The sequence below is a fragment of the Flavobacterium sp. NRK F10 genome, assembly GCF_024054235.1.
Taxonomy (GTDB): domain Bacteria; phylum Bacteroidota; class Bacteroidia; order Flavobacteriales; family Flavobacteriaceae; genus Flavobacterium; species Flavobacterium sediminis.
This window is the reverse complement of sequence record NZ_JAMXLC010000001.1, coordinates 3,352,198-3,399,093: the sequence shown is the minus strand read 5'-3', so window position 1 is coordinate 3,399,093 and position 46,896 is coordinate 3,352,198. Positions and strand designations below refer to the sequence as shown.

The following is a 46,896-nucleotide window of genomic DNA, read 5'->3' as shown; positions in this document are numbered from 1 at the left end:
ACAATATCAAATTTGTGAAGTATTAAACCCAACAAATTGTGACACTGCCAATGTAAGTGTAGTAGTTGATGCAGCCGTTATCGATGCAGTAGATGATGATTTTAGCTCAGCTTCAATTAATGAAACATTAGGAGGAATTGCAGGTGATGTAACGACAAACGACATCTTAAACGGAGTATCGGTTAACGATACAGAGATAGTTATGACAGTAATATCAGACGGAGGATTAACCGGCGTATCGATAGGAACAGACGGCAGTTTAAGTATCCCATCAGGTACCCCTGCAGGAACATACAATGTACAATATCAAATTTGTGAAGTATTAAACCCAACAAATTGTGATACGGCTATTGTTATAGTGGTAGTCCTTCCGGATAATGATGGAGATGGAATTGATGATATAACAGATATTGATGATGATAATGATGGAATTACAGATATTGAAGAACAAAATGGAGATCCAACATTAGATACTGATAGCGACGGTATAATTGATAGTTTTGATTTAGATTCTGATGGTGATGGTATAAATGATGTATTTGAAGCCGGTCATGGTGAATTAGATGCAAATGGAGATGGTATGGTAGATGGATCAGTAGGAACTAATGGTATGCCAGATGCTACAGAAGGTGGTGTTGATGGAGCAGGACCAGACTATACACCTCAAGATTCAGATGGAGATGGAATTCATGACTTCCAAGACATTGACGATGATGGCGATGGTATTGATACGGCAAATGAGAATCCGGATCCTAACGGAGACGGAGACCCAAGCGATGCACAAGATAGCGACGGAGACGGAATACCGGACTATTTAGACATTGACGATGATGGCGATGGTATTGATACGGCAAATGAGAATCCGGATCCTAACGGAGACGGAGATCCAAGTGATGCACAAGATAGCGACGGAGACGGAATACCGGACTATTTAGACATTGATGATGATAATGATGGTATAATCGCTTCAGATGAAGGAGGTATGACAGATACTGATGGTGATGGTTTTCCTAACTATTTAGATCAAGATTCTGATGACGATGGTATCCCTGACAATGTTGAAGCTCAACCAACAGAAGGTTATATTATGCCTTCTGGAATTGATGCAAATGGAAACGGTATTGATGATGCTTATGAAGGTGGTTTAAGTTTAGAGGACACTGATGATGATGGAGTGCCTGATATGTTTGATTTAGATTCTGATAACGATGGTGTTAATGACCAGTATGAATCAGGAGTTGATTTATCTGGAGCAGATTCCGACGGTGATGGTTTAGATGATAATGTTGATACAACATCGGGTTATAATGATCCTAATGGAATATTTGTTATACCTAATGAAGATTTACAAGACACTGATGGAACTGAAGATGTTGATTATCGTGATGTTGATGATGATGGAGATGGTATTGATACAGCAGATGAGAATCCGGATCCTAATGGGGATGGTAATCCAGATGATGCTTTCGATAGTGATGGAGACGGGACACCGGACTACTTAGAGTATAATAATCATGTACCTTCTGAAGATGAACTTGAAATATTCAACTTAGTTACTCCAAATGGTGATAATGATAATGATGTATTTGTGATTAGAAATATTGAGAGTTATCCGAATAACACTGTTGAGATTTATAACAGATGGGGTGTTTTAGTTTATGAAACTAGAGGATACGGACAAAATGGAAATTACTTTAGAGGAGTCTCTGAAGGTAGAGTAACTGTAAAACAGTCGTCTGAATTACCTGTTGGAACATATTTTTATATAGTTAAATATACTAATAGTCAAGGTCAGGCAAAAGAAAGATCAGGTTATTTATACATTAATCGATAAAAGCATAAGGATGAAGAACTCATCCTTATGTTTCTAAAAAGAATCAATATGAAAAAAATCATTTTAATAATTTTTGTTTTAACATCAACTTTTAAGTTGTTTGCTCAACAGGATTCTCAATTTACAAACTACATGTATAATACTGTAAATATTAATCCTGCTTATGCCGGTTCAAGAGGTTTCTTGAGTACTTTTATCCTTCATAGAAATCAATGGGTAGGATTAGATGGAGCTCCGGTTACTAATACTTTTGCTTTAAATACACCAATTAAAAATTCTAAATTTGGTTTAGGAATTTCTTTTATAAATGACAGAATTGGACCTTCCGACGAAAATAGTTTAGCTGCAGATATATCCTATACGATTCCAACTTCTGAAAAGTTTAAATTGTCATTTGGTATAAAAGCATCTGCTAATTTGTTGAATATTGATTGGAGTAAGTTGAATATTTACAACCCAACTGATAATCTTGCTCAATACAATGTTGATAATAAATTCTCACCGAATATTGGTGCCGGAATTTATTTTCACTCTGATAAAACATATTTTGGATTTTCAGTGCCTAATTTTCTTGAGACTAAGCATTTTGACGAGGGAACTAACTTATCAAGTTCATCAGTAGCTTCAGAAAGAATGCATTATTATTTTATTGCAGGGCATGTTTTTGATTTAAGTCAAAATATTAAATTCAAACCGGCTGCTTTAACAAAATTTGTAAAAGGAGCGCCATTGCAAGTTGATCTATCAGCTAACTTTTTGTTTAATGAAAAATTTACTGCTGGTTTAGCATATAGATGGGATGCTGCTTTTAGTGCTCTTTTCGGTTTTCAAGTTTCAGATTCTTGGCTTATTGGCTATGCTTATGATATGGAGATTACAAAGTTAGCGAATTACAATTCTGGTTCCCATGAAATTTTTCTACGATTTGAACTGTTTAAAAATTATGACAAAGTTATTTCACCCAGATTCTTCTAAAAAATAGTATGAGCATGAAAAAAATAATAGTTGCTATATCTTTAGTTTTAGTAAACTTTGCATATAGCCAAGAAAGAAAAGTTGCAAAAGCAAATGAAGAGTATAATAATTATGCCTACATTGATGCAATAAAAATTTATGAAAAAGTAGCAGAAAAAGGGTATTCAGATCCTGAAATGTTCAAAAAAATAGGAAATTCTTATTATTTCAATGCTGAACTTGAAAAGGCAGGCAGATGGTATGCAAAATTATTTGAAATAACTTCAGATGTTGAACCGGAATATTTTTATAGGTATTCCCAATGTTTGAAAAATTTAGAAGATTATGCACTTGCAAATGAATATTTAGATAAATTTTCTAAGGCTTCATCAGATTCTCGAGGTTTAAGATATACTCAAAATAAGGAATATTTGGGAGGTATTCAAAAAACGTCTCAAAGGTACAAAATTGAAGATGCCGGAATAAATACTGAATATTCGGATTATGGAGGTAGTTTTTATGAAGATAAATTTGTTTTCACAACTGCAAGAGATACCGGAGGAGTAGCTAAAGTGGTACACAAATGGACCAATCAGGCGTTTTCAAAGTTATATACAGCTACACTTACTTCGGAAGGGTTTTTAGTTGATCCGGAATTATTTTCAAAAAATTTGACTTCAAAGTTTAATGAGTCAACAGCCGTTTTTACAAAAGATGGAAACACAGTTTATTTTACAAGAAATAATTATTTAAAAGGAAAGAAAGGAACAAATTCAGAAGACATTGTTTTATTAAAATTGTATAAGGCAACTAAAGTTGATGGTGACTGGAAAAATATTGAAGAGTTGCCATTTAATAGTAATGAATATAACACTGCCCATCCTGCTTTAAGTCCTGATGATAAAACTTTATATTTTGCTTCTGATATGCCAGGAACTATCGGATTGTCCGATATTTTTAAAGTAACAATTAATCCGGACGGATCATTTGGAACACCTGTAAATTTAGGAGATCAAGTAAATACTGAAGGTAGAGAAACATTTCCTTTTGTTTCTGATAGCAATGAGTTTTACTTTGCTTCTGACGGTCATTTAGGTTTGGGAGGATTAGATATTTTTGCTTTTAAAATTAATGATGACAATTCTTTTACAAATATTTTAAATGTTGGAAGTCCTGTTAATAGTCCTTTTGATGATTTTTGTTATAGTATTAACAATGAGACCAGAGCAGGCTTTTTCTCTTCTAATAGAGATGGCGGTAAAGGATATGATGATATTTATAAATTTAAAGAAGAGATTCCTTTAGTATTTAACGCTAAACAGTCAATAGAAGGGTTAGTAATAGAAGATGAAACTCAAAAAGTAATCCCAAATGCTTCAGTTATCTTATTTGATGAAAACATGAATCAAATAGGAACAACTTTTACGGATGAAAATGGTAATTATCATTTTGATAATCTAAATAGTGAGACTAAATATTATATAAGAGTACAGTCTTCAGATTATGAAGTAAAAGAACTAGGAATTATTACAGATAAAGGAAATGGGAAAACGTATGTAAAAATACCTTTTACAAAAAAAGTTCAAAAAGTAAAAGTTGGTTCCGATCTAGCTAAAGCTTTTAAAATCGAAATTATTTATTTTGATTTAGATAAATCTAATATACGTCCTGATGCAGCAGTTGATTTAGCAAAAATTGTGGAGGTTTTAAAAGAAAATCCTACTATGAAAATAGAAGTTCGCTCTCATACTGATAGCAGACAAACGGAAGAATATAATTTAAAGCTATCTGAAAGGAGATCAAAATCGACTATGAAATGGATGGTTAAAAATGGTATTTCACCAGATAGAATCACTGCTAAAGGATTTGGAGAATCTCAATTAGTAAATGGTTGTAAAGATGGTGTAGATTGTACGGAAGAACAACATCAAGCGAATAGGAGAAGTGAATTTGTAATTACAGCGCTATAATGTGTTATTAAAAGCTATTATTAAAATAAAAAACCCTGTAAAATCAATACTTTACAGGGTTTTTTGTGGAGTCGGAGAGAATCGAACTCTCGTCCAAACAAGCAATCGAAGAGCTTTCTACACGCTTAGTTTTCACTTGGATTTTCGACTAAAAGCTAGACTGAAAACGGTCACTTTTAGCTTAGCTTTACAAGTGTCAAAGTGGGGTTAAAGCTTTACCACTTCTAGGTCTACTTTTACGGTTCTCCTGAGCCAAACGCCATAAACCAAGGCTTTTGAGGAGAATCTAGCTTTCCGCCCTCGGCGGAACTAGGCAAATCTTACTATAATTCAGATTAAGCAGCTAAAGCGTAATTATTTTCGCCGTTTAATGTTCGTATAGCAGATATTTACGAGCCTACCATACTTGGCTCGGCGTGCTTACTAATCAATTCCACTCGCTGTCAAAACCAGTCGACCCCATTAAGAATTTCAAAATAAGTATTCGGAAATAGATATAACAAAATCTGAGCCAAAATTAATACTTTTTAGCGAAATAAAAAATATTGCAAAAAACAATGTAGGACGTTATATTTGTAACATAACCAAACAATAACAAGCAAACTGTAACATTATTATGAAATTCGGAATTATTAAAGAGCGGAAATCGCCACCTGATAGAAGAGTTGTATTTTCTCCTGATGCTTTGTCAAAATTTAAACAGGAGTACCCTCAAGCGGAAATTAAAGTTGAAAGTTCTGATATCAGAGTTTTCTCAGACGAAGCTTATTCGGAAAAAGGAATTGAAATCAGCCGTGAAATGAACGATTGCGATGTTTTGATAGGCGTAAAGGAAGTTCCGATCGAAGCACTCATTCCCGATAAAAAGTATTTTTTCTTTTCACATACTATTAAAAAGCAACCGTATAACCGTAAATTGCTACAAGCTATTCTGGATAAGAATATCACATTATTTGACCATGAAACCATCGTAGATGCCAACAATGCCCGTTTGATAGGTTTCGGCCGTTATGCCGGAATTGTAGGAGCGTACAATGGTTTAAGAGCGTTCGGTTTAAAATATGAATTGTTCGATATTCCTAAAGCAGAGACCTTAGCCGATCAGGCGGCTTTGTTGCAACGTTTGCGCAAGAACCGATTGCCGAATATTAAAATTGTTCTGACTGGAAGAGGAAAAGTAGCTTACGGAGCTAAAGAAATGTTGGACGGTATGAAGATCAAAGAGGTTTCGGTTGAAGATTATCTGACTAAAAAATACGATCAGCCGGTTTATACTTTTATTGATGTTCTGGATTACAACAAGCGCAAAGATGGACAAAAGTTAGACAGAAATGATTTTATAACAAACCCGGAAGAATATGAATCTGATTTTGAACGATTTACTGAGGTTTCGGATCTGTTCATTGCCGGACATTTTTATGGAAACAATTCGCCTGTCATTTTGTCAAAAGCAATGTTGCGTTCTTCTAAATGCAAGCTGAAAGTAGTGGCAGATGTGTCATGCGATATTGATGGTCCGGTAGCCTGTACCATCAGAGCGAGTACTATTGCGGAACCTTTATATGGGTATTTGCCTTCTGAAGATAAGGAAGTAGCTTTTAATCACCCGGCGGCTATTACGGTGATGGCTGTGGACAATTTGCCTTGCGAATTGCCGAAAGATGCCAGTGAAGGTTTCGGAGAAGTTTTTTTAGAACGTGTGATTCCGGCATTTTTTAATAATGATAAAGACGGAATTTTAGAGCGTGCAAAAGTTACTGAGAACGGAAAATTAACACCACGATTTGCGTATTTGCAAGCTTATGTAGACGGTAAAGAATAGAGATTTTTTAACGATAAGAAGCAGTCCCAAAAGTTATTTCTAGCTTTTGGGACTGTTCTTTTTTAATTCCAGAGCGTCCCGTTAAAACCGATTACTGTTCCGATCCATAAAAAGAAGATATAAGCCAGTAAGCATAACAAAATCTTAAAAAGGTTAAACAGTTGGTTTCTAAAAGATATTGTACTAATTAAATAGGAAACACCGGCTCCGGTAGCAGCTATGACTGGAGTAAGCAGAATGGGTCTGACAAACCAGTTCTTGCCCCAGACCGGATTAGGGTTGTTCACACTTAGGATCAAAGCTGTAACCAAGACAAAAGCGATTGCAAAACCCAAAGTCAGAGCTATAAAAAAGTTTTTTGATTGTATCCGTTCAAATAGTTTCATAAGCATTACAATTTAGTTGTTCCAATCAATTTTTCGAGAAAAGTACATAACAGCGCCCAAGATCAGGAATAATCCGATACTGCCAACCAATAAAGCATAGTCTTCTAACTGAATGATTACATAGATAAAGCTATATAAAGCAGTTAACGACAGGCTTATAAAGATAGCATATTTTGTACTTTTAAGTACGGAAACGGAGTAGAGTAGGAGCATAATAATAACTGAAGCGGCTGCGATTGCATAAGCCAGAGTAAAACTGGAGTGCTCGGTAATAGAGATCAGTAGCGTGTAGAACATGATAAGTGCTAAACCTATCATTGTGTATTGAAAAATGTGAATATTTACCTTGCTGATGGTCTGGATCAAGAAGAAGACTAAAAACGTAAGTCCGATAACCAGAAATCCGTATTTTGACGAACGCTCGTTTTGTTGGTATTCGTCAACCGGTTCAATTAATTTCACACCATACGAATAGTTGTTCAGATTTGGAATTGCCCCCAGGTATTGTTGTGAAAAAGGTCGGTTAACATGTATGATCTTCCAGTCGGCATGAAAGTTTTCAGCTGTAATCTTTTTAGTAGAATCGTTAGAAGCAAAAGTTCCTGTAAAAGAAGGAGAACTCCAGTTGGCATCAATCGAAGTGGCGGTTGTTTTTCCAATAGGAATAAATTCGATGGAATTGCTTCCGTTGTATTGGATATTCAATTGGAACGGATTAGTAACATCGGGTTGGTAGCTAAAAGTTTCTGTTTCTAATACATCAAAATAGGCATCACTGTCAGCATTCGCTTCCAGTGTCAATTGAGAATTATTCAACGTAATTTTCAGATCACTTTTAATGCTTTTCAGATCTGTAGTTTTTACAATAACAGACGTTTTATCCCAAAGGATATCTTCTGGTTTACAATCTAGCTTTTGCAGATCTAAAGAACTGAAATTTCCTTTTGCCAGTAGATTTGCTTTAAAAACAATCGGTTTGTAAATGCCTCTTTTCAATTGATCTACTTTTTCAATTTCAGTAGTATGCTGTAGCGTTTCAGGAAAGAAATAAGCATAGGTTAATTCTTCTTGTTTTTGAATGGATTTTGTTTTTGTTTGTTCATCGTAAACTTCGGTTTCAGTGTAGGTTTTAACAGGAACTTTTAAAATAGGTCCCATGAAATGGATATTTTCGCCCCAGGTTTGTGTTTCTTTTTTTATAACATCATCTTTGCGTATTGAACGTTCCTGAATTAAGTTTTGTACTAAATTAAGGGGAATGAGTAACACTAAAGTAAGGACACCTACCATGATCATTTTGGCTGTTGTACTTTGCAAGAAAGTCTTCTTAGGAACTTTAAACTGATTTTCTGATTGATTTTCCATGATGAATTATTTTATATTAAAAATTGATTTTATTTCTACTGTCGGTCGATGTAATAATTTATAGAATTCCAGGTCATAGAATAAATAAGCATTTTTGCCTCTTTTATAGCAATTGCGAAAACTATTGTAGTGTATCGGATAAAATACAATGCCGGTTAGGATGACCAGTAAAGTAAAAGGCGACCTTTTTCCATTGCCCAGAAGATAAAATTGCAGATCAACTTCTTCTTTAACCGTAGTACCGATCGCTGTAAGGACATGAAATACATCATGTTCTTCTAAGCTGTCCTGTACCTCAAAAGCATTGTTCTTAAAGAATAATCCCAGATCATTTCCCAGTGTTCCGGCATCAAAGAGCAGAAGAGATTCTACACTTATGCCCCAAGGCTTTACTCTTTTAAATAACAATTGGTACGGAATTTTAATCATTTTGTAGAAGAATTCAATTATTTTATCTTTCATAAAGTACTTTGTATTTCAAAGTTAAATGGTAAAAAATTTTTAGTTTTGGTTGGAGATCAATTTTTCAAGTGCTTCAATATGTTCCTGAAATGCTTTTTTCCCTTCTTTAGTTGCAATATATTTTGTATTTGGCTTCCTGCCGATAAATTGTTTTTCAACGGTGATGTATTTTTCATTCTCTAAGGCTTTAGCATGACTTGCCAGATTACCATCGGTTACACCTAAGATCTCTTTTAGCGTAGTAAAATCGGCACTTTCATTCACCATTAGAACCGACATAATGCCCAGTCGTATACGGTGATCAAAAGCTTTATTGATATTTTGGATGATATTTTTCAAGACGAATCCCGCTTTTAATTAATTTCTATCGTATTTAAAATACATTATACTACCATATAAAATGTGACATACACCAAAACCTAATGCCCAGAATAATAAACCATAATTCAGGAACCAGGTCGACAGCAAGCCCAAAAAGATCATGGTTAATCCTAAGTAGCGAACATCCCTTAAGGTATATTTACTGGCATTTACACAAGCCAGTCCGTAAAATAATAAAGTTAGGGGAGCCACAAGGTTCAGTATCTCTTTTTCAATTAAAAAAAGGATAAAGATACCACCGGCAACTAAAGGAATTGAAAAATTGATAAGCAACCGTTTTGAAGCAGTATTCCAGATGGATTCATTTTCTCTTTTAGCCTTTTGCATACTGAAAATGATTCCGGTTGCAACAGAAGCTATCAACACAGAAAAAGCAATAGCGATCAACCGATACAAAATGGTCTCTGTAATAACTAATCCGGCATATGGATCGCCCGGCATACTGTCAGTGTAAATTGTTCTGTAAGCCAGCCAAGCTCCGATTAAAGCATAAATACCAGCCAAGACACCTGATAAACCACTTAACGATAAACATAATGTCGATTTATTCATGATTTCTTTAATGTCTTGTATGTCTTTTAAATATTTACTTGCTTCCATATAAAAGTACTTTGAATTGCAAAGTAAATGAGTTTTTATCAATTGAACAAATTTTTTCCAGTATTTTTACAAAATGAAAGTAGTAGATGAATATATTTTGAGACAGCCTGAATTATATAGGGAAATGCTGTTGCATGTAATTGCTGTCATAGCACATGATTTGCCGGAGGCAGAATTGCTTTTTAAATGGGGAATTCCTTATTTTTATTATAAAAAGAAACCGTTTTGTTATCTGGCTCCGAACCATAAGAAAAAATTTTTGGATGTTGGATTTGCAAAAGGCTTTGAGCTGAAAGAAAATCAGGAATTTTTAATAGGAGAGAAGCGAAATACTGTAAAATCCCTTCGTTATTATGCACTGGAAGAAATTGATAATCAGGTTTTGATTGCTGTAATAAAAGAAGCTCTGACACTGTATAGAACCTAAAAAGCCGATTGAATTTCAATCGGCTTTTAAATGTATGTTTTGAATCGGAATTTTAGAGTTTAAAAATACCTCCGATAGCAATAATTCTTTGTAAAAACCAGAAATGTTGTTCTGCATGATCAGAACTGCTACTGGTTGTTCTGATGTCTTGCATATTGATGTATCCTCCCTTTAGTTCAGTTTGGATAAAGAAATGTTTGAAGAAAGTAAAATTAAGTCCGGCCTTTGCAGAAAGTCCGAATCCGGCAACATGAAATTCGTCATAACGATCTTTGCCCAATAATTTAGTATTTGTTCTCGGATATAAAAAACCTCCGCCAATACCTTCTGTAAGGTTGATCTGGAATTTATCAGTATTTAATGTTTTACTGAATAACTTAGTAATATCGTCAACTCTTGAGATCTCTGTATTTACATAATTAAGACCATCAGTATGTTCAAATGTTAAAAAGGCTTCGTCTAAAGTCAATTGGTCAGCAGTCGGATTTTCGTTATAACTTCCGGCATTAGGGTAATACCCTGAATAGTTTACTCTTTTATCCTGATACATTACGTATTTCATGTGGTCTACACCCAATGAAATGTTGTAGTGATCTGTAATAAAATAACCGATTCGTAAGTTGGTTTGCGGGATAGTCATTCTTCCCGGATTGAAATAATCAATGTGCCAACCTTTCGGTTTGTCATGTGCTTCAACATCATAAATAGTAAAATCATAACCATCTCCTTTAAAGCGGATGTCTGATTTAGAGTAACTTTCGCGGTTTCCACCCCAAAAGATATAGAATTTACCTTTGTTATGGGCTGTGTATTTTTCAGGATTTTCAACGGTTTCTTGTGAAAAGCTGTACTGTGAAAAAACACAAAAAGATAGTACAACCATTAGAAATGATTGTTTCATTTTAAAATACAATAGATTAAGTTAAAATTGGTTTACGGTTTTTCTTAGGGCAACTAATTTTGTCATTAAACCTTCTAACAGGTCAAGGTGTAACATATTGGCACCATCACTTTTAGCATTAGCCGGATCAAAGTGAGTTTCTATAAAAATTCCGTCTACTCCGGTTGCAATTCCGGCTTTGGCAATAGTTTCGATCATCTCAGGACGTCCGCCGGTAACTCCGCTGGTTTGATTAGGCTGTTGCAATGAATGTGTAACATCCAGTACCGTTGTCGAAAATTGTTTCATTGTAGGGATTCCTCTGAAATCTACGATCATATCCTGATAACCGAACATCGTTCCTCTATCGGTAACCATTACCTTTTCATTGTTACTGTCCAATACTTTTTGTACAGCATGTTTCATACTTTCGGGACTCATGAATTGTCCTTTTTTCAGATTAACCGTTTTTCCTGTCTCTGCAGCAGCAACTACTAAGTCGGTTTGACGTACTAAAAAAGCAGGGATTTGTAAAACATCTACATATTCGGCAGCCATTGCAGCATCTTCATTGGTATGAATATCCGTAATAGTAGGGATTCCGAACTCTTTAGACACTTTTTGAAGAATCTTTAAAGCTTTTTCATCACCGATCCCAGTAAAACTGTCAACTCTTGAACGATTAGCCTTTTTAAACGAACCTTTAAAAACGTAAGGGATTTCCAACTTGTCCGTAATGGAGACAATCTTTTCAGCTATACGCATAGCCATTTCTTCCCCTTCTATGGCACACGGACCTGCAAGCAGGAAGAAGTTGTCTTTATCTGCGTTTTTTATTTGTGGTATGTTATTTATATTCATTTTGTTTCAATTAAGTTGCAAAGATAAAAAATAAAAACCATTTAAACGATCGTTTAAATGGTGACAAATGTTACGAAATAGAAAAATATTTTAATTATTGATCGTCTGGAATTTTTTGATAGTAAATCCTTTAGGACATACGATCTTACCTCTTTCATAACTGTTAAAGTATAACTTTTTAGTGATATTAGTTCCTTCAAATTGTACTTCATAAATAGATAGTGTTCCGGCTCCCATGTTGTTATGTTGGGTTGGGAAGGGACAACAGGTATCTACTTTCTTGAATAATATTTTTTCGCCGTTAGGTCCTGTTAATCCGTTAAAAAAATAGGTAACAAAGGTTTCCTCTTGTCTTTCCAGAATAAGACCTATATTGATAGGAAAATCTTTGTCATAACCATATTTAGTGTCTTCAGCATATTCCGTTATGATAAAAGCATTATTCTGTACCTGGGGCTTTTTAGCCGTATCATTAATATTCTTCAGGGTAGACTTTGTACTGGTACAGCTTACCGAAAGAAAGAGTAAAAACAAAATTAAATGTTTCATCTATAGTGGTTTAGTTTTACTAAAATAACTAATAATTGCTGCAAAAACAACTCCGAAAGAAAGCTTGTCAAAAATATTATTTTTTACAAAAGCCTGAATGTTGTAGTTTATTTTTGCCAGTTCCTGATCTTTACTCATTGCAATTGCTTTTTCAAAAAACTCAGGAGATAGTATTGTAAAAGTAATATAAACAATTATTGAACTGGTTAGAGCAATAAAAAAACTTAAGACAATTCCACTACCAAAACCTTGTTTCCAGTCCATTTGTCCATTGTAATATTTTTTCTTTTTTTCTTTAATAGCCAGTATATATAAGATAACAGCTATAGGAATAAACAATAAGTTGAACAAAGGTTCGGCATTAGCTTTATCAAAATGGAAACCTAAAAAGCGTTCAAAGAACATCCATACTAAATAGCTAATGGCATAAATGACAGACCATTTGAGTTCAATTTCAATTTTTTTCATTTTAAAGGACTAAAATTTAGCCCAAAGGTAGTAAAAGTAGTTTAGATAATAAAAGTCTATTGCTTTGGTAGACTATTAGTGTATAACTATATTTGCAGTCAAATTTTTTGAACAAAATGGAATTAATCTCAGGAACCTGGCATTGGGCAATTTCCGGCTTTTTAATAGGGATAATTATGTTGGTATTGATATACTTCGGAAAAACTTTCGGAATGTCGTCTAATTTGAGGACGATGTGTACCATGATGGGGGCCGATAAAGCCAGTGATTTCTTTAAAATGGATTGGCGGGAACAAAAATGGAATCTGGCAGTTGTTCTGGGAGCTATTTTGGGAGGTTTTATCGCTTCCTATTTTTTAAGTGATCCTGATACAATTCTGCATCTGAATCCGAAAACAGTTGCAAGTTTGAATCAATTGAATATTGATACTCCTGAAGGAAAATGGGTTCCCGATGCTATTTTCGGCTGGGAAAATGTTTTGAGCATAAAAGGATTTACCATTTTATTTATCGGTGGAATTTTAATCGGTTTCGGAACCCGGTATGCCGGTGGTTGTACTTCCGGACATGCGATCAGCGGTTTGAGTAATTTGCAAAAACCGTCGTTGCTGGCTGTGATCGGTTTTTTTATAGGAGGTTTGATCATGTCTCATTTTATTTTACCCTTAATTTTTTAATGCTATGAAATTATTTCGTTTTTTTAGTATAGGTATTGTTTTCGGAATTGTACTGACTAAAGCAGAGGCTATTTCATGGTATCGTATCTATGAAATGTTTATGTTCCAATCATTCCACATGTACGGAATTATAGCTGTAGCTATTGCAACAGGCGTGATCGGAATACAACTAATTAAAAAGAAAAAAATAAAAGATTACAAAGGTTTTCCCATTCAGTTTATAGATAAGGACAGAGGTTTTGTACGTTACTTGGCAGGCGGATTACTTTTCGGATTGGGTTGGGGATTGGTTGGTTGTTGTCCGGGACCTGTTTTTATTTTGCTGGGAACAGGAGCTTTTAGTATTATCATTGTATTAGCAGGAGCTTTACTGGGTACTTTTTTATACGGTATTTTGAAAGATAAATTACCACATTAAAAATAATTGTAACAAGAGTTGCCTAAAAGATGTTTAAAGTATTTTATTTTTGAACAAAAATAAAGATGACTACAACAATTTATATTCAAAATCTGAAATGTGGCGGTTGTGCCAATACAGTGACTAAAAATCTTTCTCAGTTAGATGGAATTGAAAATGTTTCTGTTTCGGTTGATGAAAGTGCAGTAACATTTGATTACAACCATGAGAACTTAGTTGCAGAAGTAAAAGAACTTTTAAAAAAGATAGGATATCCGGAAGCCGGTGATGAGAATTCATTGGGAACCAAAGCCAAGTCTTTCGTAAGTTGTGCCGTAGGAAAGATGTCATAAAAAAATCCCGAAACTTAGTTTCGGGATTTTTTTATTGTATTTCAGCACTCAAACCGGCATCCAGCAGGGCTGTACATTGCGGCTTCAGATCGTCATAACTTCCGGTTTTAACGGTACATTTTCCCGTGTAGTGAACCAGAATAGCGCATTGTTCAGCTTGTAAAGCATCATGTTCGCAAACCTGTATAAGTGTTTCAATTACATGGTCAAAAGTATTGACATCATCATTGAATAAAATGATCTCGTGGTTTATTCCCACTTGCTCTTCTACTAAAACTTCTTCCTGTACTTTTTCAATTGTGCTCATTGTATTTTAGTTAAAAGTTTGAAAATCAGTGTAAAAATATAAAAAATATTGAGTTTTAAAAAATTATAATAACTGAATCTATTATTTACTATATTTTAATGCAGTCCAATTGTTGCGCTCTTTTTGTCCTACTAATTTTAGTCCTTTAGCACTGCAACAGTTATCAATAGCAGCTATATCTTCCCGATAAAAACCACTTAAAAATAAGATACCGTCTGTATTCAAGCAATCGGCATAAGTTTGCATATCGTTTAAAAGAATGTTACGGTTAATGTTAGCAATGATCACATCGTATTTCTTTCCTTCCAGTAAAGTTGCATCACCTTCATAAACTGAAATATGTTGGCAGTTGTTTCGTTCCACATTTTCGATGGAATTCAAATAACACCAGTTATCGATATCAATGGCATCAATAGGTTGAGCTCCTTTCATTTCGGCTAAAATGGCTAAAATAGCAGTTCCGCAACCCATATCTAAAGTTTTCTTTCCTTTAAGGTCGGTTTCCAGTAAATGCTGGATCATCATGTGGGTCGTTTCATGGTGTCCGGTTCCGAAACTCATTTTAGGTTCAATGATAATTTCGTATTCCGCATCTGTTTTTTCATGAAAAGGAGCTCTTACATGACATTTTCCGTCGACATCGATCGGTTCAAAGTTTTTTTCCCATTCTTCATTCCAGTTAACCTGTTCTATTTGTTCTACTTTATAAGAGACTTCAAAATTAGGATTATCCAGAATATGAACTCCGTTCAGAATATTTTCGTCCCATAAATCTTTTTGAATATAAGCTGAAAGACCTTCTTCGGTTTCAATAAAACTTTCAAAAGGTAATTCTCCCAATTCTGCAATTAAAATTTCGCTTCCTAAATCTTTTGGTTCTACTTTAAAGTGGTAACCAACATAAGCATTTGACATAAAAAATATTTTTTTGCAAAGTTAACTAAAGAAAGAGTTATTATTTTAAAAATTTTATTTTTGCAGCCAAATTAACAACAACACAACCACAATGAGACCTTTTTTTAGTATTTTACTGTTTTTAGTCTCAATTTTTGCTTTTTCGCAAAAATTAGACTCTTTAAAGAATAATGATATTCGTTTAGCAGCCTTACCTTATTATAGTTATGGAAAAGGTTTGGGGGTAACTTCTCCTGATAGTTTATTCCAACTGAACATTCGTTTCAGAATGCAAAATCGGGTAACATATATCAGTGAAGAGGATAAAGACAACCGATACGAAGCACAAATTCGTCGTTTGCGTTTGCGTTTAGACGGTTATGTTTGGCATCCTCAATTTTTATATGTGATCCAATTGTCTTTTGCACCGGGCGATGTCGGTACAGTTCATGACGGAGACAATGTAAATATCATTCGGGATGCCGTATTCATTTACCGTCCGGATAAACATTGGAACTTTATGTTCGGACAAACCAAATTACCGGGAAACCGTCAAAGGGTAAACTCTTCCGGGGCTTTACAGTTAACCGACCGAACGATCAATAATACTAAATTTACGATTGACAGGGATTTTGGTTTTCAGGCTTATTATCTGAATGAAGATTTGAATACTTTTTCTTATAATATAAAAACGGCTGTTTCAACCGGAGAAGGAAGAAACTGGACCAAAACATCAGATGACGGGGTAGCTTTGACGGGAAAAGTAGAATTAATGCCGTTAGGTGCATTTAAAAGGAACGGAATTTATTTTGAAGGCGATGTAGCTCGTGAAAAAAAGCCGAAATTGATGCTTTCCGGAGCCTATCAGCAAAATAACAGAGCAGTCAGAACCAACGGACAATTAGGGGACGTTTTATATTCCCCTCGAACGCTTCGTTCGTACTTTGTAGATGCAATGCTTAAATATAACGGCTGGAGTTTAATGTCGGCTTATATGCAACGTGAGGCTAAAGATCTGGTAACCTACAATCCGGATGATGTAACTGATTTTAATTATGTATATGCAGGAAAAGGAATGGATTATCAGTTGAGTTATATTTTCAAGAACGATTTTGAACTGATCGGGCGTTTTTCTAACCAATATGTAGATAAGGAGATCAAACCCTATACTCCGGATTTGAAACAATACAGTATCGGCGTGACAAAGTACCTGAGAGAACATGCCTTTAAAATGCAGGCAGAATTGACCTTTGATGAAAAAGAATATTATACGGGCGATACTAAAAATAATTGGTACTTAAGGTTACAATTAGAAATAGGAATTTAATTCCGATACAATTGTTTACCTTTGCACCATATTTAATATCATTATGCTGCAAATAGGGGAATACAATAGGTTAAAAGTATTACGTGAAACAAAAGTCGGACTTTTTTTAGGAGATGAAGAACAAGATGTTCTGCTGCCTAAAAAATATATACCTAAAGAGTTTTTCATTGGTGATGAAATGAATGTTTTCATTTATCTGGATCATGAGGAACGTCCGGTGGCTACAACTTTAAAACCTTATGTAAAGCTTAATGAATTTGCACATTTAAAAGTAAATTATATCAATAAATTCGGTGCGTTCTTAGATTGGGGATTAGAAAAAGACTTGTTTGTTCCTTTCAAAGAACAGGCGAAGCCTATGGAAGTCGGGAAGCGGTATCTGATCTATGCTTATTTAGATGAAAAAACCAATCGCTTAGCGGCAACAAGCAAAGTCCAAAAGTATTTTGCAACCGATGTTCCGGATTATGAACCAAATGAAGAGGTTGAAGTAATGATTTCTCATATCACGGATATGGGGATAAATGTCATTATAGAAAACCGTTACAAAGGGTTAGCTTATGCCGATGAAGTGTTTAAAGATATTAAGCTAGGTAAAAAGACTAAGGCTTATATCAAACAAGTGCGCCCGGACGGAAAAATAGATGTAACGTTTACAAAAATAGGATTAGAAGCTATTGATGATGATGCACAAGTTATTCTGAAAGAACTGAAAGCGAATAACGGTTTTTTAGGACTACACGATAAAAGCCATCCGGAAGAGATCAAGACCATTTTGCAAATGAGTAAAAAAGCATTTAAAAAAGCTGTCGGATCACTGTATAAAGCCCGTTTGATCGATATTAAAGATAACGGAATCTTTTTAGTTTAAACAGATACAATAAAAATTTAAAGACCCTGTGAATAGTTTGATTTACAGGGTTATTTTTTAGAAATAATTTTTTAATTTAGTTTATGCCGTTTATAGAACATTCAAAATACAACGATTGGGTTCCGTTCATTCATAAAAATCCGCATATTGCTACCATTTATGCCGGCAAGTTTAAAAAATTTCCTATTCCGGATTACCAACGGGAAAAATTAGAATTAGCTGACGGAGATTTTTTGGCTGTTGATTTTAGAATGATCAATCCTGATAAAGCTGTAATACTTTGTCACGGACTCGAAGGAAATTCGCAAAGAACCTATATCAATAGTTGTGCAGATTATTTTTTAAAACATGATTTTTCGGTTTTTGCCTGGAACAACAGAAGTTGTAGTGGCGAAATGAATCGTTTGCCGCGTATGTATCATCACGCAACTATTGAAGATTTAGATGCGGTTATCCAATTTACCTTGTCTAAAGGGATACAGGAGTTGTATCTGATCGGTTATTCTATGGGTGGTGCCCAAGTGATGAATTATTTTGGAAGAATAAAAAATATTGATAGGAAAATAAAAGCAGGTGTTTCCGTATCGGTTCCGGTAGAAGTAAAGGCAAGTGCAGATGCTTTAAAAAAAGGATTCAATCAGGTTTACATGAAAAATTTCATGTTAGACTTAACCCGAAAGTTGAAAGTTAAGGCAAAACAATTCCCTGAATTGATTGATGCGGAAAGACTGAGTAAGGTTAGGAATTTTGACGATTTAGATGATAATTTTACAGCGCCTTTGCATGGTTTCATAGACGGAAAAGACTATTATTACAAAGTTTCACCCGCCAGAAGCATTGAAAATATTAAAACTCCGGTTTTGGTTTTAAATGCTTTAGATGATCCTTTTTTAGGGGAAGGATGTTTCCCTGTACAATTGGCACAAAACAATCCTTTTATTTATTTAGAAACACCAAAATATGGCGGACATTGTGCTTACCCGATGAAAAATTCTCATTATTCTTATGCAGAAATCAGAGCACTGGAGTTTATTAACTCTTTATTTTAGTTAAAATGTAATCTTAAGAGCAATATCCCGCTTTTTCCTAAAAATTATTGTTTTTCGGCAATTAAGATGTTTTCAATTCCTCTTATAAGAGCATCGGAATTAAAGGAAATACTATCAATTCTTTGTTCAACTAAAAACTGTGCAAATTCAGGAAAATCGCTTGGCGCCTGACCGCATAATCCCACTTTTGTATTCATTTTTTTTGCAACTTGAATAACAGTAGAAATTAAGGTTTTTACGGCTTCATTTTGCTCATTAAATAGATCACTTACCAATTCAGAATCACGATCAATGCCTAAAGTGAGTTGAGTCAAATCATTAGAACCTATGGAAAATCCGTCAAAAATTTCTGCAAATTGTTCTGCTAAGATTACATTGCTGGGAATTTCAATCATAGTATAAATTTCGAGATCATTTTGACCTTGTTTTAAACCATATTCGGTCATGAGATTTAGTACTTTTTTCCCTTCTTCTACGGTTCTGCAAAAAGGAATCATGAGCTTAACATTGGTAAATCCCATTTCATTTCGTACTACTTTTACGGCTTCACATTCCAGTTTGAAACCCTCTTTGTAGAGCGGACTATAATATCTTGAGGCTCCCCTGAATCCTAACATCGGATTTTCTTCTTTAGGTTCAAATTGTTGGCCTCCGATTAAGTTAGCATATTCATTTGATTTAAAATCACTCATTCGTAAAATCACATCTTTAGGATAAAAAGCAGCTGCGACCATAGCGATCGCTTGAGAAAGCTTATCTATAAAATAGTTGTTTTTATTGTCGTATCCGTGGGTTAAGGATTCTATCTGATTCTTTACATCCGGATTCTTTATGTCTTCAAATTTTATGAGAGCCATCGGATGTATCTTAATACTATTATTTATAACAAATTCCATGCGCATGAGCCCAACTCCTTTATTCGGTAAAAAGGAATTTTTAAAGGCTTTATCAGGATCGGCCATGATTAACATTGGTGCTGTTTCAGGAATTTTTATTTTTTCGGTATCAATAATGTCTTTGCTCCAATTGAGTTTGTCTTTATACACAATGCCTACTTTGCCTTCGGCACAAGATACTGTAATTTCATCTCCGTCTTTGATTACAGTGGTAGCATTTCCGGTTCCTACAATAGCTACTGCACCCATTTCTCGGGCTACAATTGCGGCATGACTTGTACGTCCGCCTTTATTCGTAATAATGGCTGCCGCTTTTTTCATAATAGGATCCCAATCCGGGTCAGTAAGATTGGTTATGAGTACTTCGCCTTCTTTAAGTTTATCTGCTTCATCAGGACTTTGGAGAATTCTGGCTTTTCCAGAAGTGATTTTATTTCCTAGCGCAATACCCTTTGTTAGAACTTCTCCTTTCTCTTTAAGAGTATAATTGTAAATGAGGTTCATTTTTTGATCGGCATAAACCGTTTCAGGTCTGGCTTGTACAATATAGAGTTCATTAGTAAGACCATCTTTTGCCCATTCAACGTCCATTGGCCTTTTATAATGTTCTTCAATGGTATTTAGCCAGTGTGCTAATTTGATGATCTCATAATCATTTAATACCAATTGTTTTTGTTTTTCGGGAGGTGTATCCCGATTAATTGTTGTAGATAGTGTTTTTGAAGTATTTTCATTTTCCGGAGCATAGACCATTGTTTGTTGCTTTTTGCCCAAACGTTTTGAAATAATACTCTTTTTATGATTTTTTAGTGCAGGCTTAAATATTATAAATTCATCCGGATCAACAGCCCCTTGTACAATATTTTCACCTAATCCCCAAATGCCACTTATAAGGATCACATCCCGAAAACCGGTATCAGGATCTAAAGTGAAAGCAACACCGGAGCTACTTAAATCAGAACGGATCATTTGCTGTATACCAACAGATAGTGCCACTTTCATATGATCGAAACCATTATCAATTCTATATTTTATGGCTCTTTCTGTAAAAAGAGAAGCCAAACATTTTTTGAAAGCACTCAAGATTTCGTCAATACCTACAATGTTAAGGTAAGTTTCTTGCTGACCGGCAAAACTGGCACCGGGTAAATCTTCAGCAGTAGCACTACTGCGCACAGCACATGCTACATTTGGTACTGTTTTTTCACAAAGTTCCTGATAAGAATTTCGAATATCCTTTTCTATATCAAAAGGGATTTTACCTTCTAAAATTAGTTCTTTTGATCTTGTACTGACTTCTTTTAAATTCGAGAAATTTTGTAAGTCTAACGTTGCTAAGATCTCAGTAAGTTCTTTTCGAATAGAATTAGCCTCTAAAAAGGTCCAATAGGCTAGAGCAGTTGTTGCAAAACCATCCGGAACTTGAATACCTTTTGTACTTAAATTTTGGATCATTTCTCCAAGAGAAGCATTTTTTCCACCTACAATAATAACATCTTTTAAATTTACTTGAGTAAATGGAATAGTAAATTCTTTGTTCATATTGTGTTGTTTTTGAGTAGTTTAAGATTAGCTTAAAGATACAAGATTAATCTTATTAAAGAACATTATATTTTAGTTAAGTTGTTTTTGGTAAAAAATAAATAACTTTGAGTATCTCTTTAATTATCATTAAAATGTTTGGGAAAGAAAAAGTATATTTATTATTGAGTTTAATCAGCTCTTTTTTGTTACTTACTGGAATTATTCAGGTTTTTCCTAAAGTAACATTTATTGGTTTGCGTTTTTCCCTGATTTGGATTCCTGTTTGGATATTGATCTTGCTACTTCCTTTATATGGAATTGTTGAAATCATTAAAAGAACCGATGAGGCTAATTATATGTTTTGGATTGCTTTGCTTTTAAATCTGTTTAATTTTTTTATTGCCATCAGACATTTTAATTTTCAATTCTTATCAACATGATATAATAGAATAAACAATAAATAAAAAACCACCTTATTTAAGGTGGTTTTTTGTGATTTTATTTTTGGAAGATTATCTTAAACTGGCTCCTAACTCTTTTTCAAAATTAGTTTGTAATTTAGTCATGATCTTTTCAATATCTTTATCTTTTAACGTCTTGTTATCGTCCTGAATGATAAAGCTGATCGCATACGATTTTTTACCATTAGGAAGATTTTTGCCTTCATAAACATCAAACAGGTTAATTTCTTTTAATAACGCTTTTTCTGTTTGTTTAGCTAATTTAAAGACTTGTTCAAAAGTAACATTGTCATTTAATAACAAGGCTAAATCCCTGCGTACAGCCGGAAACTTAGGAATGTCGGTAAACTTAATTTTATTTGAAATATATTTTTGCAATTTTGACCAGGCAAAATCAGCGTATAAAACTTCTTGTTTGATATCGAAATACTTTAAGATCGATTTTTTAACTGTACCGAACTCTACTATGGTTTCTTTTCCTATGGCCAGGGCAATACCTTCCTGAAAAACATCATTTTCAAAAGGAAGAGTACTTACTTTGGTATCTAATCCGATTCGGGATAAAATACTCATTATATATCCCTTAAATAAGAAAAAGTCGGATTTATCAGTAGGCTGTTTCCAACTTTCATTGTTTCGGTTTCCGGTTACTAATAATGTTAAATGTTTAATCTCATCATAACCTGAAGGTAGTTTATGATACGTTTTTCCGAACTCATAGAATTTCAGGTCATTTCTCTTGCGATTGATATTAAAAGAAACAGCCTCTAATCCGGAAAATAACATAGACTGGCGCATAGCTGACAGGTCATTGCTTAAAGGATTCAACATTAGAACGTTGAAATCTTCTTTAATCTTTTCTGAAAGCTTAACGTAATCAGGAGTAGTTAAAGAATTAGCCATCATTTCATTGAAACCTAAGGCACATAGCTGGTCAGAAATGATATTTTGTATTTTGAACTCTTCTGTTCTTGATGAGTTAGAAACCGTAGCATTCAATTTCTGTGAGAATTGAATATTGTTGTATCCGTAAACTCTCAGAATTTCTTCAATAACATCAATTTCACGTTGTACATCCACACGATAAGAAGGAATGATTAGTCCTAAACCTGATTCTGTAACGTTATTGATCTTGATATCTAAGGCAACTAATATTTTTTTGATGATCTCTTTCGGGATTTCTTCACCGATCACTTTTCTGACTTTTTCGAAGCTTACAAAAACCTGAAAATCGTCTACTTTCTTAGGATAAATATCTGTTATTTCCGAAGTGATTTCACCACCGGCAACTTCCTGAATTAAAAGAGCAGCACGTTTTAAAGCATATTCCGTGATATTAGGATCAATACCTCTTTCAAAACGGAAAGAAGCATCAGTATTTAATCCGTGTCTTTTAGCCGTTTTACGAATAGAAACCGGATTGAAATAAGCACTTTCTAAGAAAATAGCTTGTGTGCTTTCACTTACTCCTGATTCTTTTCCTCCGAAAACACCGGCAATACACATTGGTTCTTCAGCATTACAGATCATAAGATCTTCAGCGTCTAAAGTACGTTCCACATCATCTAAGGTTCTGAACTTAGTTCCGGCTTCAACAGTTTTTACGATAACCTTATTACCTTTAATCTTATTGGCATCAAAAGCATGCAATGGTTGCCCTAATTCGTGTAAAACGTAATTTGTAACATCTACTACGTTATTTTTAGGCGTTAAACCGATAGCTTTTAAACGGTTTTGTAGCCAGGAAGGAGAGGGCTTAACATTAATTCCTGAGATCGTTACACCACAATATCGGGGAGCCATTTTTTCATTTTCTACTGCAACATCGATTTTCAAAGTGCGTTTGTCTACTCTAAAGTTACTAACAGAAGGTGTGATCAATTCCACATTCTTTTCGTTATTATAAAGTCCGGCCTTTAAGTCACGGGCAACTCCGAAGTGGCTCATAGCATCGGCGCGATTAGGCGTTAATCCGATTTCAAAGACTTCATCCGTTTCGATTTCAAAAAGTTCAGCAGCAGGAGTTCCGGGTTTAACGTCTTCGTCAAGGATCATAATTCCGTCATGACTTTCGCCTAAACCTAATTCATCTTCAGCACAAATCATTCCGTGACTTTCCTCACCTCTGATCTTCCCTTTTTTTATTTCAAATGCATTTCCTTCTTTGTCAAATAATTTAGTCCCGATAGTGGCTACAGGTACTTTTTGTCCGGCAGCTACATTAGGAGCACCGCAAACAATCTGAACCGGTGGGTTTCCGTCACCCAGATCAACGGTAGTAATTCGTAATCTGTCTGCGTTAGGATGTTGTACACAAGTTAATACATGCCCCACAACAACTCCTTTTAAACCTCCTTTTAAACTTTCAAAAGTATCTACGCCTTCTACTTCCAGACCCAGATCAGTCAATAAAGCCGCAGTTTCTTCAGAATTCCAATCTAACTTTATAAATTGTTTTAACCAATTATAAGAAATACGCATTTTCTATTCAATTTTAGTCTGCAAATATACATAATGCTCAGAAGAGTTTAAAACATTATTTTAATTATAGTGTTTAATACTTTTTTAGGCTTAAAATTAATAATTTGATAAAAAAATGTGATTTAAAATGAAATTTAGTGAAAAAATATATGTTAAAATTTAATTAAATAAAATCTTGTGCTATAAAATGAAAAAATTATGCTATTTTTTTATGGATTAGGGTACTACCTTTGAATAAAACCAAAAAAAACAAAGATTTATGAGTAATTTAGTTCAAAGACCAAATTTCAAACAAAAGTACGATAATTATATCGGAGGGAAATTTGTTCCTCCTGCAAGTGGTGAATATTTTGATGTTGTTTCTCCTATAGATGGAAAGGTATTTTCAAAAGCTGCACATTCTAACAAACAAGATTTAGAATTGGCCGTAAATGCTGCATCTGAAGCTTTTGAAAGCTGGAGTAAAGTATCACCTACAGATCGTAGTAACTTGTTGTTTAAGATAGCACAGGTTATGGAAGATAATTTGAATTTGATCGCAGCAGCTGAAACGGTAGACAACGGTAAGCCGATTCGCGAAACAATGGCTGCTGACATTCCGTTAGCAATTGACCATTTCAGATATTTTGCCAGTGTGATCAGAGCAGAAGAAGGTTCTGTAAACGAATTGGATGAGCACACAGTTTCTTTGATCGTACACGAACCAATCGGAGTTGTAGCTCAGATCATTCCTTGGAATTTCCCTATCTTAATGGCTGTTTGGAAATTAGCACCGGCTTTAGCTGCCGGAAACTGTGTGGTATTAAAACCGGCTGAAAATACACCGATCTCTATTATGGTATTGATGGAGTTGATCGGAGATTTAATTCCTGCCGGAGTAATAAATGTCGTAAACGGTTTCGGTGCTGAGTTGGGTAGAGCTTTAGTGACTAATCCTAAGGTAGCAAAAGCAGCTTTCACAGGTTCTACAGCTACAGGACGTTTAGTAATGCAATATGCAACTGAAAACATTATTCCGGTAACCTTAGAATTAGGTGGTAAATCTCCGAATATTTTCTTCCCGTCTGTGATGGATCACGATGATGAGTTCTTCGATAAAGCTTTAGAAGGTGCAGCATTGTATTGTTTAAACCAAGGTGAGATCTGTACCTGTCCTTCTCGTTTATTAGTTCACGAAGATATCTATGATAAATTCATGGAAAGATTGTTGGAACGCGTAGCTGCTATTAAAGCAGGAAATCCGTTAGATCCTACAGTAATGATCGGTGCTCAGGCTTCAAAAGTGCAGAAAGAAAAAATCATGTCTTACATCAAGTTAGGTAAAGAAGAAGGTGCAGAATTGTTAATCGGTGGAGATGAAAATAATTTAGGTGGTGATATTGAAGGCGGTTACTACATTAAACCGACAATCTTTAAAGGAAATAACAAAATGCGTATTTTCCAAGAAGAGATCTTCGGTCCTGTATTAGCAGTAACTACATTTAAAACTACTGAAGAAGCTATCGAAATAGCAAATGATACTATTTATGGTTTAGGAGCTGGTGTTTGGACACGTGATGCTCACGAATTATACCAAGTGCCAAGAGCTGTACAGGCAGGTAGAGTTTGGGTAAACCAATACCATGCTTATCCGGCAGGAGCTCCGTTTGGAGGATACAAACAATCAGGTGTGGGACGTGAAAACCACAAAATGATGTTAGACCACTACAGACAAACTAAAAACATGTTAGTGTCTTATAACAAAAATAAATTAGGATTCTTTTAATTGATACCATAGGGCTTGCCCACTGGTTAAACTAAGGTGAACCCTATCAGGCTGTATAAAAACTGATAGGGTTTTCTTTTACATTAAAAAAAAGCGTTTGATAAAAGGCTTTTATTTAAGATCAGATTATTATTGCTACTAACTTTTAGCCTTTTCAATTATTGAAAATGATCTTTATCTCTTTTAAGAGAAAACTTCTAACAGAAACAACTAAAAATAAAGAATTATGATTCCTAAAACCATGAAAGCGGCTGTTGTGCAAGGGTATGGACAGCCATTAAAAATAGAAGAAGTACCGGTAAGAGCACCGGGTAGATATGAGGTCTTGGTAAAGGTGATTGCCTGTGGAGTTTGTCATACGGATCTACATGCTGTAGACGGAGACTGGCCTGCTAAGCCGAAAATGCCTTTAATTCCGGGACATGAAGGCGTAGGTATTGTGGTAGCATGTGGTCCCGAAGCAATGGTAAAAGAAGGAGATGCAGTAGGTGTGCCTTGGTTGTATAGTGCTTGCGGATGCTGTGATTATTGTATTACCGGGTGGGAAACCCTCTGCGAAGCTCAGAAAAACGGAGGATATAGTGTAGACGGAGGTTTTGCGGAATATGTGATAGCAGATTCACGTTATGTCGGACATTTAAAACCGGATGTAAACTTTTTAGAGATTGCTCCGATACTTTGTGCCGGTGTTACGGTATATAAAGGACTTAAAGAAACAGAAACAAAACCGGGAGAATGGGTAGCCATTTCCGGGATAGGAGGTTTGGGACACGTTGCTGTTCAATATGCAAAAGCTATGGGAATGCATGTTGCAGCCATTGATGTTGCCGATGATAAATTAGAATTAGCTAAAAAGTTAGGTGCGGATATTACGGTAAATGCTAAAACTACTGATCCGGGACAGTATTTGCATAAAGAAGTAGGAGGAATGCACGGTGCTTTGATCACTGCTGTTTCGCCTATAGCTTTCAAACAGGGAATAGATGTGTTACGTAGAAAAGGAACAATTGCTCTGAACGGATTGCCACCTGGATCTTTTGAACTGCCTATTTTTGAAACCGTACTGAAACGTATTACGGTCAGAGGTTCGATTGTAGGTACTCGTAAAGACCTTCAGGAAGCTTTAGATTTTGCAAATGAAGGTTTGGTAAAAGCGACTGTAACTCCTGCTAAGTTAGAAGACATCAATGATGTGTTTGATAAAATGAAGCATGGACAGATTGATGGTCGAATAGTATTGGATATTGCCGGGAATTATAGTAATTGATGTAATAGTTTTTATCATTAATTTTTGGTATATTTATAGTTAGGTTGAGCAAAGTGGCCAACTGTATAAGTTGGCTGCTTTTTTAAATTAAAATGTTATGGTTAAGAGAATAGAAGTTACTGATCAGGCGAGAGAGATGATCCTTAAGTTAAAAGAAAAATTCGGTGATTTAATGTTTTATCAGGCCGGAGGATGTTGTGAAGGGACTCAGCCCCAGTGTTTTGAAAAAGGCGGTTTTTATTTAAGAGCCGATGATGTTTGTATTGGAGAAATTGAAGGAACTGAATTTTGGCTCGATAAGGATTTGTTTGAATATTGGAAGCACGCTCATTTTACTTTGGATATAATGGATGGAATAGGAGCGGGTGGTTTCTCTTTAGAAACACCTTATGGAAAAACATTTAAAGTAAATTATCGCATTTTTACACCAGAAGAAGAAGAAGATCTGGAACCTGTTAAACGAAATACACTTTAATAGTTCATCAATTGGTATTGTTTCGGGGTAATGCCTTCGTATTTTTTGAATATCCTGATGAAATAATTGCAGTCTTCAAATCCGGAAGCAAAACTAACCTCATTGACCTGAATGCCGGGGTTTTTAAGTAGTCTTTTGGCAAATTTTATTTTTTCATTTAAAATAAACTCTACCGGAGTCATGCCTAATTCTCGTTTAAAGTAACGATAAAAGGAAGTGGAGCTCATACACGCTTTTTCACTTAGTTCTTTAATGTTGATATTTTCAGTAATGTTTTTACGAATGTATTCTACAACTTGTGTGATCGGATTGGAACTATCTAAAAGCAATTGTTCATTTTCATACGAACGAAAAGTTTGTGTCTGAATGATCCTGATAATCAGTTCTTGTAAAGTTAAATCGGTAATAACATCTTTGGTAACCGATGTACTCATACATTCTTTGATTAATTTATTCAGCGTAGTGGCTAATTCAACATTATTGTAAAAGAAATAGTTTTCATAATCCAATTTCCAAAAGTTATTTTTACCTTCTTTTGGGTAGCGTTCGTTTAAAAAAGCTAAAGTTTCTTTTATCTTAAAATGATCAATGGCTAAAGCTAAACACTGCGTAGGATTTTTTTGTGAAGCTTCCGGAAAATCAATTTTCATTTCTACATTTGACGGCACTACGACAGTTTCCCCCGGAAGATATTCAAACTCGGGATCATCAAATAAGTGCATAACCTTTTTGCCTCTTAGCATACTGGTTACTACCAGATCGTTGAACTTTAACGGAACCAAAGCAGATTCTTTATAAGTCTCAAACAAATTCAGTTCACAGTTGTTCAACGAAAAAACCGTACGGTTTTCCACAAGTGTCTTTAACGATTTTTCGTGAGTCAGAGCTGGAGTACTGAGTAAACTTTTAGAAGGCATTGTAATTTTATAAAAATGATAAGTCTAATTTATGAAAAATTAAATGAAAATAAAAGTAAACTATATTTAATTAGCGATTATAGTTATTTCTGAATCGTTTAAAAGAATGTGAAAATTATAAAATTTCTTCTACATGTTTTTTAATATTGGCTGCTATCTTTTTAGTTGGTAAGTCATTAGCATCGTCACCGAAGGGGTCTTCAATTTCTTCAGCAATAAGCTCCAGACTGGCTAAGACATAAAAAATAAATACTACAACCGGAATAACATAATAGCCTAAGTTAAACACATAACCAAAAGGTAAGGTCATCACATAGATAAAAATAAATTTTTTGATGAACGAACTGTAAGAGTAAGGAATAGGTGTGTTTTTAATACGTTCGCAAGCTCCGCAAATATCCGTAAACGATTGCAATTCGGCATTAATGACAATTAATTGGTCGCCGGAAATTTTTCCCGAAGTGTACAGATCATTCGCTTTCTGGAACAGCATTTTAGCAATTTGGTTCGGACGGTGTTTGTGATGGTCTAATTCTAAATCCAAACCTTCAATTAGCATTAAAGCCGTTTCTTCATCTGCCAGGTGCTTTTGCAAAAAGGAAGCATAGTTGGGAATTAATTTTCGAAAGTAGTTACGGTCGCCTTCTTCCTGTAAGTAAGCAGAAAGTTTTAGCGCTAAATTTCGGCTGTTGTTGACTAAGGCTCCCCAATGTTTTCGACCTTCCCACCAGCGGTCATACGCAGTATTGGTCCTAAATACCAATAAAAGGGAAATCACAAAACCCACCATGCCATGCATAACCGTAATGTTCTTTACATGGCTATCATCGCTTAGCTTCCAGAATTCTATTTCAAGATAAGCTACTGCATATGAGTATAAGCCAATAGTAATCATCATAGGGATTAATTGGCGAAATGTATCCGATTTATGAAAACGGAAAATAAAGGTGATCCAGTCTTTTGGGTTGTATTGTACCATAATTTTAGTGTTCAGTATTCAGTCAATAGTAAGCAGAAAAGTAATATTAACTAATATAATTCCAAATATTTTTCTTTTTACTCAATTCTAAGAAGATTTGCTTCATTTTTTGATGTTCGGGTTTCGTCATATTCGGGTCTTCTTTCAGAATCTTAATTGCAATATGACGAGCCAATTGTAAAATGTCTCTGTCTTTAACCAGATCGGCAATGTGTAAATTGAGTACGCCGCTTTGTTGGGTTCCCATAATATCACCGGGACCACGTAGTTTTAAATCGACCTCGGCAATTTCAAAGCCGTCATTTGTGGCACACATAGTTTCTAAACGCGTTTTACTGTCGTTACTCAATTTGTGTCCTGTCATTAAAATACAATAACTCTGTTCAGCGCCACGACCTACACGTCCGCGAAGCTGATGCAATTGCGATAATCCGAAACGTTCCGCACTTTCAATGACCATAACGGAAGCATTGGGAACATTTACACCCACTTCAATAACAGTGGTTGCGACCATAATGTTAGTTTTACCTTCAGCAAAACGTCGCATTTCTTCGTCTTTATCAACAGGTTTCATTTTTCCGTGAACAATAGAAATGGAATATTGTGGCAACGGGAAATCGCGTGAAATACTTTCATAGCCATCCATCAAATCCTTATAGTCCATTTTTTCAGATTCTTGAATTAACGGATACACAATATAAATTTGTCTTCCTTTTGCAATTTCATCTTTCAGGAATTTCCAGACTTTCAATCGGTTACTGTCGTAGCGATGTACGGTTTGTATCGGTTTTCTTCCCGGAGGCAATTCATCAATCACAGAAATATCCAAATCGCCATACATGCTCATGGCTAAAGTTCGAGGAATAGGAGTAGCGGTCATGACCAGAACGTGTGGCGGAATTTCATTTTTCTTCCAAAGTTTTGAACGTTGTTCAACACCAAAACGATGCTGCTCGTCTATGATGGCTAAACCTAAATTGTGGAACTGGACTTTGTCTTCTAAAATAGCATGTGTACCTATTAATATATCTAAACTTCCGTTTTCGAGTTCTTCATGAATAATTCTTCTTTCAGCTGTTTTAGTCGAACCCGTTAGTAATTTGATGTTGATATTTAGGTTTTTAGCTAAATCAGAAAGTCCGTTGAAATGTTGTGCAGCCAAAATTTCGGTTGGAGCCATTAAACAACTTTGGAATCCGTTGTCTTTAGCAATTAACATAGCAAGTAAGGCAACAATTGTTTTTCCGGAACCCACATCACCTTGTAACAAACGATTCATTTGCGCATTGCTTCCCAGATCATTCCGAATTTCTTTAATTACTCGTTTTTGGGCATTGGTTAATTCAAAAGGTAAATGATTTTGGTAAAAATCGTTAAAATTTTCGCCTACAACCTCAAATGGATGTCCCTTGATTTTATGTTTTCGGATTAAATTTTTTGTGATAAGCTGTAATTGGATGTAAAACAGCTCTTCAAATTTTAATCGAAACTGCGCTTTAGCTAATAACTCTTGATTTTTTGGAAAATGAATATTGAACAATGCCGCATTTTTCGGGATCAATTGTAATTCTTGAACAATGCTATCCGGTAAAGTTTCCGAAAACAAAGCCTGTGTTTCTACGAATAATTGTTGCATCATTTTATTGACGGTTTTATTCGTAATATTTTTGTTGGCCAATTTTTCCGTACTCGGATACACCGGTTGCATAGCACTTCGCAAGCTGGCTTTGTGTTCTTCTAAGAACTCCATCTCCGGATGCGCCATATTGAATAAGCCATTGAAAGAAGTTACTTTTCCAAAGATCACATACGGAACATTAATCTTTAAGTTTTCTTTGATCCATTTATGTCCCTGAAACCAAACTAATTCCATTTCACCCGTATCATCAATAAAGGTAGCGACTAAGCGTTTGCCTCTTTTTTGTTCAACAGTTTTAATGTGGACGATCTTTCCGACAATTTGAACTTCCGAATTACTGTTAACCAATTGATTGATCTTGTAATAATGTGTTCTGTCAATGTATCGATTCGGGTATAAATTCAGCAAATCTCCGTACCTGTGAATAGCTAACTCTTTGCGAAGCAAATCGCCACGTTGTGGACCAACGCCTTTGAGATATTCTATAGGAGTTTCTAAGAGATTGTTTTGCATATTGCGAAGATAGCTTTTTTGTGAGAAAATTTAAAAAGTATAATTTGAAAAAGCAGGGAATCGCTATATTTGAGAAGTACATTTTTATAAGAATAAACTCAAAGGAAGCAATTCAATGGCTAAACCCATATATATTTTAGGTACCGGACTTTCTCATAATGGTTCGGCAGTATTGTTAAAAGACGGTCGTATTTGTGTTGGGATAGAAAAGGAACGGTTGAGCCGAAAAAAACACGACGGAGGAAATGATACTTTAGCTATTCAATATTGTTTAGCTGCCGAAGGAATTGGAATAGAAGATCTGGCACTGGTCGTACAATGTGCTAATTTTGATATACCCGGTCGGGAACGTTTTGAAGGAAAAAGAGTTTTTGCTGATACAACAACTCCAAAAATGGTTACCATTTCTCATCATTTGGCTCATGCTTATAGTGCTGTAGGAACTTCTCCTTTTACAGAATGTGCCGTGATGGTTATAGATGGTTGCGGCAGTCCGTTAGACCAATTTCTTACTCTTCATCCACAAGAAAAAGGAATAGTAGCTAAATCTTTTTTGGAAGAAACGGAAATGCTATGTGAAAAAGATAGTTTCTATTATTTTGACGGACAAAAAGTAACTCCGCTAGTTAAAGATTTTAGTAAAATGGCACCACATGATGCCAATTCGTTATCGTTGCCTACTACCCAACATTCGATAGGAGGGTTCTATGCCACCATTAGTAAATATGTTTTCGGAGATATGGATGATGTAGGCAAGTTAATGGGATTAGCCCCATTTGGTACAACTGGAATTTACGATTTTGAAGCTTTTGAATTCCAATCAGGACGTTTGTATCTTTCAGAGAGTTGGAAAAAAAACTTTACCAATCCTTCTACGGGATATGACTATTTTAAGGAACATTTTGAATATTATGCCAATATTGCAAAATGGGCACAAGAACAGGTTGAAAAAGCTGTACTGCAATGTATCACGAATCGGATAGAAGAGTTTCCGTCTGCAAATTTATGTTATACAGGAGGCGTAGCTTTAAATGCTGTGGCTAATGCGAAATTACAGGACATCAAAATTGTGGAGAATACTTATTTTGAACCGGCTGCCAGTGATAATGGATTGGCACTAGGTTGTGCTTTTTATGGTTGGTTAGACTATCTTAATAAACCCAAAGTTAAACATAACGGAAACACTTGTTTCGGAAAGCAATATAGTATTCAGGAAATTGAAGATGTATTGAAAGAAGATGAATCGTCAATTTATAGAAAAACAAAGTTTGAGAATGAAGAAGAGTTATTGCGTTATTGCGCCGGAAAACTAAATCAAGGTAAAACACTCGCCTGGTTTCAGTCCGAATCAGAGTTTGGTCCGCGTGCTTTGGGAAGAAGAAGTATTTTAGCCCATCCGGGGATCGATAATTTAAAAGATCACATCAATAGAAATATAAAATTCAGAGAAGATTTTCGCCCGTTTGCGCCTGCTGTGCTCAAGGAAAAAGTTTCGGAATATTTTGAAAACGGAAGAGTAAGTCCTTATATGATCTTGGTTGATAAAACCCGCCCGGAGTATTCGGAACAACTTAAAAATGTGACCCATAAAGACGGTTCTGCTCGTGTACAAACAGTAGATGAAAGTTGGAATGGTTTATTTTATAGGCTGATAAAAGCATTTTACGAAGTTAGCGGAATAGCAGTTTTGTTAAACACAAGCCTGAATCGCAGAGGAATGCCTATGGTTGAAACGCCCAGAGAAGCACTTCAGTTATTTCATGAAACCGCACTGGATGTTTTAGTAATGGAAAATATAGTTTTGGAGAAAAAATAGAATAATCTTCAGCAATCACTTTTTGAGCAATTCTGCTATGATCTGATTCGCTACAGGAGTATTCATCTTTTTTAATTCTTCAATCATCAATTGTTTTTCATTGTCTTTTAGTTCAGGAATTGGCCGTATGAATTGTTCTTCTGAAGCTTGTTGAAAGAATAGCTTGTCTGTCCATTCGTTACGGATGCCGTCAATGACGAGGTGTATTCTGTCCTGTGCGCCGTTATTGGCAACGGAATGCGTAAAATTAGCATCGATATACCAACATTCGCCTTCATTCATCTGGAGTCTTTGACCGTCTAAAATAAATTCCACATGTTCATTTGTGATAATCGGAATATGAATCCTGAAATAACCGTCTTCATATCCCAAACAATTGTCGGTATGTGGTTTTACGGATGCTCCGGCTGCCAGACGCAATAAACGAACGGTAGTTTTTTCAAAAGCAAAACTGTCAATGACTTCTTTTAAATACAAGCAAGGATCCATGATTTCCGTATACGTCGCTTTTTCTGTTCCGATAGGAAAAGCATTGATGTTATCGGATTTTCCGCCTTGCGAAACCAATGCAATGGAAGACCAATCACCGTCATAATCATTCGTGTTGTAATGTGGTTTCCATTGATGATTCGTTATTTTTTGAAGATCCTTTTGCAATCTTTCAGGATCCCATTGAATCGGGAATTTTATATAACGTACGAGATTATCCATAAATTAGTCTCTTAACCATTGTTTCATTTTAGGAAATACAATGCCGTTTTGGCCATTTTCTTTACTTGCTGTTAATCCACACCATTCTAAAAAGGGCAATCCGATAAAATTTTGCTGCGTATAGCTTTCAATAAGCCATTGCGAACTTCCTTTGTAACCGTTCGGATGAAATACAACATCATTAGGAAGTTCTAAATGAACAGAAGCAGCATAAGACCATAACATAGCTCCGATTTCATCACCTTGTGAAGGCCAATCTTTATCCATTTTTTCCGTTCCGATGTGAATTCTTTCTTGTGACGGAGTTACGGCTATATGTCCGGCTTCATGTAAAATATCTCCGGGATACAGAAGTTTATCCGTATCAATGACAATACTGTTGCCTAAAATCTTTAAACCCGGTAAAAAAGTAGCTTCAGAAAGGACTTCTTTAGGCGTAGTGATGCCAATCTCATTTAAAAATGTTGTAATTTTTTCGATAAGTAGCTCTTTTTCCATAGTTGTTTCTATTAATTTGGAATCAGGTCGCAATACCAAAATCCATAATCTGAATCATCATCAGTGTTTTCTGTTTGTGGCTTTGGATATGTTTTTCGCACAATTTCTCCTTTTTCAAAAGTAACAGGTTGGCTGAAAAGCGGTCCGTCGAAAGTAAAGGTATGAAATTCTCCGTTTTCTCCGCACGGATCAACATTTTCAGGTAGATCTGCTATAAATTGTTCATCTATAATTCTGCCGGCAAAGCTTTTATCAAGATACTGTTCGTTTACACAGGTCACAATGGTTTTGAATCCTAAAGTAAGAAATTCTTGAATAAGTTCTCTGGTATCAGCTTTCCAAAGAGGAAAAACAGCTTTAAAGCCGATACTTTCTAATTTTTCTTCTCGGTATTGGCGTAAATCTTCCAGAAAAATATCTCCGAAAACAGAATATTCAATACCCTTTTGATGAAAGGAGCGAAGTGTTTGTTCCATTTTCTTTTCATAAGTTTCCATAGTAGGCATACTGGGAACACTCATTAATGTAAGTGGAAAACCTAGGCTTTTGGCTTGTTTTATTAATAAATCGACCCGGATGCCGTGCATGGAAATACGTTGGTATTCTTCACTGATGCTGGTTAAAAAAGATACGATCTCATATTCGTCTTGTTGTAGGATCTTATATAAGGCTAAAGTGGAATCTTTTCCGCTGCTCCAGTTAAAAAGGGCTCTTTTTTTCAAAGTGAGTAAATTTTGAACTTCTGAAGCGTAAACTTACACATTTATGGAGAAAATTTCTCAAAGCTTTGTAAATTTGGAAAAATATAAAAAAATTCATGAAACTTTATCTAAGCTTTTTATTGTTCTCGATCACCTCATTATATGCCCAACAATTTCCAACAGTAGATTTTATAAAATGTAATGCCTATGTTAAGCCCGACTTTAATGAAAAGAGCATTTCAGGAACCGTAGAATACGAGTTTGTAGTACATAAAAAACCGGACACGATTAGTATTGATGCTGTAGCAATGGATTTTGATGAGGTAAAGATCAACGGAAAGAATGCCAAGTTTGTGAATTCGGGCAAAGCTTTAAAATTGTTTAAAGGCTATAAAAAGGGAAAAAATAAGGTAACGTTTCATTATAGTGCCAAGCCGAAGCAAACACTTTATTTTGTAGGAACTCCGGAAGATTATCAGATTTGGACGCAAGGGCAGGGGAAATACACCAGTCATTGGTTGCCTAGTTTTGACGATGTGAACGAGAAAGTGATTTTTAATTTGAATATTGATTTTAATAGTCGTTATGATGTTTTGTCTAATGGACTAATTTCCTCTCCACTGGTTTCAGATGCTAATGAAACAATATGGTCTTATTCCATGAAAAAACCAATGGCTTCTTATCTGGTGATGTTAGCTATAGGTAATTTTGTAGAGCAAACAGAAATTACTTCGTCCGGAACTATTTTAGAATACCACTTAGACCGAAGAGACAGTCTAAAATTTGAACCTACCTATAGACATTCCAAACAAATATTTGAGTTTTTAGAACAGGAAATCGGTATTAAATACCCATGGGAAGTCTATCGACAAGTTCCGGTACGTGACTTTTTATACGCCGGAATGGAAAATACAACGTCAACGATATTTGCTCAGGATTTTGTTGTAGACTCTATCGGTTACAATGACAAGCGTTATCTGAACGTCAATGCACACGAATTGGCACATCAGTGGTTTGGTGATTTGGTTACTGCTACATCAGGAGTTCACCATTGGTTACAGGAAGGTTTTGCTACCTATTATGCTTTATTGGCAGAACAATCGGTTTTTGGCGACGATTATTTTTGCTATCAGTTATGGGAAATGGCGCGCCAGCTAGAACAAGCTAAAGCAACGGATACCGAACCCATTTTAAGTGAAAAAGCAAGTTCACTGACCTATTACAAAAAAGGAGCTTGGGCACTACATGTTTTACGCAGTGACGTCGGTGCGGAAAATTTCAAAAAAGCAGTCAAGACCTATTTGGAAAAATATGCTTATAAGAATGTAAATACAGATGAGTTTCTGGCTGAAATACAAAAAGTATCACCGGATTATGATATAGCCAGTTTTAAGAAAAACTGGTTAGAAACGGCAGGATTCGATTTTGAAGGCATTCAAAAATATTTAAAAGGAAATTCATTTATAGAACAGTTTTACGAAGTAATCAACAGTTATCAGATTCCTTTTGCCGACAAAAAGGAACGTTACGAAGCCTTAATGCAATCGGATGTGTATACACCGGTAAAAACTGAAATTTTATACCAGTGCAAAAGTGTTCCGCTTAAAGAAAAACAATATTTGATAGAATTAGCAATGGCTACCGATAACATAAAAGTAAGGCAAGCCGTTGCCCAAACAGTAGGTTTTATTCCGTCGACCTTTCAGGATTCATTTGAAACCTTATTAAAGGATAAATCATATATTACACGAGAAATTGCTTTATTCAAGCTTTGGAAAAGTTTTAAAGACCTGCAATACCAGTATACAGAAATGAGCAATGGTTGGGAAGGTTTGAATTATAATCTGAAAATTGCCAATTTAACTTTAAAGTTAGTCACAAAAGGGATTGATCCTAATACTAAAATAGAAGCTATAGCTGAGTTAGAGAGCCTGACCAAAGCACCTTATGAAATGATCGTAAGGGAATCGGCTATTGAGACACTTTTAACTTTAAAAATTCCGTCCGAACAAAATTTGATCAGTATTTTAGATGCGACAATGCATCATAAATGGCAATTTGTTAAATTTGGAAAAGATAAGATCAGAAGGTTGCTTTCCGATGAAAAAGGACGTCAGGATTATTTAGCCATTCAGCCAAAACTTTCAGAGAAGCAACAGGAACGATTAGCACAATTTTTAAAAGAAACGGAATAATGAAAGCATTGGTCATTTCGGGAGGAGGAAGTAAAGGAGCATTTGCCGGCGGAGTAGCACAATATTTAATTGAAGACTTGCATAAAGATTATGAGTTATATCTGGGAACATCTACCGGAAGTTTATTGGTTTCACATTTAGCGTTACAAGAAGTAGAAAAAATAAAAGAAGTCTATACTTCAGTTACTCAAAATAGCATTTTTAGCAATTGTCCGTTTCAAATCAAAAAGCGTTTTGGTGAAGATACTATCGAAATCAATCACTTTAATGTCATTCGAAATTTCTTAAAAGGATCTAAAACTTTTGGCGAAAGCAAGAATTTACGAAAATTATTAGGCGAAGTATTTACAGAAGAAGAATTTATAAAACTCCAAAAAAGCACTAAAGAAGTTATTGTAACAGTATCAAACTTATCGTTGAATACAGTAGAATACAAATCGGTTAACGATTTTAGTTATGAAGACTTTTGTGATTGGGTTTGGATTTCCTGTAATTATATTCCGTTTATGTCGCTGGTGCGAAAAAATGGCTGTGAATATGCTGATGGTGGTTTTGCGGTGCAAGTACCTATTGAAGAAGCCATAAGAAGAGGAGCAAAACACGTTGATGCCATTATTTTACATACCGAAACGCCTTTGTTTAACAGAATGCCGTCGAGAAGTCCGTTTACAGCACTGACCAATTTGTTTTCCTATATGATGGATCGTATCGAGTATCAAAACATTAAAATAGGAAAATACGAAGCTAAAATAAAAGACACCACAATTAACTTTTATTACACGCCTACTTTGTTGACTACTAATTCATTAATCTTTAAAAAAGAAGAGATGAAAGACTGGTGGCATAAAGGATATCAGTATGCCCAACAAAAAGATGTGGACACACAAGAGATACAAGGAGAAGATAACGGCTAGAATACCTTTTTCAACTCTTCTTTGATAAAGGCAATGGCAATGTCCGTTGCTGATTCACTTTCCGTCAGATCCGTTAAGATAGCTTGTCGCATTTCATCTGCAGTAGTAATACCTTCTGTAATCGATTTGTTACGGATCAGAGTGATCACACTATTTTTTGCTTTTAAGATAATTTCCCAGGCTTCATTGGAAACATACACTTGTTGCGTAATATTATGCTCATATTCCGTTTGAATGGTATGCACTAATAGTGTGGCATAATTTTGCGGATCTAAGCCGTTAGAAGGTACTCGTAATAACAATTGTACCGGATTGATGCGTTCCAGAAATAAAACCAGGCGCTCATAAGCCTGTAAACGGATAGGTAACGATTGTTTCTGGTTTTGTTTTAATAGTTCAAAACGTCTTTTACTGTCTTCGTTGTTAAAAAATTTCTGAAACAAAAGAAAAGCAGTTCCGCCGGTAATTAGTGCCGGTAAAGTATAAGCTGCAAGCTCTATAATTTTATCTGTACTCATCCTGAATTAAAAATTGGTACACAAAATAAAACTAATCTTTTGGAAATTGCAAACCGAATGTCCATTCAAATTGTTAAATGGTTAATAACTTCTCTTGTAATAACCCTGTGCATGTTGTATTTTTGTAGCTTAGTTAAAACTTTGGAAACGAACTTATGCAGCAGTATATAGACCAATTAAACGAAGCACAACGCGCACCGGTATTACAAAAAGACGGACCTATGATCGTCATTGCAGGAGCAGGCTCAGGGAAAACCCGTGTATTGACCATGCGTATTGCTTATTTGATGAGTCAGGGAGTTGATGCTTTTAATATTTTAGCTTTGACCTTTACCAATAAGGCCGCACGTGAAATGAAAACCCGTATTGCCGGTATTGTGGGAAACAACGAAGCTAAAAACCTTTGGATGGGGACTTTTCACTCTATTTTTGCTAAGATCTTACGTATCGAAGCCGATAAATTAGGTTATCCGTCTAATTTTACGATCTATGATACTCAGGATTCTGTTCGCCTGATCGGGGCAATTATCAAAGAAATGCAGTTGGATAAGGATGTATATAAACCTAAGCAAGTATTAGGCCGTATCTCACAATATAAAAATTCATTGATTACGGTGAGAGCTTATTTCAATAATCCTGAATTGCAGGAAGCCGATGCAATGAGTAAAAAACCGCGTTTGGGTGAGATTTACGAAAATTATGTAGAACGCTGCTTCAAGTCGGGGGCTATGGATTTTGATGACCTTCTATTAAAAACCAACGAATTATTGAATCGTTTTCCCGATGTTTTAGCTAAATATCAGGATCGTTTCCGTTATATTCTGGTCGATGAGTATCAGGATACCAATCATTCACAATATTTGATCGTTCGGGCACTTTCCGACAGATTTCAGAATATTTGTGTGGTAGGAGATGATGCGCAAAGTATTTATGCTTTTAGAGGTGCCAATATTAATAACATCCTGAATTTCCAAAAAGATTACGATGGCGTTAAGATGTATCGATTGGAACAAAATTACCGATCAACCCGAAATATTGTAGAAGCAGCCAATAACGTTATTGATAAAAATAAGACCAAACTGGAGAAAGTGGTCTGGACGGATAATGAAGAAGGACCGAAGATCAAAGTTCATCGCAGTTTGACTGACGGTGAAGAGGGACGTTTTGTAGCCTCGACCATTTTTGAACAAAAAATGCAGCATCAATTACCGAATTCCCATTTTGCGGTATTGTACAGAACCAATGCTCAATCCCGTTCCATTGAAGATGCTTTGCGTAAACGCGATATTCCGTATCGTATTTACGGTGGTTTATCATTTTACCAACGCAAAGAGATCAAAGATGTGCTAGCTTATCTGCGTTTGATTATTAACCCTAAGGACGAAGAAGCCTTAGTGCGTGTTATCAATTATCCGGCTAGAGGGATAGGGGATACAACAGTAGAGAAATTAACCGTAGCAGCCAATCACTACAAGCGTTCTATTTTTGAAATAATGGAACATATTGATAAGATCGACTTGCGATTGAATTCAGGGACTAAAGCCAAATTGAATGATTTTGTGACCATGATCAAAAGTTTTCAGGTAATTAATGAAAATCAGGATGCTTTTTATCTGGCAGAGCATGTGACCAAAAAAACAGGCTTGGTTCAGGAATTGAAAAAGGACGGAACACCGGAAGGAATTGCCCGAATCGAGAATATTGAAGAATTACTGAACGGTATTAAGGACTTTATTGAAGGACAAAAAGAAGTGGACGGTGCTCGTGGAGCCTTGTCTGAATTTTTAGAAGATGTGGCTTTAGTTACTGATCTGGATAAAGATACCGGAGATGATGATCGGGTTGCTTTGATGACGATACATCTGGCAAAAGGATTAGAATTTCCGCATGTGTTCATTGTAGGGATGGAAGAAGACCTGTTTCCGAGTGCGATGAGTATGAATACCCGAAGCGAACTGGAAGAAGAACGTCGCTTGTTCTATGTAGCCTTGACCAGAGCAGAACATCAGGCTTATCTGACCTATGCGCAATCACGTTATCGCTGGGGAAAATTAGTAGATAGTGAACCTTCTCGTTTTATAGAGGAAATAGACGACCGTTATTTAGAGCACCTTAATATGGAAACCAATACATCCTATCGCTACAAACCGATGATGGATGTGGATATTTTCGGAGAAGTGGATAAATCAAAATTGCGTTTATCCAAACCGGTAAGTAGTACTCCGCCAAAATATATAACAGATCAGGAACCACAGAAACCGAATATCCGAAAGTTAAAACCTGTTTCAGGGATTAAGACACAAGGGAATGCTAATTTATTTGATAACAATTTGGTCGTGGGGAATGTAGTGATGCACGAACGCTTCGGAAAAGGACAGATCGTGAGTTTAGAAGGTGTAGGAGCTGATAGAAAGGCAGAGATCAGATTTGAAGTAGGGGGCTTAAAGAAACTCTTGCTCAAATTTGCAAAACTGGAGGTTATCGGATAAAACGGATCTCATGTTGATTCACAATTCTAAACAAAAAAACGGAAACAAAAGAAACAAAAATTAGTATGGCAGAGTTTATCAAAATATACGAAGACAAGCCCAGTGAAGCTGCTATTCAAAAAGTAGTAGATGTATTGCGCAGCGGAGGGTTGGTTATTTATCCTACAGATACAGTCTATGGTTTGGGATGCGATATTACAAATTCCAAAGCTTTAGAGCGTATTGCTAAGATAAAAGGGGTAAAGTTGGAAAAAGCTAATTTTTCCTTTGTATGTAGTGATCTGAGTAATATTTCCGATTACATTAAGCAAATAGACACTTCTACATTTAAAATTCTGAAAAGAGCTTTACCCGGACCTTATACTTTTATTTTGCCGGGGAATAATGATTTGCCTAAAGAATTCAGAAAAAAGAAAACTGTCGGGATTCGTGTACCAGATAATAATATTGCCATACAAATTGTAAAAATGCTGGGAAACCCTATTGTTTCAACTTCTATTTATGACGAAGATGAGGTATTGGAATACTCAACAGATCCCGAACTGATCTTTGAAAAATGGCAGAACAAAGTCGATATGGTAATTGACGGTGGTTACGGAGATAATGTAGCGTCGACAATCATTGATCTGTCAGGTTATGAACCGGAAGTGATCCGCGAGGGAAAAGGAAGTTTAGATATTTTTTAATTACGTATAATTATCAAAAACAAAATGACCTCTTTTCCGGTAATAGCTTCAACCTTATCAGAAGTAGCATTAGAAAAATTTATAAAGGAAAAATACCATCTAACAAAAAATCTTCATTGTAAATTATTTAGAACAGGAGTAAATCACACCTATTTTATTTCGGATAACGAAATTCAATTTGTTTTTAGGGTGTATTGCTATGAATGGCGAACTAAAATTGAAATAGAAGAAGAATTAAAACTTCTAAATCTTCTCAAAGACAATTCACTCCCAATTTCCTATCCCATTTCAGATATAAATGGAAACTTCATTCAAGAAATTAATGCTCCTGAAGGAATTCGGTATGCAGTACTTTTTTCATTTGCTAAAGGTGAAAAAATGATGTTTATGACGAATGAAACTTGCTTTGCCATTGGTGCTACAATTGGTAAAATACACAATGTTACAGCTGATGAAAAAATAGATAGAGTAAACTATACTTCAGATGTTCTTTTAAATAAACCGTATGATCTATTGAGTTCTTTTTTTTCTGAAGAATTAAGTGAAATGAAATATATCAAGCAAATTTCCAAGCAAATTAAAGAAAGTAATTTGTTTGCAAGTCAAAAAGGAATTGTTCATCTTGATATTTGGTATGATAATTTAAGTGTAAATAAGGATAATCAAATTACTATTTTCGACTTTGATAATTGTGGAAACGGTTATTTAATTTTAGATATCGGTTATTTTTGTAAACAGCTATTTTTCATTGAGTCAGACAAGAACGAATATGAGATGAAAGTTAAAAGTTTTTTAAATGGATACAAAAAAGAAAGAAATTTATCAGATGAAGAACTAACATTAATTCCAGAAGCAGGAGCATCTATTTTTATATTTTATCTTGGTGTTCAAGCACAAAGATTTGATTGGTCCAATATATTTTTTACAGAAAATTATCTAAAGATGTTCGTTGGCAGAATCCAAAATTGGATGGATTATTATGAAGCAAAAAACAGCAATGTTTAATGCTCTTTAATTATGGATTTAGCTAAAATTCATGATGTCAGATTTTATTTCACTTCCGATGCCATTGGGCAAACCTTTTAAAGCGGTAATCAAGTTTTCGATAGTATTACTTGTTTCTTCTGTAGATTCATAAATATCAAATTTAAATTCTCTTTAAAATTAGGCCGCTTCAGGCTACAAAATGTTCATTTCACGCCATTACAAAATAAGTACTTGAAAATACTGATGCAACTTTGTGTCATTCAAAAAAGAAATGATGTACAAAGTAATTTTAGTTCTGACTGTTTTCGCTTTTTCTTTAGTCGGAAAGGCACAAACAGCAGATCCATTAAAAGGCAAATGGATCAATGAAGAAAAAAACCGCATTTTAGAATTTGTTAAGACAGATTCCGGTTATGAAGCCGTTATCGTAAAAGCAGAAGAGCAGTCTTTAATAGGTAAAAAACAAATAACCGGTCTTAGGTTAGAAGAGACTGATTCTTATAAAGACGGCGTTTTATATATTTTTCAAAAGAACAGAACAGCATCTTGTTCTGTTAAAATTTTAGACTCTGATGCTATAGAGTTAAAGGCTACTATTGGAATATTTTCCCGAAAACAAAAATGGACCAGATACAATGGTTGATACAATGGAAAATATTCTTAAAAGTATTGCAGTCTTGTTTTTGCTTTGTATTACTTCGGAAACTAAAGCTCAGGTTAATTTTAGTTCGTTAGAAGAAGTGTTGCGCTATGCTGACGAACATGAAATTTCGATACGTTCCGCAGGTTTACAGGAAAAGATCTATACCTCTGAATCCAGAAAGTCAAAAATGGCATTATTACCTTCAGTAAATGCTCAGGCCGGATACAATGATAATATTACTTTACAACCTACTTTAGTACCTTCTGATTTTCTGAATCCTTCTGCTTCATCCGGAACATATCAGGAATTTACTTTCGGTAGAAAATATGTCTATACTACAGGATTTACAGCAAATTGGGATATTCTGGATTTTCAGAAGTGGTTTGCAGTTAAAACGGCAAAAAGGCAACAGGAAAAAGGAAGTATACAGCGAATGTATACACGGTATTCTGTTTATAATTTGTTAGCCAATACATATTACAGTATTCTGTTGTCTGAAAAATCATTAGAAATTCAATCTCAGAATTACCTGATCATGCAACGTATTTATAAAAATGCCGAAAATAAATACAAGGCTGGTATCATTTCGGAAGAAGTATTGAACAGGGCTCATATACAATTACTGCAGGTAAAAAATAACAAAGAAGCTGTTTCACATTCTTTGCAGGAATTGTACAATGATTTGCAGTCACAATTAGGAATAGAGGATGCTCTGAATATAACGGAAGAGTTAACGTATTTCGGTCAGGATAATGATATCGAAGGAAGTTTTACGGAACATCCGGAAGTTGTATTGCAACAAGCTGAATTAAAAATAACGTCTTCAAAATTGCAAGAAGCTAGAGCGGCACAGTTTCCATCATTAAGCATTGGTTACCAATACAATTACAGCTGGGCAACAGATAGTTTTATGGAGTTTCAAAATGCCAATGAGCTTCCGCAACAGATCTTAGGACTAAAATTAACTGTTCCCATTCTGAATGGTAGTACAGTACACGAGCAGATCCGCCAAATGAAGATTTCACAGGAGCAACAAAAAATTACGTTGGAAGATCAAAAGCTGAAATCCGGTAAAGAAGATGAAAATCTGATCTTAGCTTTCAATAGTTCAAAGGAAGAGTTAGAAAACAGGGAAGAAATCGTATCACTTCAAAGTACCAATGACCGCCATACAGATAATCAATACGAAAGCGGGATCATAAGTCTGGAAGAACGATTGGATAGATTTCAGAATCTGTTGAATGTGCAGAATGATTACCTGCAAAGTTTCGGTAATTACTGTTTGAACTATTACAAATTATACATACGAAACCTAAACTACTAATACTATGTCTTGGAATTATAAATATATGATTTTGTTATCTGTTGTTTTATTGATTGCCTGTAACAGAGATAAGAAAGTGTCTCCTGTTCGAAAAAGCATTCAGGAAGCTGTTTTTGCCAGTGGTGCCTTATCACAGGAAAACGAATTTTATCTGGCAGCGGGTTATGACGGAGTACTCAAAAATGTAAACTATAAAGAAGGTGAGTCCATACAAGGGAATGCGGTGTTTGCCACAATAGAGCATAATGTTCAGAGGAATCAATTGGAAGAGGCTCAGCTTAATTATAAAGACGCACAGTTTAATTCGTCTGCTCAATCGTTACAGTTAAAACAATTGAATGCACAGATAGAGCAGGCAAAAGCACAAGAAGCATTAGATTATAAAAATTATTTGCGATATAAAGAATTACGGGAACAAAATTCGGTTTCGGCATTAGACTTTGAAAAAGCTGAGTTACAGTATAAAACCTCATCAGAGCAATTGCAATTGCTTCAGAGTCAATATCTGGATATGGAAAAAACGCTGCGTCTTGCAAAAGAAAAAAGTTTATCACAACTCAACTCCCAAAAAAAGATATATGACGATTATTTTGTGAAATCGGATAAACCGGGAATCGTACTGAATGTATATAAAAAAGAAGGAGAACTAGTAAAAAGAGGAGAAATAATAGCTAAGATCGGTAGTGGTTCTTATTTAGCCAAACTATTTATAGCAGAAGATGATATTGTTAAGATCAGGAACGGACAACGGGCAGCAATACAGCTCAATACTTATCCGGATGAGCTATTTGAAGGACACATTACTAAGATTTGGCCCGCGTTTGATGAAACCGAACAATCGTATGTAGTAGAAGCCCGTTTTGAGCAAATGCCCAAAGAGATATTTTCAGGAACCCAATTACAAGCTAATATTGAATTGGAAGTGCATCAAAATGTGATGGTTATCCCGATAAAAGCCTTAATAAAGGGTAAATATGTAAAGTTAGAGAACGGTGAAGAAATAGAAGTTCAAACCGGATATAAGAATGAGGAATGGATAGAAATAAAATCAGGTTTAAAAGATAATGATGTGCTAATTGAAATGCCATAACTATGAACTATACCAATTATAAAATATCATGGGTACACCTGACCTCCAGAATCCGTCAGCTCATTGTAGCCGTATTGAGCGTTACGTTCGGAATTTCCATGTATATTTTCATGAACAGTTTCATGAATGGTGTAAATGATGCCCAAACAGAGATCACCTTTACGTCAATGTCTCATATAAAAGTGTATAATGATCTGCCCCAAAAAAGCCCACTCTTTTTGCCCCATTCAATGATGAGTGATACACTGATTATGCTGAGCAATCCTAAGCGGATCAACTATACCGAAGGTATACGAAACGTTCAGGAAGTTTCAGACATTTTGATGAGAGATAAAGACGTAAAGGCTGTTTCGGCTCAATTAAGTGAAAATGTATTCTTCAGAAATGGCGTAACCAAGGTAAATGGTGTTTTATATGGCGTCAATGTAGAAGATGATGACAGGCTTTTCCATACAGCGCAGTATCTTACAGAAGGCGATCTATTTCAGTTAACCAAAAGAACGGACGGAATTGTATTAGGTACCGGTTTAGCAGATAAGATCAGTGCAAAATTAGAGGATAATATTTCATTGA

Annotated in this window: 45 protein-coding genes and 1 other RNA gene (1 of these 46 only partly in view); 25 read left to right on the top strand and 21 right to left on the bottom strand. The window is 35.2% G+C overall.

Annotated elements, in window-relative coordinates:
• From NHF50_RS15580 to NHF50_RS15570, 3 genes are all read left to right on the top strand, one after another.
• Window positions 1-1,834: gliding motility-associated C-terminal domain-containing protein (locus NHF50_RS15580; protein WP_252777293.1), on the top strand; the 1,834-nt coding region annotated here is incomplete at its 5' end.
• Between the two features lie 48 nt (window positions 1,835-1,882).
• Window positions 1,883-2,809, top strand: coding sequence for a type IX secretion system membrane protein PorP/SprF (locus NHF50_RS15575; RefSeq protein WP_252777292.1), 927 nt, complete (start codon window positions 1,883-1,885; stop codon window positions 2,807-2,809).
• Window positions 2,810-2,823: 14 nt separating this feature from the next.
• Complete coding sequence (locus tag NHF50_RS15570) at window positions 2,824-4,758, top strand: OmpA family protein (protein ID WP_252777291.1); 1,935 nt, start codon at window positions 2,824-2,826, stop codon at window positions 4,756-4,758.
• Window positions 4,759-4,821: 63 nt separating this feature from the next.
• Here NHF50_RS15570 and ssrA read toward each other — a convergent pair.
• Window positions 4,822-5,219, bottom strand: a transfer-messenger RNA (tmRNA) gene (gene ssrA, locus NHF50_RS15565).
• Window positions 5,220-5,374: 155 nt separating this feature from the next.
• Here ssrA and NHF50_RS15560 point away from each other — a divergent pair.
• Window positions 5,375-6,580, top strand: coding sequence for an NAD(P)-dependent oxidoreductase (locus tag NHF50_RS15560; RefSeq protein ID WP_252777290.1), 1,206 nt, complete (start codon window positions 5,375-5,377; stop codon window positions 6,578-6,580).
• 62 nt (window positions 6,581-6,642) lie between these two features.
• Here NHF50_RS15560 and NHF50_RS15555 read toward each other — a convergent pair whose 3' ends face one another.
• From NHF50_RS15555 to NHF50_RS15535, 5 genes are read right to left on the bottom strand one after another with little or no spacing between them, the layout of a single operon-like run.
• On the bottom strand, window positions 6,643-6,966 hold the full coding sequence (locus NHF50_RS15555; RefSeq protein ID WP_252777289.1) for a hypothetical protein: 324 nt from the start codon (window positions 6,964-6,966) through the stop codon (window positions 6,643-6,645).
• A gap of 12 nt (window positions 6,967-6,978) precedes the next feature.
• The gene (gene creD, locus NHF50_RS15550) at window positions 6,979-8,331 is read right to left on the bottom strand and encodes a cell envelope integrity protein CreD (protein ID WP_252777288.1); all 1,353 of its coding nucleotides are present in this window, start codon (window positions 8,329-8,331) and stop codon (window positions 6,979-6,981) included.
• A 6-nt stretch (window positions 8,332-8,337) separates the two neighbouring features.
• The gene (locus NHF50_RS15545) at window positions 8,338-8,793 is read right to left on the bottom strand and encodes a hypothetical protein (RefSeq protein ID WP_252777287.1); all 456 of its coding nucleotides are present in this window, start codon (window positions 8,791-8,793) and stop codon (window positions 8,338-8,340) included.
• A gap of 39 nt (window positions 8,794-8,832) precedes the next feature.
• Complete coding sequence (locus tag NHF50_RS15540) at window positions 8,833-9,132, bottom strand: transcriptional regulator (RefSeq protein WP_109570513.1); 300 nt, start codon at window positions 9,130-9,132, stop codon at window positions 8,833-8,835.
• Window positions 9,133-9,150: 18 nt separating this feature from the next.
• A complete protein-coding gene (locus NHF50_RS15535; RefSeq protein WP_109570512.1) occupies window positions 9,151-9,774 on the bottom strand; it encodes a hypothetical protein in 624 nt (207 codons plus the stop codon).
• 73 nt (window positions 9,775-9,847) lie between these two features.
• Here NHF50_RS15535 and NHF50_RS15530 point away from each other — a divergent pair, with 73 nt between their 5' ends.
• A complete protein-coding gene (locus tag NHF50_RS15530) occupies window positions 9,848-10,201 on the top strand; it encodes a DUF1801 domain-containing protein (protein WP_252777286.1) in 354 nt (117 codons plus the stop codon).
• Between the two features lie 52 nt (window positions 10,202-10,253).
• On the opposite strand, the gene NHF50_RS15525 is transcribed toward NHF50_RS15530, so the two are convergent.
• The 4 genes from NHF50_RS15525 to NHF50_RS15510 all read right to left on the bottom strand — a co-directional run bounded on the left by NHF50_RS15525 (window position 10,254) and on the right by NHF50_RS15510 (window position 12,959).
• Window positions 10,254-11,102 (bottom strand): hypothetical protein, encoded by an 849-nt coding sequence (locus tag NHF50_RS15525; protein WP_109570510.1) that lies wholly within the window; start codon window positions 11,100-11,102, stop codon window positions 10,254-10,256.
• Window positions 11,103-11,123: 21 nt separating this feature from the next.
• The gene (gene kdsA, locus NHF50_RS15520) at window positions 11,124-11,942 is read right to left on the bottom strand and encodes a 3-deoxy-8-phosphooctulonate synthase (protein ID WP_109570509.1); all 819 of its coding nucleotides are present in this window, start codon (window positions 11,940-11,942) and stop codon (window positions 11,124-11,126) included.
• Between the two features lie 90 nt (window positions 11,943-12,032).
• On the bottom strand, window positions 12,033-12,491 hold the full coding sequence (locus NHF50_RS15515; protein ID WP_109570508.1) for a 2-dehydro-3-deoxyphosphooctonate aldolase: 459 nt from the start codon (window positions 12,489-12,491) through the stop codon (window positions 12,033-12,035).
• On the bottom strand, window positions 12,492-12,959 hold the full coding sequence (locus tag NHF50_RS15510; RefSeq protein WP_252777285.1) for a DUF4199 domain-containing protein: 468 nt from the start codon (window positions 12,957-12,959) through the stop codon (window positions 12,492-12,494).
• Window positions 12,960-13,075: 116 nt separating this feature from the next.
• Here NHF50_RS15510 and NHF50_RS15505 point away from each other — a divergent pair, with 116 nt between their 5' ends.
• From NHF50_RS15505 to NHF50_RS15495, 3 genes are all read left to right on the top strand, one after another.
• Window positions 13,076-13,636 carry a YeeE/YedE family protein gene (locus NHF50_RS15505; protein ID WP_109570506.1) on the top strand — a complete coding sequence of 187 codons (561 nt, stop codon included), beginning with the start codon at window positions 13,076-13,078 and terminating at the stop codon, window positions 13,634-13,636.
• Window positions 13,637-13,640: 4 nt separating this feature from the next.
• The gene (locus tag NHF50_RS15500) at window positions 13,641-14,054 is read left to right on the top strand and encodes a DUF6691 family protein (RefSeq protein ID WP_252777284.1); all 414 of its coding nucleotides are present in this window, start codon (window positions 13,641-13,643) and stop codon (window positions 14,052-14,054) included.
• A 65-nt stretch (window positions 14,055-14,119) separates the two neighbouring features.
• Window positions 14,120-14,386, top strand: a complete 267-nt coding sequence (locus NHF50_RS15495) for a heavy-metal-associated domain-containing protein (RefSeq protein ID WP_252777283.1) — start codon at window positions 14,120-14,122, stop codon at window positions 14,384-14,386.
• 31 nt (window positions 14,387-14,417) lie between these two features.
• Here NHF50_RS15495 and NHF50_RS15490 read toward each other — a convergent pair whose 3' ends face one another.
• Together NHF50_RS15490 and prmA are read right to left on the bottom strand one after the other, a co-directional pair.
• On the bottom strand, window positions 14,418-14,693 hold the full coding sequence (locus NHF50_RS15490) for an ATP-dependent Clp protease adaptor ClpS (RefSeq protein WP_109570503.1): 276 nt from the start codon (window positions 14,691-14,693) through the stop codon (window positions 14,418-14,420).
• Between the two features lie 81 nt (window positions 14,694-14,774).
• The gene (prmA, locus tag NHF50_RS15485; RefSeq protein WP_109570502.1) at window positions 14,775-15,608 is read right to left on the bottom strand and encodes a 50S ribosomal protein L11 methyltransferase; all 834 of its coding nucleotides are present in this window, start codon (window positions 15,606-15,608) and stop codon (window positions 14,775-14,777) included.
• Between the two features lie 91 nt (window positions 15,609-15,699).
• On the opposite strand from prmA, the gene NHF50_RS15480 reads away from it, so the two are divergent.
• The 3 genes from NHF50_RS15480 (at window position 15,700) to NHF50_RS15470 (ending at window position 18,834) form a co-directional block, all read left to right on the top strand.
• The gene (locus NHF50_RS15480; RefSeq protein ID WP_252777282.1) at window positions 15,700-16,914 is read left to right on the top strand and encodes a porin; all 1,215 of its coding nucleotides are present in this window, start codon (window positions 15,700-15,702) and stop codon (window positions 16,912-16,914) included.
• Window positions 16,915-16,957: 43 nt separating this feature from the next.
• Window positions 16,958-17,785 carry a S1 RNA-binding domain-containing protein gene (locus NHF50_RS15475; protein ID WP_109570500.1) on the top strand — a complete coding sequence of 276 codons (828 nt, stop codon included), beginning with the start codon at window positions 16,958-16,960 and terminating at the stop codon, window positions 17,783-17,785.
• Window positions 17,786-17,868: 83 nt separating this feature from the next.
• On the top strand, window positions 17,869-18,834 hold the full coding sequence (locus tag NHF50_RS15470) for a YheT family hydrolase (RefSeq protein ID WP_252777281.1): 966 nt from the start codon (window positions 17,869-17,871) through the stop codon (window positions 18,832-18,834).
• 44 nt (window positions 18,835-18,878) lie between these two features.
• Here NHF50_RS15470 and ppsA read toward each other — a convergent pair whose 3' ends face one another.
• Window positions 18,879-21,272: a phosphoenolpyruvate synthase gene (gene ppsA / locus NHF50_RS15465; protein WP_109570498.1), complete on the bottom strand. Its 2,394-nt coding sequence runs from the start codon at window positions 21,270-21,272 to the stop codon at window positions 18,879-18,881.
• Window positions 21,273-21,379: 107 nt separating this feature from the next.
• Here ppsA and NHF50_RS15460 point away from each other — a divergent pair, with 107 nt between their 5' ends.
• Window positions 21,380-21,694: a hypothetical protein gene (locus NHF50_RS15460; RefSeq protein ID WP_146193505.1), complete on the top strand. Its 315-nt coding sequence runs from the start codon at window positions 21,380-21,382 to the stop codon at window positions 21,692-21,694.
• Window positions 21,695-21,766: 72 nt separating this feature from the next.
• Here NHF50_RS15460 and pheT read toward each other — a convergent pair whose 3' ends face one another.
• A complete protein-coding gene (gene pheT, locus NHF50_RS15455; protein WP_252777280.1) occupies window positions 21,767-24,196 on the bottom strand; it encodes a phenylalanine--tRNA ligase subunit beta in 2,430 nt (809 codons plus the stop codon).
• A 259-nt stretch (window positions 24,197-24,455) separates the two neighbouring features.
• On the opposite strand from pheT, the gene NHF50_RS15450 reads away from it, so the two are divergent.
• The 3 genes from NHF50_RS15450 to NHF50_RS15440 all read left to right on the top strand — a co-directional run bounded on the left by NHF50_RS15450 (window position 24,456) and on the right by NHF50_RS15440 (window position 27,703).
• Complete coding sequence (locus NHF50_RS15450) at window positions 24,456-25,961, top strand: aldehyde dehydrogenase family protein (protein WP_109570495.1); 1,506 nt, start codon at window positions 24,456-24,458, stop codon at window positions 25,959-25,961.
• A gap of 226 nt (window positions 25,962-26,187) precedes the next feature.
• Window positions 26,188-27,228 carry an alcohol dehydrogenase AdhP gene (adhP, locus tag NHF50_RS15445; protein ID WP_252777279.1) on the top strand — a complete coding sequence of 347 codons (1,041 nt, stop codon included), beginning with the start codon at window positions 26,188-26,190 and terminating at the stop codon, window positions 27,226-27,228.
• A 97-nt stretch (window positions 27,229-27,325) separates the two neighbouring features.
• Window positions 27,326-27,703: a DUF779 domain-containing protein gene (locus NHF50_RS15440; protein ID WP_109570493.1), complete on the top strand. Its 378-nt coding sequence runs from the start codon at window positions 27,326-27,328 to the stop codon at window positions 27,701-27,703.
• Here NHF50_RS15440 and NHF50_RS15435 read toward each other — a convergent pair.
• From NHF50_RS15435 to recG, 3 genes are all read right to left on the bottom strand, one after another.
• Entirely contained in the window at window positions 27,700-28,620 is a 921-nt protein-coding gene (locus NHF50_RS15435) for an AraC family transcriptional regulator (protein ID WP_109570492.1), read from the bottom strand. The two genes, NHF50_RS15440 and NHF50_RS15435, sit on opposite strands and share 4 nt — an antisense overlap.
• 115 nt (window positions 28,621-28,735) lie before the next feature.
• The gene (locus tag NHF50_RS15430) at window positions 28,736-29,599 is read right to left on the bottom strand and encodes a bestrophin family protein (protein ID WP_109570489.1); all 864 of its coding nucleotides are present in this window, start codon (window positions 29,597-29,599) and stop codon (window positions 28,736-28,738) included.
• Window positions 29,600-29,645: 46 nt separating this feature from the next.
• On the bottom strand, window positions 29,646-31,751 hold the full coding sequence (gene recG, locus NHF50_RS15425; RefSeq protein WP_252777278.1) for an ATP-dependent DNA helicase RecG: 2,106 nt from the start codon (window positions 31,749-31,751) through the stop codon (window positions 29,646-29,648).
• Between the two features lie 115 nt (window positions 31,752-31,866).
• Between recG and NHF50_RS15420 the strand changes: the two genes are divergently transcribed.
• The gene (locus NHF50_RS15420) at window positions 31,867-33,567 is read left to right on the top strand and encodes a carbamoyltransferase C-terminal domain-containing protein (RefSeq protein WP_252777277.1); all 1,701 of its coding nucleotides are present in this window, start codon (window positions 31,867-31,869) and stop codon (window positions 33,565-33,567) included.
• Between the two features lie 15 nt (window positions 33,568-33,582).
• Here the strand turns inward: NHF50_RS15420 and NHF50_RS15415 are convergent, their stop codons facing one another.
• The 3 genes from NHF50_RS15415 to NHF50_RS15405 are packed head-to-tail and all read right to left on the bottom strand — an operon-like array spanning window position 33,583 to window position 35,498.
• A complete protein-coding gene (locus NHF50_RS15415) occupies window positions 33,583-34,278 on the bottom strand; it encodes an aspartyl/asparaginyl beta-hydroxylase domain-containing protein (RefSeq protein ID WP_252777276.1) in 696 nt (231 codons plus the stop codon).
• A gap of 3 nt (window positions 34,279-34,281) precedes the next feature.
• On the bottom strand, window positions 34,282-34,776 hold the full coding sequence (locus NHF50_RS15410; RefSeq protein WP_252777275.1) for a hypothetical protein: 495 nt from the start codon (window positions 34,774-34,776) through the stop codon (window positions 34,282-34,284).
• A gap of 11 nt (window positions 34,777-34,787) precedes the next feature.
• Window positions 34,788-35,498, bottom strand: a complete 711-nt coding sequence (locus tag NHF50_RS15405; RefSeq protein WP_252777274.1) for a diphthine--ammonia ligase — start codon at window positions 35,496-35,498, stop codon at window positions 34,788-34,790.
• 95 nt (window positions 35,499-35,593) lie between these two features.
• Here NHF50_RS15405 and NHF50_RS15400 point away from each other — a divergent pair, with 95 nt between their 5' ends.
• Both NHF50_RS15400 and NHF50_RS15395 read left to right on the top strand, forming a co-directional pair.
• Window positions 35,594-37,672 (top strand): M1 family metallopeptidase, encoded by a 2,079-nt coding sequence (locus NHF50_RS15400; RefSeq protein WP_252777273.1) that lies wholly within the window; start codon window positions 35,594-35,596, stop codon window positions 37,670-37,672.
• The gene (locus NHF50_RS15395; RefSeq protein ID WP_109570482.1) at window positions 37,672-38,586 is read left to right on the top strand and encodes a patatin family protein; all 915 of its coding nucleotides are present in this window, start codon (window positions 37,672-37,674) and stop codon (window positions 38,584-38,586) included. Before NHF50_RS15400 ends, NHF50_RS15395 begins: the two co-directional genes overlap by 1 nt.
• On the opposite strand, the gene NHF50_RS15390 is transcribed toward NHF50_RS15395, so the two are convergent.
• The gene (locus NHF50_RS15390) at window positions 38,583-39,104 is read right to left on the bottom strand and encodes a hypothetical protein (protein WP_109570481.1); all 522 of its coding nucleotides are present in this window, start codon (window positions 39,102-39,104) and stop codon (window positions 38,583-38,585) included. The two genes, NHF50_RS15395 and NHF50_RS15390, sit on opposite strands and share 4 nt — an antisense overlap.
• Window positions 39,105-39,259: 155 nt before the next feature.
• Between NHF50_RS15390 and NHF50_RS15385 the strand changes: the two genes are divergently transcribed.
• The 7 genes from NHF50_RS15385 to NHF50_RS15355 form a co-directional block, all read left to right on the top strand.
• A complete protein-coding gene (locus NHF50_RS15385; RefSeq protein ID WP_252777272.1) occupies window positions 39,260-41,593 on the top strand; it encodes an ATP-dependent helicase in 2,334 nt (777 codons plus the stop codon).
• A 65-nt stretch (window positions 41,594-41,658) separates the two neighbouring features.
• Window positions 41,659-42,279 (top strand): L-threonylcarbamoyladenylate synthase, encoded by a 621-nt coding sequence (locus tag NHF50_RS15380; protein WP_252777271.1) that lies wholly within the window; start codon window positions 41,659-41,661, stop codon window positions 42,277-42,279.
• Between the two features lie 24 nt (window positions 42,280-42,303).
• Window positions 42,304-43,284, top strand: a complete 981-nt coding sequence (locus NHF50_RS15375) for a phosphotransferase (protein ID WP_252777270.1) — start codon at window positions 42,304-42,306, stop codon at window positions 43,282-43,284.
• Window positions 43,285-43,537: 253 nt separating this feature from the next.
• On the top strand, window positions 43,538-43,909 hold the full coding sequence (locus NHF50_RS15370) for a DUF2147 domain-containing protein (protein WP_109570477.1): 372 nt from the start codon (window positions 43,538-43,540) through the stop codon (window positions 43,907-43,909).
• Window positions 43,910-43,913: 4 nt separating this feature from the next.
• On the top strand, window positions 43,914-45,233 hold the full coding sequence (locus NHF50_RS15365) for a TolC family protein (protein WP_252777269.1): 1,320 nt from the start codon (window positions 43,914-43,916) through the stop codon (window positions 45,231-45,233).
• A gap of 4 nt (window positions 45,234-45,237) precedes the next feature.
• Window positions 45,238-46,323 carry an efflux RND transporter periplasmic adaptor subunit gene (locus NHF50_RS15360; protein WP_252777268.1) on the top strand — a complete coding sequence of 362 codons (1,086 nt, stop codon included), beginning with the start codon at window positions 45,238-45,240 and terminating at the stop codon, window positions 46,321-46,323.
• 2 nt (window positions 46,324-46,325) lie between these two features.
• Window positions 46,326-46,896: the 5' end (the start) of an FtsX-like permease family protein gene (locus NHF50_RS15355; protein WP_252777267.1), read on the top strand. The gene runs 671 nt beyond the window's last position; only the first 571 of its 1,242 coding nucleotides appear in the window; its start codon is at window positions 46,326-46,328; its stop codon lies off the right edge, out of view.

Excerpts from the sequence above, each read along its gene's own strand:
- NHF50_RS15525 (WP_109570510.1), bottom strand. The coding sequence starts at position 11,102 with ATGAAACAATCATTTCTAATGGTTGTACTATCTTTTTGTGTTTTTTCA.
- NHF50_RS15490 (WP_109570503.1), bottom strand. The coding sequence starts at position 14,693 with ATGAGCACAATTGAAAAAGTACAGGAAGAAGTTTTAGTAGAAGAGCAA.
- NHF50_RS15450 (WP_109570495.1), top strand. The coding sequence starts at position 24,456 with ATGAGTAATTTAGTTCAAAGACCAAATTTCAAACAAAAGTACGATAAT.
- NHF50_RS15545 (WP_252777287.1), bottom strand. The coding sequence starts at position 8,793 with ATGAAAGATAAAATAATTGAATTCTTCTACAAAATGATTAAAATTCCG.
- kdsA (WP_109570509.1), bottom strand. The coding sequence starts at position 11,942 with ATGAATATAAATAACATACCACAAATAAAAAACGCAGATAAAGACAAC.
- NHF50_RS15475 (WP_109570500.1), top strand. The coding sequence starts at position 16,958 with ATGCTGCAAATAGGGGAATACAATAGGTTAAAAGTATTACGTGAAACA.
- NHF50_RS15535 (WP_109570512.1), bottom strand. The coding sequence starts at position 9,774 with ATGGAAGCAAGTAAATATTTAAAAGACATACAAGACATTAAAGAAATC.
- NHF50_RS15510 (WP_252777285.1), bottom strand. The coding sequence starts at position 12,959 with ATGAAAAAAATTGAAATTGAACTCAAATGGTCTGTCATTTATGCCATT.
- NHF50_RS15435 (WP_109570492.1), bottom strand. The coding sequence starts at position 28,620 with ATGCCTTCTAAAAGTTTACTCAGTACTCCAGCTCTGACTCACGAAAAA.
- NHF50_RS15470 (WP_252777281.1), top strand. The coding sequence starts at position 17,869 with ATGCCGTTTATAGAACATTCAAAATACAACGATTGGGTTCCGTTCATT.
- NHF50_RS15555 (WP_252777289.1), bottom strand. The coding sequence starts at position 6,966 with ATGAAACTATTTGAACGGATACAATCAAAAAACTTTTTTATAGCTCTG.
- pheT (WP_252777280.1), bottom strand. The coding sequence starts at position 24,196 with ATGCGTATTTCTTATAATTGGTTAAAACAATTTATAAAGTTAGATTGG.
- NHF50_RS15500 (WP_252777284.1), top strand. The coding sequence starts at position 13,641 with ATGAAATTATTTCGTTTTTTTAGTATAGGTATTGTTTTCGGAATTGTA.
- NHF50_RS15400 (WP_252777273.1), top strand. The coding sequence starts at position 35,594 with ATGAAACTTTATCTAAGCTTTTTATTGTTCTCGATCACCTCATTATAT.
- NHF50_RS15365 (WP_252777269.1), top strand. The coding sequence starts at position 43,914 with ATGGAAAATATTCTTAAAAGTATTGCAGTCTTGTTTTTGCTTTGTATT.
- ppsA (WP_109570498.1), bottom strand. The coding sequence starts at position 21,272 with ATGAACAAAGAATTTACTATTCCATTTACTCAAGTAAATTTAAAAGAT.
- NHF50_RS15505 (WP_109570506.1), top strand. The coding sequence starts at position 13,076 with ATGGAATTAATCTCAGGAACCTGGCATTGGGCAATTTCCGGCTTTTTA.
- NHF50_RS15390 (WP_109570481.1), bottom strand. The coding sequence starts at position 39,104 with ATGAGTACAGATAAAATTATAGAGCTTGCAGCTTATACTTTACCGGCA.
- adhP (WP_252777279.1), top strand. The coding sequence starts at position 26,188 with ATGATTCCTAAAACCATGAAAGCGGCTGTTGTGCAAGGGTATGGACAG.
- NHF50_RS15415 (WP_252777276.1), bottom strand. The coding sequence starts at position 34,278 with ATGGATAATCTCGTACGTTATATAAAATTCCCGATTCAATGGGATCCT.
- NHF50_RS15420 (WP_252777277.1), top strand. The coding sequence starts at position 31,867 with ATGGCTAAACCCATATATATTTTAGGTACCGGACTTTCTCATAATGGT.
- NHF50_RS15480 (WP_252777282.1), top strand. The coding sequence starts at position 15,700 with ATGAGACCTTTTTTTAGTATTTTACTGTTTTTAGTCTCAATTTTTGCT.
- NHF50_RS15560 (WP_252777290.1), top strand. The coding sequence starts at position 5,375 with ATGAAATTCGGAATTATTAAAGAGCGGAAATCGCCACCTGATAGAAGA.
- NHF50_RS15430 (WP_109570489.1), bottom strand. The coding sequence starts at position 29,599 with ATGGTACAATACAACCCAAAAGACTGGATCACCTTTATTTTCCGTTTT.
- recG (WP_252777278.1), bottom strand. The coding sequence starts at position 31,751 with ATGCAAAACAATCTCTTAGAAACTCCTATAGAATATCTCAAAGGCGTT.
- NHF50_RS15440 (WP_109570493.1), top strand. The coding sequence starts at position 27,326 with ATGGTTAAGAGAATAGAAGTTACTGATCAGGCGAGAGAGATGATCCTT.
- NHF50_RS15380 (WP_252777271.1), top strand. The coding sequence starts at position 41,659 with ATGGCAGAGTTTATCAAAATATACGAAGACAAGCCCAGTGAAGCTGCT.
- creD (WP_252777288.1), bottom strand. The coding sequence starts at position 8,331 with ATGGAAAATCAATCAGAAAATCAGTTTAAAGTTCCTAAGAAGACTTTC.
- prmA (WP_109570502.1), bottom strand. The coding sequence starts at position 15,608 with ATGTCAAATGCTTATGTTGGTTACCACTTTAAAGTAGAACCAAAAGAT.
- NHF50_RS15515 (WP_109570508.1), bottom strand. The coding sequence starts at position 12,491 with ATGAAACATTTAATTTTGTTTTTACTCTTTCTTTCGGTAAGCTGTACC.
- NHF50_RS15385 (WP_252777272.1), top strand. The coding sequence starts at position 39,260 with ATGCAGCAGTATATAGACCAATTAAACGAAGCACAACGCGCACCGGTA.
- NHF50_RS15375 (WP_252777270.1), top strand. The coding sequence starts at position 42,304 with ATGACCTCTTTTCCGGTAATAGCTTCAACCTTATCAGAAGTAGCATTA.
- NHF50_RS15370 (WP_109570477.1), top strand. The coding sequence starts at position 43,538 with ATGATGTACAAAGTAATTTTAGTTCTGACTGTTTTCGCTTTTTCTTTA.
- NHF50_RS15395 (WP_109570482.1), top strand. The coding sequence starts at position 37,672 with ATGAAAGCATTGGTCATTTCGGGAGGAGGAAGTAAAGGAGCATTTGCC.
- NHF50_RS15495 (WP_252777283.1), top strand. The coding sequence starts at position 14,120 with ATGACTACAACAATTTATATTCAAAATCTGAAATGTGGCGGTTGTGCC.
- NHF50_RS15530 (WP_252777286.1), top strand. The coding sequence starts at position 9,848 with ATGAAAGTAGTAGATGAATATATTTTGAGACAGCCTGAATTATATAGG.
- NHF50_RS15410 (WP_252777275.1), bottom strand. The coding sequence starts at position 34,776 with ATGGAAAAAGAGCTACTTATCGAAAAAATTACAACATTTTTAAATGAG.
- NHF50_RS15360 (WP_252777268.1), top strand. The coding sequence starts at position 45,238 with ATGTCTTGGAATTATAAATATATGATTTTGTTATCTGTTGTTTTATTG.
- NHF50_RS15575 (WP_252777292.1), top strand. The coding sequence starts at position 1,883 with ATGAAAAAAATCATTTTAATAATTTTTGTTTTAACATCAACTTTTAAG.
- NHF50_RS15570 (WP_252777291.1), top strand. The coding sequence starts at position 2,824 with ATGAAAAAAATAATAGTTGCTATATCTTTAGTTTTAGTAAACTTTGCA.